General features: G+C 61.8%; 41 protein-coding genes. 24 read left to right on the top strand and 17 right to left on the bottom strand.

Annotated elements, in window-relative coordinates; all coding sequences use genetic code 11:
* Positions 1 to 202 precede the first annotated feature (202 nt).
* Together IAE77_RS07325 and IAE77_RS07320 are read right to left on the bottom strand one after the other, a co-directional pair.
* Positions 203 to 421 carry a hypothetical protein gene (locus tag IAE77_RS07325; protein WP_294224034.1) on the bottom strand — a complete coding sequence of 73 codons (219 nt, stop codon included), beginning with the start codon at positions 419 to 421 and terminating at the stop codon, positions 203 to 205.
* A 48-nt stretch (positions 422 to 469) separates the two neighbouring features.
* Positions 470 to 1,330 (bottom strand): AraC family transcriptional regulator, encoded by an 861-nt coding sequence (locus IAE77_RS07320; RefSeq protein ID WP_294224031.1) that lies wholly within the window; start codon positions 1,328 to 1,330, stop codon positions 470 to 472.
* A 103-nt stretch (positions 1,331 to 1,433) separates the two neighbouring features.
* Here IAE77_RS07320 and IAE77_RS07315 point away from each other — a divergent pair, with 103 nt between their 5' ends.
* The 9 genes from IAE77_RS07315 (at position 1,434) to IAE77_RS07275 (ending at position 13,358) form a co-directional block, all read left to right on the top strand.
* Positions 1,434 to 2,339 carry a dihydrodipicolinate synthase family protein gene (locus IAE77_RS07315; RefSeq protein ID WP_294224029.1) on the top strand — a complete coding sequence of 302 codons (906 nt, stop codon included), beginning with the start codon at positions 1,434 to 1,436 and terminating at the stop codon, positions 2,337 to 2,339.
* A gap of 9 nt (positions 2,340 to 2,348) precedes the next feature.
* Positions 2,349 to 3,404 carry a sialidase family protein gene (locus IAE77_RS07310; RefSeq protein ID WP_294224027.1) on the top strand — a complete coding sequence of 352 codons (1,056 nt, stop codon included), beginning with the start codon at positions 2,349 to 2,351 and terminating at the stop codon, positions 3,402 to 3,404.
* 75 nt (positions 3,405 to 3,479) lie between these two features.
* Positions 3,480 to 4,613 carry a sialidase family protein gene (locus IAE77_RS07305; RefSeq protein WP_294224024.1) on the top strand — a complete coding sequence of 378 codons (1,134 nt, stop codon included), beginning with the start codon at positions 3,480 to 3,482 and terminating at the stop codon, positions 4,611 to 4,613.
* A gap of 31 nt (positions 4,614 to 4,644) precedes the next feature.
* Entirely contained in the window at positions 4,645 to 5,793 is a 1,149-nt protein-coding gene (locus IAE77_RS07300) for a sialidase family protein (protein ID WP_294224022.1), read from the top strand.
* A gap of 18 nt (positions 5,794 to 5,811) precedes the next feature.
* Entirely contained in the window at positions 5,812 to 7,512 is a 1,701-nt protein-coding gene (locus tag IAE77_RS07295; protein WP_294224020.1) for a glycoside hydrolase family 32 protein, read from the top strand.
* 22 nt (positions 7,513 to 7,534) lie between these two features.
* Positions 7,535 to 9,802 carry a GH32 C-terminal domain-containing protein gene (locus tag IAE77_RS07290; protein ID WP_294224017.1) on the top strand — a complete coding sequence of 756 codons (2,268 nt, stop codon included), beginning with the start codon at positions 7,535 to 7,537 and terminating at the stop codon, positions 9,800 to 9,802.
* 97 nt (positions 9,803 to 9,899) lie between these two features.
* The gene (locus tag IAE77_RS07285) at positions 9,900 to 11,099 is read left to right on the top strand and encodes a PDDEXK nuclease domain-containing protein (protein WP_294224013.1); all 1,200 of its coding nucleotides are present in this window, start codon (positions 9,900 to 9,902) and stop codon (positions 11,097 to 11,099) included.
* A 16-nt stretch (positions 11,100 to 11,115) separates the two neighbouring features.
* Positions 11,116 to 12,471: a sugar porter family MFS transporter gene (locus tag IAE77_RS07280; RefSeq protein WP_294224010.1), complete on the top strand. Its 1,356-nt coding sequence runs from the start codon at positions 11,116 to 11,118 to the stop codon at positions 12,469 to 12,471.
* A complete protein-coding gene (locus tag IAE77_RS07275; protein WP_294224007.1) occupies positions 12,468 to 13,358 on the top strand; it encodes a carbohydrate kinase in 891 nt (296 codons plus the stop codon). The genes IAE77_RS07280 and IAE77_RS07275 overlap by 4 nt, the downstream gene beginning before the upstream one ends.
* 95 nt (positions 13,359 to 13,453) lie before the next feature.
* Here the strand turns inward: IAE77_RS07275 and IAE77_RS07270 are convergent, their stop codons facing one another.
* Positions 13,454 to 14,521 carry a LacI family DNA-binding transcriptional regulator gene (locus IAE77_RS07270; RefSeq protein ID WP_294224004.1) on the bottom strand — a complete coding sequence of 356 codons (1,068 nt, stop codon included), beginning with the start codon at positions 14,519 to 14,521 and terminating at the stop codon, positions 13,454 to 13,456.
* Positions 14,522 to 14,616: 95 nt separating this feature from the next.
* Here IAE77_RS07270 and IAE77_RS07265 point away from each other — a divergent pair, with 95 nt between their 5' ends.
* The 8 genes from IAE77_RS07265 to recN all read left to right on the top strand — a co-directional run bounded on the left by IAE77_RS07265 (position 14,617) and on the right by recN (position 24,360).
* Positions 14,617 to 16,005 (top strand): FAD-dependent oxidoreductase, encoded by a 1,389-nt coding sequence (locus IAE77_RS07265; protein ID WP_294224002.1) that lies wholly within the window; start codon positions 14,617 to 14,619, stop codon positions 16,003 to 16,005.
* 4 nt (positions 16,006 to 16,009) lie between these two features.
* On the top strand, positions 16,010 to 17,578 hold the full coding sequence (locus tag IAE77_RS07260) for a hypothetical protein (RefSeq protein WP_294224000.1): 1,569 nt from the start codon (positions 16,010 to 16,012) through the stop codon (positions 17,576 to 17,578).
* The gene (locus tag IAE77_RS07255; protein ID WP_294223998.1) at positions 17,575 to 18,666 is read left to right on the top strand and encodes a sialidase family protein; all 1,092 of its coding nucleotides are present in this window, start codon (positions 17,575 to 17,577) and stop codon (positions 18,664 to 18,666) included. Before IAE77_RS07260 ends, IAE77_RS07255 begins: the two co-directional genes overlap by 4 nt.
* Positions 18,667 to 18,680: 14 nt before the next feature.
* Entirely contained in the window at positions 18,681 to 20,174 is a 1,494-nt protein-coding gene (locus IAE77_RS07250; protein WP_294223996.1) for an exo-alpha-sialidase, read from the top strand.
* A gap of 21 nt (positions 20,175 to 20,195) precedes the next feature.
* On the top strand, positions 20,196 to 21,203 hold the full coding sequence (locus tag IAE77_RS07245) for a hypothetical protein (RefSeq protein ID WP_294223994.1): 1,008 nt from the start codon (positions 20,196 to 20,198) through the stop codon (positions 21,201 to 21,203).
* A 15-nt stretch (positions 21,204 to 21,218) separates the two neighbouring features.
* Entirely contained in the window at positions 21,219 to 22,145 is a 927-nt protein-coding gene (gene rbsK / locus IAE77_RS07240; protein WP_294223991.1) for a ribokinase, read from the top strand.
* 60 nt (positions 22,146 to 22,205) lie between these two features.
* Entirely contained in the window at positions 22,206 to 22,637 is a 432-nt protein-coding gene (locus tag IAE77_RS07235) for a hypothetical protein (protein ID WP_294223989.1), read from the top strand.
* Positions 22,638 to 22,698: 61 nt separating this feature from the next.
* Positions 22,699 to 24,360 (top strand): DNA repair protein RecN, encoded by a 1,662-nt coding sequence (gene recN, locus IAE77_RS07230; protein ID WP_294223986.1) that lies wholly within the window; start codon positions 22,699 to 22,701, stop codon positions 24,358 to 24,360.
* 2 nt (positions 24,361 to 24,362) lie between these two features.
* Here the strand turns inward: recN and IAE77_RS07225 are convergent, their stop codons facing one another.
* From IAE77_RS07225 to IAE77_RS07200, 6 genes are all read right to left on the bottom strand, one after another.
* The gene (locus IAE77_RS07225) at positions 24,363 to 24,686 is read right to left on the bottom strand and encodes a hypothetical protein (RefSeq protein ID WP_294223980.1); all 324 of its coding nucleotides are present in this window, start codon (positions 24,684 to 24,686) and stop codon (positions 24,363 to 24,365) included.
* A 38-nt stretch (positions 24,687 to 24,724) separates the two neighbouring features.
* Complete coding sequence (locus IAE77_RS07220) at positions 24,725 to 25,459, bottom strand: fibronectin type III domain-containing protein (RefSeq protein ID WP_294223977.1); 735 nt, start codon at positions 25,457 to 25,459, stop codon at positions 24,725 to 24,727.
* Positions 25,460 to 25,513: 54 nt separating this feature from the next.
* A complete protein-coding gene (gene galE / locus IAE77_RS07215; RefSeq protein ID WP_294223974.1) occupies positions 25,514 to 26,518 on the bottom strand; it encodes a UDP-glucose 4-epimerase GalE in 1,005 nt (334 codons plus the stop codon).
* A gap of 80 nt (positions 26,519 to 26,598) precedes the next feature.
* Positions 26,599 to 29,367, bottom strand: coding sequence for a PVC-type heme-binding CxxCH protein (locus IAE77_RS07210; RefSeq protein ID WP_294223971.1), 2,769 nt, complete (start codon positions 29,365 to 29,367; stop codon positions 26,599 to 26,601).
* 22 nt (positions 29,368 to 29,389) lie between these two features.
* Positions 29,390 to 30,157 carry a sulfite exporter TauE/SafE family protein gene (locus IAE77_RS07205; protein WP_294223969.1) on the bottom strand — a complete coding sequence of 256 codons (768 nt, stop codon included), beginning with the start codon at positions 30,155 to 30,157 and terminating at the stop codon, positions 29,390 to 29,392.
* A 66-nt stretch (positions 30,158 to 30,223) separates the two neighbouring features.
* Positions 30,224 to 31,354, bottom strand: coding sequence for a DUF4013 domain-containing protein (locus IAE77_RS07200; protein ID WP_294223966.1), 1,131 nt, complete (start codon positions 31,352 to 31,354; stop codon positions 30,224 to 30,226).
* A 171-nt stretch (positions 31,355 to 31,525) separates the two neighbouring features.
* On the opposite strand from IAE77_RS07200, the gene IAE77_RS07195 reads away from it, so the two are divergent.
* From IAE77_RS07195 to IAE77_RS07185, 3 genes are all read left to right on the top strand, one after another.
* Positions 31,526 to 33,184, top strand: coding sequence for a DUF1553 domain-containing protein (locus tag IAE77_RS07195; RefSeq protein ID WP_294223963.1), 1,659 nt, complete (start codon positions 31,526 to 31,528; stop codon positions 33,182 to 33,184).
* 71 nt (positions 33,185 to 33,255) lie between these two features.
* Positions 33,256 to 34,545 carry a DUF1501 domain-containing protein gene (locus IAE77_RS07190; RefSeq protein WP_294223960.1) on the top strand — a complete coding sequence of 430 codons (1,290 nt, stop codon included), beginning with the start codon at positions 33,256 to 33,258 and terminating at the stop codon, positions 34,543 to 34,545.
* Between the two features lie 184 nt (positions 34,546 to 34,729).
* Positions 34,730 to 36,667 (top strand): SUMF1/EgtB/PvdO family nonheme iron enzyme, encoded by a 1,938-nt coding sequence (locus tag IAE77_RS07185; protein WP_294223957.1) that lies wholly within the window; start codon positions 34,730 to 34,732, stop codon positions 36,665 to 36,667.
* 12 nt (positions 36,668 to 36,679) lie between these two features.
* Here IAE77_RS07185 and IAE77_RS07180 read toward each other — a convergent pair whose 3' ends face one another.
* Positions 36,680 to 37,432: a c-type cytochrome gene (locus IAE77_RS07180; RefSeq protein ID WP_294223954.1), complete on the bottom strand. Its 753-nt coding sequence runs from the start codon at positions 37,430 to 37,432 to the stop codon at positions 36,680 to 36,682.
* Between the two features lie 145 nt (positions 37,433 to 37,577).
* On the opposite strand from IAE77_RS07180, the gene IAE77_RS07175 reads away from it, so the two are divergent.
* Positions 37,578 to 38,729, top strand: a complete 1,152-nt coding sequence (locus IAE77_RS07175; RefSeq protein WP_294223951.1) for a M20 family metallopeptidase — start codon at positions 37,578 to 37,580, stop codon at positions 38,727 to 38,729.
* A gap of 6 nt (positions 38,730 to 38,735) precedes the next feature.
* Here IAE77_RS07175 and IAE77_RS07170 read toward each other — a convergent pair whose 3' ends face one another.
* From IAE77_RS07170 to IAE77_RS07160, 3 genes are all read right to left on the bottom strand, one after another.
* Positions 38,736 to 39,425, bottom strand: a complete 690-nt coding sequence (locus tag IAE77_RS07170; RefSeq protein WP_294223946.1) for a sigma-70 family RNA polymerase sigma factor — start codon at positions 39,423 to 39,425, stop codon at positions 38,736 to 38,738.
* On the bottom strand, positions 39,422 to 41,482 hold the full coding sequence (locus IAE77_RS07165) for a serine/threonine-protein kinase (protein WP_294223943.1): 2,061 nt from the start codon (positions 41,480 to 41,482) through the stop codon (positions 39,422 to 39,424). The genes IAE77_RS07170 and IAE77_RS07165 overlap by 4 nt, the downstream gene beginning before the upstream one ends.
* Positions 41,483 to 41,558: 76 nt before the next feature.
* Entirely contained in the window at positions 41,559 to 45,020 is a 3,462-nt protein-coding gene (locus tag IAE77_RS07160; RefSeq protein WP_294223940.1) for a S8 family serine peptidase, read from the bottom strand.
* Between the two features lie 110 nt (positions 45,021 to 45,130).
* On the opposite strand from IAE77_RS07160, the gene IAE77_RS07155 reads away from it, so the two are divergent.
* Entirely contained in the window at positions 45,131 to 46,549 is a 1,419-nt protein-coding gene (locus IAE77_RS07155) for a sulfatase (RefSeq protein ID WP_294223937.1), read from the top strand.
* Positions 46,550 to 46,605: 56 nt separating this feature from the next.
* On the opposite strand, the gene IAE77_RS07150 is transcribed toward IAE77_RS07155, so the two are convergent.
* The 4 genes from IAE77_RS07150 to gltB all read right to left on the bottom strand — a co-directional run bounded on the left by IAE77_RS07150 (position 46,606) and on the right by gltB (position 54,021).
* Positions 46,606 to 46,848 (bottom strand): UPF0175 family protein, encoded by a 243-nt coding sequence (locus IAE77_RS07150; protein ID WP_294223934.1) that lies wholly within the window; start codon positions 46,846 to 46,848, stop codon positions 46,606 to 46,608.
* A 67-nt stretch (positions 46,849 to 46,915) separates the two neighbouring features.
* Complete coding sequence (locus IAE77_RS07145; RefSeq protein ID WP_294223931.1) at positions 46,916 to 47,758, bottom strand: DUF2330 domain-containing protein; 843 nt, start codon at positions 47,756 to 47,758, stop codon at positions 46,916 to 46,918.
* 129 nt (positions 47,759 to 47,887) lie between these two features.
* Positions 47,888 to 49,366, bottom strand: coding sequence for a glutamate synthase subunit beta (locus IAE77_RS07140; RefSeq protein WP_294223928.1), 1,479 nt, complete (start codon positions 49,364 to 49,366; stop codon positions 47,888 to 47,890).
* A gap of 68 nt (positions 49,367 to 49,434) precedes the next feature.
* On the bottom strand, positions 49,435 to 54,021 hold the full coding sequence (gltB, locus tag IAE77_RS07135) for a glutamate synthase large subunit (RefSeq protein WP_294223925.1): 4,587 nt from the start codon (positions 54,019 to 54,021) through the stop codon (positions 49,435 to 49,437).
* Between the two features lie 159 nt (positions 54,022 to 54,180).
* On the opposite strand from gltB, the gene IAE77_RS07130 reads away from it, so the two are divergent.
* Both IAE77_RS07130 and IAE77_RS07125 read left to right on the top strand, forming a co-directional pair.
* Positions 54,181 to 55,041: an MBL fold metallo-hydrolase gene (locus tag IAE77_RS07130; protein WP_294223920.1), complete on the top strand. Its 861-nt coding sequence runs from the start codon at positions 54,181 to 54,183 to the stop codon at positions 55,039 to 55,041.
* Between the two features lie 5 nt (positions 55,042 to 55,046).
* On the top strand, positions 55,047 to 55,520 hold the full coding sequence (locus IAE77_RS07125) for a hypothetical protein (protein ID WP_294223918.1): 474 nt from the start codon (positions 55,047 to 55,049) through the stop codon (positions 55,518 to 55,520).
* Positions 55,521 to 55,708 lie beyond the last annotated feature (188 nt).

Here is a 55,708-nt window from a genome sequence, read left to right as displayed (position 1 = left end):
TATGCCCCACGCTCACCGCAGGTACAACTGCATTTTCGACCCATTCTGAGGTTCTAAAACACTGCCTAGCTCTGTCAGTACCCATCGTGTGGTGATGATGAAGTCACTGCTCATCTCCAACCAATCCAATGCTTCCTGGTGCCTCGCATCATCAGGATCAAGCCATGCGATGAAGAACCAAGTGTCGGCAAAAAAATGGACTTCATGGTTTCCGCTTGGGTGTGCCGTAAAGGTAATGGTCGTGGTTGTCAGCCAGGTCTCCAATCCCGCTGCCGACGGTGCCGATGAAGTCCTTGTAGCGATTCAACATCCCCTGCCGCGGTTTTCGAGCAGGCACGATCAAGACCTCCGTCTGGTCCTCCAGATGAACGCCTTCGGGCAGCTTGATCGTGTCGTTGATGACGGTGGCGGTGATGCTCATAAGCGGAGAGTACCATCCCGCCTGAGCCGTCGCAAGCCTCCAGATACCTCAACCACCACGCGGCGATCTTCCGCTCCAGGCCTTGAAAGCCCGCGAAAAATGCGCGGCGGACTTGTAGCCGAGCTCGGCGGCCACGTTTTTCACCAGCGCATCCGGCTGCCGCAGCTTGATGGCGGCTTGCGAGAGCTTCAGACGCGTCAGGCATGCCAGCGGCGTCTCGTTGTCGTAGCGTTGAAACAACCGTGTGAAGTAGGCCGCGGACACATGACAGGCCTTCGCGGCCTGTTCGATGCTGTTGAGCACGGGGTAATTGCGCAGCAGATGACCGCGGCAGCGCAGATACGTCGCGTAAGCCGGGTCCATCTTCGTTGTGGCGGGCTGGCGACTGTCCGCGCAAAGCACCAACGCATGCTCCAGCGCCGCGCAGGCTGCCCGCAGACCAAAACGACCACCGCGCAGCGCATGATCGATCACTTCTTCGAGCAGGCTCACCACTCGCGAGGCATCCGCCACACGCAGCACACTGCCGGGGGCAAGGTCAAGATCGCTCATCAACGCGGCGGCTCTTGGACCGGTGAAGTTGAAGAAATACTTCACCATCGGCTCCTCCGCCGAGCTGCGGATCACATGCGGCATGCTGGAGTCGTAAAAGAACGCGTGCCCGGCCTCCACCTCATGCTTGCGGTTCGCCAGCGTGGCGCTGCCTTTGCCGCGGGAGACGAATTCAAAGGCCAAAAATGGGAAATCCTGCCGGTCCACGATGAAATCCGGCGCACACCATTCACAGCCGCCGCCCACGAGGCCAAGCATGGACTCATCGCTGCGTCGCTCCTGCCATGCGGGCAGGAAGAAGCGTCGCGTGCGCATCACTTGCGTGGAAAAATAGTCAGCTTGGTCGGTGGCGGGCATGCGCGGAGCATGTCAGGCTCATCAAGAATCGTCAAGCCGTTGCCAAGGATGAGCAGCGAAGGCTCATTTATCTTTGATCCTTCATCTTTTATCCTTCCAAGCCATGTCCCAATCACTCCGCGGCATCATTCCGCCCCTCGTCTCCCCTTTGCGCGATCGCGACACCCTCGACGTCGCCGGTTTGGAGCGTCTCATCGAGCATCTCATCAGCGGTGGTGTGTCGGGCCTCTTCGTGCTCGGCACCACGGGCGAAGGTCCGAGTCTGAGCTACCGCCTGCGTCGTGAATTGATCGAACGAGCCTGCAAAGTGGCCGCAGGACGCGTCCCGGTGCTTGTCGGCATTACAGACACCTCCTTCACCGAAAGCGTGAACCTCGCCAAATACTCCGCAGAGGTCGGCGCAACGCATGTGGTGCTCGCGCCGCCGTATTACTTCCCCGCCGCGCCGCCGGAGATGCTGGAGTATGTGCATGACCTCGTCGCCGAGATGCCGCTGCCGTTGTTTCTCTACAACATGCCCGGTTTGACGAAGGTGAGCTTCGAACTCGACCTCGTGCGTCGTGCTCTCGACATGCCCGGAGTCTGCGGCGTCAAAGACAGCTCGTGTGACATGATCTACTTCCACCGCCTCATCGAGATCGCGAAGCAACGCGCCGATTGGAGCGTGCTCGTCGGCCCTGAGGAACTCACTGCCGAGGCCGTGCTGCTCGGCGGCCACGGCGGCATCAATGGTGGAGCCAATTTGCATCCCAAACTCTACGTCGAGATGTATCAAGCCGCCGCCGCGCAGGACCTGCAACGCACGCGAGAGCTTCATGCTCAAGTCATGAAACTCGCCGGAGCCATCTACACCGTCGGCAAGCACAAGAGTGCCATCATCAAAGGCATCAAATGCGGCCTCAGCCTCCTCGGCATCTGCGAAGACCACATGGCGGAGCCCTTCCACCGCTTCCGCGATGCGGAAAGAGAGATCATCCGCGAAAGACTCGTCAACCTCGGCCTCTTGTAATCACACATCATGAAAAAGCTCCTCTGCGCTCTCCTTGTCTCTGCGGTGTCCCTTCAAGCTGCTGATCCCGCTATCCTCACCACCGAGTACATCTACGACACCGGACCTTACCCGCAGATCCACGCGACGACGATCACCGAAACGCCCACGGGGCTCGTCACGGCGTGGTTTGGCGGCACGGCGGAGAAAAATCCGGATGTGTGCATCTGGGTGTCGCGTCAGCTTCCCGATGGCAAATGGACCGAAGGCGTCGAAACCGCAAACGGCGTGCAACCCGACGGCACACGGCATCCGACATGGAATCCGGTGCTGTTTCAGCCGAAGGACGCGCCGCTGATGCTCTTCTACAAAGTCGGCCCATCACCGAGCACGTGGTGGGGCGAGCTCAAAACGAGCACCGATGGCGGCAAAACATGGTCTGCGGCCCAAAAGCTGCCCAAAGGCATCTTCGGCCCGATCAAGAACAAGCCCGTCCAACTCGCCAATGGCGATATTTTGTGCCCCACGAGCAACGAGACCGATACGAAGCCCAGCGCCTGGGCCATCTACTTCGAGCGCACCTCAGATCTCGGCAAGACATGGACACGCACCGAGTTGCTGCACGATGGTTTGAAGATCAGCGCCATTCAGCCGAGCCTTCTCTTCCTTGGTGGTGACAAGATTCAAGCCGTGGGCCGCACACGGCAGAGCAAAGTCTTCCAAATCACCTCCGAAGACGCCGGCAAGACCTGGGGCGAGATTTCACTCACCGACCTGCCCAATCCCAACTCCGGCACCGATGCCGTCACGCTCGCCGATGGTCGTCATCTGCTGATTTACAACCACACCGCTCGCGGCCGCAGCCCGCTGAACCTCGCCGTGAGCAAGGACGGCAAGACTTGGGAAGCCGCGCTCACCTTTGAAGACGAACCCAAGAAGGAGTTCAGCTATCCCGCCATCATCCAGACGAAGGACGGCCTCGTTCACATCACCTACACCTGGCAGCGGAAGAAGGTGAAGCACATCGTCCTCGATCCCGCCAAGCTGACCACGAAGCCGATGCTCAACGGCGAGTGGCCGCAGTGAAGTAGCTTCGATCCATAATCGAAGCCGAATCCTCTCCAAACCAGTCGATTGCCAATCGACTCTTCGACCATGCCCATGCACAAAACCCTCCTTGCGGCCTTATTCACTGTTGCCACAGCCTTCGCTCAAACCACGGGCGATGTTCGTGACGTTCGCGTGATTCGCACTGCCGATCAGGAGCCGCGAGCCGCGCTTCTGGGGCAGCCGAGCATCGCCCTGTGGAAGGAGAAGTATCTCGTTGTCGCTTACCAAAAAGGCATCGCTGGCAAAACGGACATGGGCAGCATCGACGCGGTCATCTCCAGTGATGACGGGAAGTCATGGAGCATCCCGAGCACGATCTTTGATCACGAACAACGTCATGGGGCCATGCAGTTCGGTTACTGCAATGCGGTGCTCTTCAAGCCACCGGGACAGGAGGTGCTCTGGTGCTATGCCATGCGCTGCCCGCTGAACTACGCCGACAGCGAGGATTCGCATCTCGCGGCTGCTTACAGCGGTGATGGCGGTCGCTCTTGGAATCCGGTCGAGCTGGCGATGCACTACACTGGTCCGCTCGTCATCCTTGGCGAGATCCAGCGCATCATGGAAAACGGTCAGCCGGTCTATCTGCTGCCCGCGCATCGCAACACGAAGCGTGCCGATCCGCTCGGTCAGCGCGAGCATTTTGTGCTGCGCAGCACCAGCCTGCTCGACTGGCATCTCGGTGGCTATGTGCCGCAGCCTGAGCCTGGGAAAATCTTCCTTCATGAAGGCCAGATTGCGGTCATCAATGAGCAGCAGCACCTCAAGATGGTCATGCGCACATCTGCGGAAGGAAGAGAAGGCGGTATGGCTGATGGTGGCGCTCTCGATCCACCACGAGCTTGGTCCAGCACCAGCACCGACGGCGGTCAGACATGGAGCGTCGCCAAACAGGAGCCCGATCTTTGGAACACCGTTTCAGAAGCTTGGTTTGGCCAGTCTCAGGCGGGCAGCCAGCTCTATGTGTATAACGATGGCCCCGCGCGAAGCCGCATGGCGCTCCGCTACAAAGTGAAGCCCGCAAACGGCCTCTGGAGTGCCGAGCGCACCTTCTTCGACGCGGGCATCCACAACTCCTATCCCACCCTCATCGAAATCGCTCCCGGCGAGTATCGCGCCGTGTGGGACAGCGGCGATGAGAAGCGTCATCGTCGCTCCATCCGATTCGGGAAACTCACGCTGTAAGCCCAATCCAAAGCCTTTTGATTCAACCACCATGCACAAAACCCTCCTCACACTCTCCTTCTTCGCCACTTGCTCGCTCGTTTTCGGTGATGAAAAGCTCGAAATCATCAAACCCGGCTCGCTTACCGTTGCGGCGCCCACAGTCAGTCCTGCATCGCGGGAGAATGTGATCATTTACAAGGAACCGGACCGCTACGGCGGCTGGCCGGCGAATCACGGGCTGTGGCAGTGGGGCGATGAGATGGTCGTGGGCTTCACTTCGACGTGGTATAAATCGACGACGACCGATCATCGCATCGACCGCACCAAGCCGAGTTATGAGATTCAGGCTCGCAGTCTCGATGGCGGCAAGACGTGGAAGACGGAGGAGAACCTGCCCTTTGCCGATCACAAAGCCGAAGCGAAGCCAACAGCACTGACGGAGCCTCTCGACTTCACCGCACCGGACTTCGCGCTCATGTTCCGCTTTGGCGGACTGCATGCGGGGCCGTCGTGGTTTTACACGAGCACGGATCGCTGCAAGACTTGGCGCGGGCCGTTCAAGTTCACGGTTGAAGGCGTGGAAGGCATCTGCACGCGAACCGATCTCATCGTGCTCGGGCCGCGCGGTTGCCTCATGTTTGGCAGTTGCGGCAAGAAAAACGACGGCAAAGAAGGTCGCGTCTTTTGCGCACGCACGACCGACGGCGGTGTGACATGGAAACTCGTCTCCTACATCGGAGAAGAACCACAACCGGGCGGTTTTGCCATCATGCCGAGCACGGTGCGCACGAAAAGCGGCGCCCTGCTCACCACCATCCGCATGGGCAAACCCAACGCTGACATCCAGCTTTGGCGCAGCGATGATCTCGGCCAGACCTGGCAGCATGTGAGTGCCGTCACGGGCAACATCGGCGGCAATCCTCCTGCCACCGTCCTGCTGCCGGATGGCCGTCTCTGTGTAAGCTATGGCCACCGCCGGAAACCCACCGGCATCCGTGCGCGCATCAGCGTCGATGAAGGCAAAACCTGGCAGCCCGAGATCGTGATCCGCGATGACGGTTTCGATGGCGATCTCGGCTATCCGCGTGCGCTCGTGCGGCCGGATGGCAGGCTTTTCACCGCCTATTACTACAACGGCCCACGCGAGGAGGATCGCGGCATCGAGGGCACGTTCTGGACGCCGCCAGCCCGTCCTTGAACACGCCAACCATCGTTCATGAACCTTCGCCATCTTCTCATCGCTCTTTCGTGCTTCGCCCACGCTCACGCACAGGAGGAAGCCACTCGTTCGCTCACGCTTGATGCGCGATTGCTGAATCTGCCGGTGTGCAACGGTGCACCGAAACAGCTCGTGAAACTGGAAGTCGGAGGCAAGAAGGTGCGGGAGTTTGAGATTGAGTTCACGAGCGAGAAGAAGCCGGAATTTTATATCTTTCTCGATGTCACGGCGTGGAAGGGACAGTCGGCGATTTTGCATGGCCCCGCAGCGGTGATCGCTGCCATCGAGAGTGGCGATGAAATCAAGACGAGCGTGCCGGTGTATGCGGAGACGTGGCGACCGCAGTTTCATTTTACGTCGATGCGCGGACGGCTGAATGATCCGAACGGCCTGCTGCACTACGACGGCGAGCATCATCTGTTTTACCAACTGCATCCCTACGGCGTGAAAAGCGGCAGCAAGAGCTGGGGGCATGCGGTGAGCCGCGATTTCCTGCACTGGGAGGAGCTGCCCATCGCGATTCATGCGGAGGGCGAGGGCATGATGTTCTCCGGCTCGGGCGTGGTGGATTGGAAGAACACGACGGGCTTCCAAACGGGCAAAGAACCGCCGCTCGTGCTCATCTACACCGCCACGGGACCGCCGCGCGATCAACGGCTCGCCTTCAGCAATGATCGCGGTCGCACATGGACGAAGTATGCGGGGAATCCGGTGCTGCCGGAGGTGGCGCACAACAATCGTGACCCCAAAGTCTTCTGGCACGAGCCCACGCAGCTCTGGGTCATGATCCTGCATTGCACCGAGAAGGGCAAAAAGCTCCCGCCGATTGATCCGAAGGACCCGACGCGCAAATCAGGCGAGTTCGTCTTCTTCACCTCGCCCGATTTGAAGCAGTGGAAGCGCGAGGGCAGCGTCATCGGCTTTGCGGAGTGCCCGGATCTTTTCCCGATGAAGATCGAAGGCACCGAGAAGACGAAGTGGATCGTCCACGGCGGTCTCGGCGAGTATTTCGTGGGCGACTTCGACGGGCGGAACTTCACGCGCACCAGTGATTTGCTGCACGGGCCCTATGGCAGCGCCTACTACGCTGGTCAAAACTACAGCGACATGCGCGATGGCCGCGTCGTGCAGCAAGGCTGGGCCAAGATGGGCGACAACTTTTTCCCCGGCATGCCCTTCGCGCAGATGATGAACATCCCGTGCGAAATCACGCTGCGAAACACCGGTCGCGGCCCGCGCCTCGTCTGGCAGCCAGTGCGTGAGATCGAAACGCTCCGCGCGAAGCATCACGCCATCGCCGCAAGCGTGCTGAATGCGCAAAGCGATCCGCTCCACGACGTGCAGACGCCTTTCTTCGACCTCCACGCCGTCATCGACGTCGGCACCGCCACGGAGATCACGTTCGACCTGCGCGGCACGCCCTTCGTCATCGACGTGAAGAAGCAAAAACTCACCAGCGGCAAAGCCAGCATGCCCATGCCCATCCGCGAAGGCCGCCTCGATCTCCGCCTCCTCAGCGACCACAGCCTTATCGAAATCTTCACCGACAAGGGCTTCAAGTTCGGCGCCTTCCAGCACATGCCGAATGCTGAAGCCCGCATCGCGCCGAAGCTCACAGCCTCCGGCGGTGAAGCGAAGATCGTGTCACTCGATGTGCATGAGTTGAAGTCGGTGTGGCCGATTTCCAAGAAGAACTGAAAACCGCTTTCATTACCCTTTTATGCTCACGCGCCTCTTCAGCCTCACTCTCGCATTTTCGCTCACCGCTCATGCCTTCGAGCCAAAGGACATCTTCAAAGACGCGGTCCTGGTTTTGCAGCTGGATGGCTTGGCGGCTTCGAGTGGTGTCATGATGAAAGCCGACGGCGCGGTGAAGGTCGGCGTGGAGTTGAAGGGCAAGGAGCGGGACGAATCACTTGCTCGTGGTGGCGATGGGAAGGTGGCGGTGTTTGAGGGGGGCGTTTTGACGGAGGTGATCGGTGAGAAGGGGCCGCTGAGCATCGCGGGGGAAGCGATGACGGTTTTGCTGCGGGTGCGGGGTGGTGGTGAGGCTTGGAAGAGCGGCGAGGTGTTCGCTCGGCATGGCGGGCATGAGGTGACCTTGTTCAATCTGCATGTGAACAAGGGCGAGCTGGGCTTTGAGTTGGGCGTGCAGGAGAAAAAGGGGCTCGCGGGAAGGCTGGCGGTGCCGTTGGAGAGCATCACGAAGGGCGGATGGCATGATGTGATCGCTCGATTCGATGGCGCGAAGCTGCTGCTCTTCGTCGATGGCGTGGCGGCGGGCTCGGTGAAGGTCGCGGGACATTTGCGGGCGGAGAACAAGCTGCCTTTCACGCTCGGGAAGGCGATGCGCGGCCAGGTGGATCATGCGGCGGTGTGGACGCGGGCCTTGAGCGATGCGGAGGTGGCGACGTTGAGTGGTGGAGCGAAGGCGATTGCGGAAAAGAACACGGGTCGACTGCGCGAGATCGAGAAGGTCACCGGGCGCGATGATTTGAAGCTCGTGGACAAACTCCGCGCGGCTCGCGAACTGCGGGAGCAGATTCAGAGCGATCCCTTGCGTCCGCGCTGGCATCTCGGCACGCCGGATGGCGTGTGGAATGACATCAACGGCACGGTATTTTGGAAGGGTCGCTACCATGTGTTTTTCCAGAGCCTCATCGCGCCGGACGCGGCCACGGTTTTGAGCGGCGGCGATGTCGGCACGAATCGCAAGGAGTGGACGCATGCCTCCAGCGCGGATCTCGTGCACTGGGTGTATCGCGGCACGTCGTTGCGGCCGGTGTTCGATGGCTCGCAGCCGAAAGGGTTCTACAGCGGCGACATGATCGACGGCGCGGACGTTCCGACGCTGATCTACCACATTCCCGGCCAAGGCACGGCCATCGCGAAGCCGGTGAATGCGGACGATCCCGAGTTGATCGAATGGCAGCCGATCCAAGAGAACCCGGTCATCAAGCTCGAAGGTGCGCCGGAGGAAGTCGTCATCTTTGATCCCTTCGCGTGGAAGGAGGGCGACCTCTACTACGCGCTCATCGGCAACAAAAACAAACGCCCCGGCTTCGAGGGCGACACGACGAGCCTGTATCGCTCGCGTGACTTGCTGAAGTGGGAATACCGCGGCCCGTTTTACCAATCGGATCGCAAGTGGACCACCGAGGTCGAGGACTGCGCCTGCCCGGATTTTTATCCCATCGGCCAGGGAAAGCACATGCTGCTCATGCACACGCACATGCCGTATTTTCAGGCGCAGTATTACATTGGCACCTGGGACGCGAAGGCCGAGCGCTTCACGCCGGAGCGACATGGCAAAATGAACTGGCCCGGCGGTCATCTCGCCGCGCCGGAGACGCTGCTCGATGCGAAAGGCCGCCGCATCTTCTGGGGCTGGGTGCGCGAGGCTCGCAAAGGGGCCACGAGCAAAGGTTGGGGCTCCGTAGCCACGCTGCCGCGACTCTTTTCGCTGCATGACGATGGCGAGTTGAAGATCGAACCCGCGCCCGAACTCGAATCCCTGCGCTACGACGAACGTCGTCACACCGACCTCAAAGTGAGCGCCACACGCGACCTCACGCTCGACGACATCCGCGGCGACAGCCTGGAGCTTCGCCTGATCATCGAACCCGACAGCGCAAAGGAGTTTGGCCTCGCCGTGCGCTGTTCGCCCGATGGCAAAGAGCAAACGCCCATCGTGCTCTCGTTGCCCAAACAGACTCTGCGCACCGAACTCACGAAATCCGGCGCGGAAGGCAACTTCAAGGACATCACCGAGCAAGTCGCGCCGATGCCGTTGAAGGCCGACGAGCCCGTTCGCGTGCGAGTTTTCCTCGATCGCAGCATTCTCGAAGTTTTCGTGAATGAGCGCCAATGCCTCACGCAGCGCATTTATCCGGCTCGCAAGGACAGCCTCGGCGTGAAGCTCTTCACCCGCGATGGCGAGATGACCGTGAAGTCGCTCGAAGCGTGGAAGATGATGCCGGTGTTCTAAGCCGCCGTCTGCCCATGTATGAACGCAACCACTGCCACTCGCTGCTTTCTTCCACCTTGAAAAGGCAGGGCCTGTTCACCAAGCTCAGACACGCCTCATGAAAAAGCCGTCCGCCTCCAAAAACTTGCTCACCACGGCCAAAGCCAGGCCAGACAGCCTCAAAGGTCTGCTTACCGAGGTGCGCCAGCTCATCCAGAGTGCCCGCCGTGGTGTCGCTAGTGTCGTGGACACCTTCCAGGTGATGACCAACTACGAAATCGGTCGCCGCATCGTCGAGCACGAGCAGAAAGGAGCCAAGCGGGCGGCGTATGGCACGGAGCTGCTGAAGGAGCTGTCCGCGAGGCTGACGGAGGAGTTTGGAAGAGGGTTTTCGCGGTCGAACCTCCAGGCGATGCGAGCCTTCTTTATCGAGTGGCAACCCAAGGTCTCTTCGATTTGCCAGAAGCCTTCTGGTAAATTGCTCGGCGGACAAATTTTTCAGTCGGCGACTGAAAAATCTGAGACATCGAAGATTTGCCAGAAGCCTTCTGGCAAATCTGAAGCGCTTACTATTTCCCAACAGCCTATTGGGAAATTGGGAAACCCCTTCACCTTGAGCTGGTCGCACTACGTTCTGCTTCTCACCATCAAAGACCCGGATGAACGCAGCTTCTACGAGATCGAGGCAACTAACGCTGGCTGGTCGGTGCCGGAGTTGAAGCGCCAGAAAGCCTCCTGCCTCTACGAGCGGCTGGCGCTCAGTCGGGACAAAGCGGGCATCCGGCGATTGGCCAAGGAGGGGCAGGTCATGATGAAGCCCGAGGACATGCTGAAGGAGCCGCTGGTGCTGGAGTTCCTGGGCCTGGAAGAAAAATCCGGCTACTCGGAAACCGACCTCGAACAGGCCATCATCGACCGCTTGGAGCACTTTCTACTCGAACTCGGCAAAGGCTTCCTTTTCGAGGCACGCCAGAAACGATTCACCTTCGATGAAGACCACTACTTCGTCGATCTCGTCTTCTACAATCGCCTCCTGCGTTGCTACGTCATCATCGACCTCAAGCTCGACAAAGCCACGCATCAGGACCTCGGCCAGATGCAGATGTATGTGAACTACTACGACCGCGAAGTGAAGCTGCCCGATGAAAACCCCACCATAGGCCTACTCCTCTGCAAATCGGCCAAAAAGACCGTCGTCGAGCTCACCCTGCCCAAAGACGCCAACATCCACGCCAAGGAGTATCAGCTCTACTTGCCCTCGAAGGAACTGCTGAAGCAAAAACTCGACGAATGGAGCCGGACGAAGATCAGCAAATAGAGCCTCAACGATCATTATGACACCAACCCAACCAACCACCGCCAATCCGCGCCTTTTCCTCTGGGCCATCACCTCGGCACTCGCTGGCTTTTTGTTCGGCTTTGACACCGTCGTCATCTCTGGCGCGGAAAAGACGATCCAGTCGCTGTGGAAGCTGAGCGATGCCATGCACGGCGTGGCGATGGCTTCAGCGCTGTATGGCACTGTGTTGGGTTCGCTCATCGGTGGGTGGCCCACGGATAGTTGGGGACGCAAAAAGACGCTCATCTGGGTGGGCGTGCTCTACTTTGTCTCGGCGGTGTGGTCGGGCATCGCGCCGGAAGTTTGGTCGCTCATCATCGCACGCTTCATCGGCGGTCTCGGCGTGGGTATTTCCACCGTGGCCGCGCCGCTCTACATCACCGAGATTTCGCCGCCGGATCGTCGCGGACGCCTCGCGGGCATGTTTCAGTTCAACATCGTCTTTGGCATCCTCGTGGCTTTTCTCTCGAACTACCTCCTCGGCGGCATTGGTGAGCATGCGTGGCGGTGGATGCTCGGCGTGGAGGCCGTTCCCGCGCTGTTTTACACGCTGATGTGCTTCACCTTGCCCGAGAGTCCGCGCTGGCTGCTCACGCGAAAAGCCGACCGCGAGGCCGGACTGGCTGTTTTGCGTCAAATCCAGCCTCAGGCCCCATCGGCGATCATCGAGGCTAACGCCGCGGAGATCCTTTCTGCTGCGAAACATGACGCAGCCAGCTCGCATGGCTTCTGGAGCACGAAACATCGCGTGCCGATCCTGCTGGCCTTCCTGATCGCCTTCTTCAACCAGCTATCCGGCATCAATGCGGTGCTCTATTTTGCCCCACGCATCTTTGAAATGACCGGACTCGGCGCTCAGGCCGCGCTGCTGCAGTCCATCGGCATCGGCATCACGAATCTCGTCTTCACCTTTGCCGGCCTGTGGCTCATCGACCGTCTCGGCCGACGCACGCTGCTCGTCATCGGTTCGTTCGGCTACATCGCGTCGCTCGGGCTGTGCGCGTGGGCGTTTTTCACGGAGCACTTCAGCATCGTGCCCGCGTGCATCTTTGCCTTCATCGCCGCGCATGCCATCGGCCAGGGCGCGGTCATCTGGGTCTTCATCTCGGAGATTTTTCCGGACCGCCATCGCGCCACCGGTCAGGCGCTCGGCAGTGCCACGCACTGGGTCTTTGCCGCGCTGCTCACCACCTTCTTTCCCGCGATGGTCAGCGCGTTTCCGCCGGGCTGGGTGTTTCTATTTTTCACCTTCATGATGGTGCTACAGCTCGTGTGGGTAAAAACGATGGTGCCTGAGACGAAAGGCGTGTCGCTGGAGGACATTCAGAAACAACTCGGCATTCATTCATGAGCGACAAACCGGTCATCATCGGCTTTGGCGAGCTGCTGTGGGACCTGCTGCCCGCCGGTGCCCAACTCGGCGGCGCACCCGGCAACTTCGCCTATCACGCGCATGTGCTCGGCGCGGAGGTCCACATCGTCAGCGCCATCGGCGACGATGATCTCGGCCAACGTGCTCTCGATCAACTCCGCGCCGTCGGACTCGACACACGCTTCATTTCCACGCTCAAAACGCATCCCACCGGCACCGTGCCTATCACGCTGAATGCGAACGGCCAGCCGAGCTACACCATCGTCGAAAACGTCGCGTGGGACATGATCCTGTGCTCGCCGGAGCTACTCGCACTCGCCGCCCGTGCCGATGCCGTGTGCTACGGCAGCCTCGCGCAACGTTCACCAGTCTCGCGTGATACGTTGCGCCAGTTCCTCGCCGCCACGCGACCCGATTGCCTGCGCATCTTCGACATCAACCTGCGTCCCCCGCATTTCACGAGCGAGGTCGTGCTCGACTCGCTCGCCACCGCCACGCTCTTCAAACTCAACGACGAAGAACTCCCGCAACTCGCCGCCATGCTCGGCTGCGCGTCCGATGAGCCCGAGGTCTTCGCGCATCTCTTCGCCCACTACCCGCTGCAAACCATCGCCCTCACGCGAGGTGCGAACGGAGCCACCCTCGTCACCCGCGACCACCGCCACGACCTCCCCGGCCAGCCTCCCGAACACCTCGCCGACACCGTCGGAGCCGGCGACTCCTTCACCGCCGCCCTCGTCACCAGCCTGCTCGCCGGACACTCGCTCGCTGAAGCAGGCACGCGAGCCATTCGCCACGCGAGCTACGTGTGCTCCCAGCCCGGTGCGATGCCGGAGATGGGGGCGTTTTTGGCGAGAGCAAAGTAGCCATCTCGCTCCGTCGAGATGAGCCTTGTGCGTTCGCGAACGCGATGACGTCGAACCCATCGAAAGCGCTGAGTTCCTCTCGCGGAGCGAGAGGACTACTTTGCTTCGCGGATTCGATGACGTGGGCTCTTTGCGATCACCTTCCGCGCCGTCTTGCCAGCGGACCATTTTCCTTCGGCGAGCAGGCTCGACGGATGATCGGGAATGCCGCGCTCTTGACGATGAATCATCCCGACGACGGCATCGACGGCCATGCGGCCGATGAGGGCGGGGCTTTCGTCCATGCCGCTGATGTTTGTGGGAGCATCTGGGATGGAGGCGGTGGCGAGGCCGAGGTGCTTGGGGACTTCGAGGCCGGCTTTTTTCAGCCAGGCGGTGACTTGCGTGGTCCAGGAGCCGGAGACGATGACGGCGTCCGGTTCGGTCTCGCGGAACCACTTCATGAAGGCGCTCGCGTCGAAGACATCGGCGAGCAGCGGCTCCAGACGGTCGCTGGCGGTCTCGCGCTGGGCGATGAGGTAGCCGCTGAGGTAGTTTTGATCGACGCGGGCATTGCTGGCGGAGGGCAGCGCGAGGCCGATGCGTCGATAACCAAGCGCATGAAGCTGATGCACGGTGTGCTTCATGTTCCGCGCCTGATGATTCATCACGACATGAAGCTGCGGCTGTCGCAGCGAGTAGCCGAGCGCGACGGCGGAGAAGGGTTTCAGGTCAAAGGCGAGCACGTTTTGCTTGTCCGGCAGCGGCGCGACGATGAGGCCCTGCACACCGCGGGCGAGCAACACCTGCGCCGCACGTTTCGGTGTGAGACCCGGCCCGTTCACCCAAAACGGCTCGACTTGATAGCCCAGCTCCGCCGCGCGTTTGCAGGCACCATTGAAATAGCCTTCCGCATGAATCATGCGCCGCCAGCCATCGGCGCTTGGAAAGCTGGTGAGCCATGCAAGCGTGCCCTGGTAGCGTTTCGCGCGGTTGTTGATGCGATACGCGTTCAAAGCCGCCAGCGCAGGGTCCGGCTGATAACCATGCTTCTTCGCCAGCTTGCGGATGTGCTCGCGTCGCGAGGCGGAGATCGACGGATGATCCCGCAACGCCAGCGAGATGGTCATGGGCGAGACACCGGCGATTTTCGCGAGGTCGCGCTGGGAGATGCGGTAGGTCATGGTTGAAGGTGTGAACGCAGGCGACGGGCTTCACTTTACAGGAACAACAACCCATCTGTCGCTGAAAAGCTCTGCGCGGCTCAAGATGGTGGCGCATGACAGAAAGCTCCTCGAACATGGATGTGATCGTCTCCGGTGGTGGACCCGCCGGGGTCGCGGCGGCGTTGGCGGCGGCGAGGCGTGGGGCGCGGACCTTGCTGCTGGAGCGCTATGGGTTCTGCGGTGGGATGGCGACGGCGGGGCTGGTGAATCCTTGGGCGGGTCATGCGTGGCATGATCATGTGGATGAGCAGAATGCGCCTCGGGCCTCGCTGATTGGCGGTGTGTTCAAGGAGGTGAATCTGCGGTTGCAGGCGGGCGGTGGGTTTGGCTCGGTGCTGTCGGACTCGGCGTTTGATGATGAGCTGCTGAAGCGTGTGTATGACGAGCTGCTTCTCAAAGCGGGCGTGCAGGTGCGCTATCACAGCTATGTGTCGTCGCTGGTGATGGATGGGCGGCGCATCCAGGCGGTGAAGGTGATTTCGAAGGGCGGCGAGGAGACGTTTGCGGCGAAATGCTTTGTCGATGCCTCTGGCGATGCCGATCTGGCGGCGCGGGCGGGTTGCGAGTTCACCATCGGGCGACCGGAGGACGGGCTGACGCAGGCGATGACGGTGAGCTTTCGCATGGCGAACGTGGACAAGCGCGAGATGCACGCCACGGGCAGTCTGCGAAAGGCGCGGGCGCTGGTGGAGCCTTACTTCCAGGCGGCGCTGGCCTCGGGCGAGCTGCATTACCCGCACCGCAACTTCATCCACTTCTACGATTACCCGCGAGCTGGTGTGCTGCACTTCAACATGACGCGCATCAACTGCGTCTCCGGTCTCAGCGCGGCGGACCTGAGTGCGGCGGAGATGGAAGGTCGCAGGCAGGCGTATGTGCTGGCGGACTGGTTGCGCAAGTCGGTGCCGTGCTTTGCGGAGTCGTATCTGGAAAAGATCGCCACGCAGGTCGGTGTGCGTGAGACGCGGCACATCATCGGGCGGCACACGATGACGGCAGAGGACATCGTGGAAGCGCGGAAGTTCAGCGATGGCATCACGCGCTCGCGTTACTTCATCGACATCCACAATCCTGCCGGCGCCAAAGACGTGCATCAGGTGGATGGCGAGAAAGGCAAGGTGAAGACCGGCTTTGGTCCGCCTGCGGGCGATTTTTACGAGGTGACGTTTCGCAGTCTGGTGCCGCTGGATTGCCCGAACCTGCTCGTGGCCTGTCGGGCGCTCTCCGCCACGCATGAAGCGGCGGCGGCGGTGCGGGTGATGGCAACAATGCATGGCATCGGCGAGGCCGCGGGCATCGCGTGTGCGCGGGCCTGCGAGCAAGGCATCGACGTGGCGGACGTGCCCGGTGAATGGGTGCGCACGCAGATTCCCTACATGCACGAAGGGCCGGACTTTGGCGCTCCGTGGCAGCGTCCGACCACCTTCAACACACAAGCCTGAGACCATGAACGTGCACTGGATCGACCTGCTCGTCATCGCGGCCTACTTTGCCGTGACGCTCGTGGTGGGCCTGCGCTTCTCGCGGAAGAATCGCAGCACGGAACGCTACTTCCTCGGTGACCGTTCGTTCCCCGGCTGGGCCGTCGGTTTGAGCTTCATCGGCGGCACGATCAGCTCCGTGACCTTCACCGCGTATCCGGCGGACAGTTTCAAAACGTCGTGGGTGCGGCTCTTGCCAAATCTCGCGTTTCCCATGGTCGCGCTGGTCGCGGCGTGGCTCTTTGTGCCCTTCTTCCGAGGTGGTCGAGCGAGTTCGGCCTATCACTATCTGCATCTGCGCTTCGGTGCGCCGGTGAGTGTGTATGCGGCGCTGGTGTATCTCGTCGCGCAGGTCGTGCGCATGGCCACCATCACCTATCTGCTCGCCGTGCTGCTCTCGAATCTCCTCGGGCTCGATCTCGTGCTGTGCGCGGCGCTCGTCGCGGGTTTCACCGGCTTGTATGCGACGAAGGGCGGCTTTGAGGCCGTGGTGTGGACGGAGGTGCTGCAAACCATCGTGCTCATCGCGGGTGCGCTGGGTTGTGTGCTCGTCGTTTTGCATGCGGTGCCCGGTGGCTTTGCGGAAGTGTGGGCGCAGGCCGTCGGCGCGGAGAAGATTTCGTTTCGCGACCTGGATGCCGCCACGGGTGCGCTCGAGCCTTTGCGCGGAGGTTTCTCCTTCTCGGAAAAAACCGCCGCCATGCTGATGCTCGTCGGCGCGGCGCAATACATCGCCGGTCAGCTCGATCAGGACACCGTGCAGCGATGGTGCGCGGCGAAATCGGCCAAGGAAGCCCGCAAATCCATGTGGGTGCTCGGCCTCGGCGCGTTGCCGATCTGGACCACGTTCATGTTTCTCGGCACCTGCCTGTGGGTTTACTACCAGCAGCATCCCGACGACCTCTCGCGCGAGGTGCTCGCAGGCACGCGCAAGGCGGAGGACATCCTGCCGCACTTCATCATCACCGCGCTGCCGCATGGCGTGGCAGGTCTCGTCATCTCCGCCGCGCTCGCCGCAGGCATGTCCAGCCTCGGCACCTGCGTGAGCGCTGCGGGCATGGTGTGGGTGAATGACCTCTACCGGAAGCACCTCGTGCGCGACCGCGATGACGTGCACTATTTGACCACGGGCAAACTCACCTCCGTGATGCTCTCGCTGCTCATGATGGGCGGAGCGGTGCTGTTTCACCTCGCCGATGGCAAGACGCTCATGGACACGTCCATCACCGTCACCGCGATGTTTGGAGGCGGCATCGCGGGCGCGTTCCTCTTCGGCATCTTCACGCGCCTCGGCGACCACCGCGCCGTGCTCGCCGGCATGGCCGCCACAGTCGCGTTCACCGCGTATGCGGCGCTGATGCAGTTCAAAGTGCTCCCGCGCACCTTCGATCCCTACTACACCGCCATCCTCGCGAACGGCGTCATGTTCGCCGTGTGCTTCGTCGCCTCGAAATGCCTGCCCACGAACCCTCGCGACCTCTCACGGCTCACGCTTTGGGATCGCGAACAGTCGCCGGACCACGACACGCCATGAAAACACTCCTCACGCTGCTTTTTGCCCTCATCGGCCTCGCGCAGGCACAAATGCCCGAAGTGGAGCATCGTGTCGTTTATCATCGCGAAGACGAGTTCGCCGCGTGGCCGGCGAATGAAGGTCTGTGGAGTTGGGGCGATGAAGTCCTCGTCGGGTTCAACGTCGCGAAGTTCGAGGAGCGCGGCAACAAACACAGCCTCGTCGGCGAGATGGGCGTCGCCTTCGCACGCAGTCTCGATGGCGGCCAAACGTGGACGGTGGAGCGTCACGCGAACGTCCAGCCGCCCGCGAAGCTCGCCAGTCCCTCGCGTCATCAGCCCTCGCCCGGCGGCATCGACTTCACGCATCCCGATTTCGCGATGAAACTGCGCGGACGCTTCTTTTTCACCTCCACTGATCGCGGTCACTCGTGGCAGGGCGCGTATCGCGTGCCCGACTTCGGCCAGGACATGGACGCACGCACCAGCTACGTCGTCACCGGCAAGTCAGCGTGCCTCTTTTTCATCCCCTGCACCATGAATGACGGTCGCGGCACCCGCATCCGCTCCTGCGCGGTCGAGACCACCGATGGCGGCGAGAGCTTCCACTTCCTCTCGTGGATCGGCCCCGACCTGATCGAATCCTTGCCAAAGAAAAGCCGCACCCAAGAGCCCTACATATCCTCCACCATGCCCTCTGTCGTGCGCCTCGATGATGGGCGACTCGTCTGTGCCCTGCGCAATCGCATCGGACGCGGCAAGTGGAGCCGCATCGAGGAATCCACCGATGGTGGTCGCACCTGGACGAGCGTCACCACGCTCGAAAAAGGCAGCACCAATCCCATTTCGCTGCTCCACCTCGGCGGCAATCGTCTCGCCGCGGTCTATGGCAACCGCCGCAGCGTGCCCTGCCAGCTCAGCGCCAAACTCAGCGACGACGGCGGTCGCACTTGGGGCAACGAAATCACCCTCCGCGCCGACGGCCGCAAATGGGACCTCGGCTACACCCGCGCCGCCCTCCGCCCCGATGGCCGAATCGTCATCCTCTACTACTTCAGCACCGCCCAGATCCCACAACAGCACATTGAGGCAGCGATCTGGCGGCCGTGAACCTCTGCTCTCCCATGAAAACGATTCTCGCTCTAATACTCCTCACCTTCACCACCGCACCCGCGGAGGTTTCGCTCAAGGCTTTGCTGCCCGATGACAGATCGCGGCCGAATCGCGCGGCGGTGCTGCTGGTTGGCGAAAGCGAGCACGCGAAGGCCGTGCAGGATGAGTTGCGAGACATCGCGACGATTCATCAGGCCAAATCGAGCGGCGAAATGACCGCTACGGACCTCGAAACGCTGCCGAAGCGTGAATGGCATGCGATTTGGCTTTCGGGCGGCGAAACGAGTGCGGAGCTGAAAACGGCGCTGAAGGCCAAACTGGCTCCGAAAGGCGATTTCGTCGTTTCTGGGGCTCAAGACGAGGCCAAGGCACTCAAAGCGAAGATCCGAGCCGAGTTGCTGAAAGGCTCCACGCCATGGGCGGAGCTGCCGAAGGGTGAAACGCGTGATCCGGCGAAGTTGCTCGCAGACGACGTGTTGCTCGCGACTCCCGATTCGTTGCCTGTCGTGCCAGCACGCACGGCGACGGTGCTTCGTGCGGAGGAGGGGCAGTGGCAGTTCAATCTGCATTCGTTCATCGCGCATCATGCGGGGAAGTTCTGGGCCATTTGGTCATCGGGTCGGGTGGATGAGGACAGCAGCAGCCAGTTCATCCGCTACGCCACGAGTGTCGATGGCATCACATGGAGCTTGCCGAGCGTCGTCGCAGGCGACCCGGATGGCGAAAATGGACCGCAGCGCTGGCTCGCGTCCGGTTTGTATGTCGAGGGCGGCACGCTCTACGCGCTGGGCTGTCTGAATGAAGGCGACCGCGATGGCAAAATCTGGGCGAATGCGAAACTCGTGCGTCTGAAGTGGACCGCCGATGGCTGGAAGGACGAATCCATCTTCGCCGACAACTGCATGGTCTATTACCCGCCGCTGAAAGTGCAGGGCCGCGACTTCTTCGTGTGGCGGAATGACGCCGCGCACTTCTTCACCGCGCGTTCTTTGCCGCAATACGGCCAGTGGGAGGTGAAGAAGCATCCGAACTTCCCGCCTGACTATCGCCTCAGCGAAACGTCCGCCTTTGCCGATGCCGAGGGCACGCTGCATCTCATCATTCGCGACCAAGGCAAGACGAAGCGCCTCTACCACTCGCTCAGCTTTGACCACGGCGACACCTGGACGCTGCCGGTGAAGACGAACTACCCCGATGCCGTCAGCAAGAACTTCGCGGGCCGCCTCAAGGACGGCACCTTCTTCCTCATCAACAACCCGAAGACCAGCGGCTTGCGCGACCCGCTCACCATCAGCTTCAGCCGCGATGGCTGGACCTTCTCGGACCCCAAAATCCTCCGCCGCGACTCGCCCGCGCGTCGCTATCCCGGCAAGGCGAAAGTGGACCGCAGCTTCCAATACGCCGACGCCATGGAGCGCGGCGGCCGCCTCCACGTCATCTACTCGGTGAACAAGGAAGACATCGAAATCTCCAGCTACGACCTCGCGGAGCTGCTGAAGCCCTGATCACAAAAGACACGCACCGCCATGTTCATCGTCGAATCCTATCCCCTCGCCATCGCCCTCTGCATCATCACGATGATCTGCTGGGGCTCGTGGGCGAACACGCAAAAGCTCACGGGCAAGCAGTGGCCCTTTCAGCTCTTCTACTGGGACTACTGCCTCGGCGTGCTGCTGCTCTCGTTGCTGCTCGCCTTCACGCTCGGCAGTCATGGCGAGGGCGGTCGCGGCTTCGTGGCCGATCTCCAGCAGGCGGAGACACGGCATCTCGGCTCCGCCTTCCTCGGCGGCGTGATTTTCAATCTCTCCAACATCCTCCTCGTCGCCGCCATCGACATCGCAGGCATGGCCGTCGCGTTTCCCGTCGGCGTGGGGCTTGCACTCGTGCTCGGCGTGGTCACCACCTACCTCAGCACGGGCGAAGGCAACCCGCTCATGCTCGGCGCGGGCGTCGCCGCCATCGCGATCGCCATCGTGCTTGATGCGCTCGCTTACAAACGCCTCTCGCACAGCGGCACCGCGCCGATGAAAGGCATCGTGCTCGCCATCGTCGCCGGTTTGCTCATGGGCTTCTTTTACAAATACGTCGCGCAGGCCATGAGCGGCATCGATGCGACCACGCGGGCGCTGGAGCCAGGCAAACTCAGCCCTTACACCGCCATCGTGCTCTTCAGCAGCGGCGTGCTGCTCTCCAGCTTCGCGTGGAATACCTTCGCCATGTGGCGGCCCTTCACCGGCGCACGCGTGAGCTTTGCTGACTATTTTACCAAGGGCTCACCGCGCCTGCATCTCATCGGCGTGCTGGGCGGCATGATCTGGAATCTCGGCATGGCCTTCAGCATCATCGCCAGCACGAAGGCTGGTGCCGCGCTCTCGTATGGACTCGGCCAGGGCGCGACGATGGTCGGGGCGCTGTGGGGCGTGTTTGTGTGGAAGGAGTTCAAAGCCGCTCCGTCCGGCACCAGCAGGCTGCTCGGCGCGATGTTCGTCTTTTACCTCATCGGCCTCGCCATCCTCATCGCCTCGAAAAACTAAACCCCGCATCGTCTCATGCCCGTCTCATCCCTCGTCGTCCTTGGCAGCTCGAATACCGACATGATCGTGCGCACACGCACCCTGCCGCGTCCCGGTGAAACCGTGCTCGGCGGCGAGTTCATCACCGCCGCTGGCGGCAAAGGCGCGAATCAAGCCGTGGCCGCGAGACGCGCCGGCGGCAGCGTGAGTTTCATTGCCCGCATCGGCAGCGATGCATTCGGCGATCAATCCCTCGCGAGTTGGCGCAGCGAAGGCATCGACATCACGCATGTCACCCGCGATGCCAAAGCCGCTTCCGGCGTCGCCCTCATCCTCGTTGATGAAAATGGCGAAAACAGCATCGCCGTGGCCGGTGGCGCGAATCAACGCCTCACGCCCGCACATGTGCGGAAGGCCGCGAAAGTCATTCGCGGAGCGCACACACTGCTCATGCAGCTCGAGACGCCGCTGCCCACCATCCAGGCCGCCGCCGAGATCGCCGCGAAAGCCGGTGTGCGCGTCATTTTGAATCCCGCGCCTGCTCAGCCACTGCCTGCGGAGTTGCTTCGCCAGCTCACCATCATCACACCGAACGAAACCGAGGCCGAAACCCTCACCGGCATCCGCGTTCGCAGTGAAAAAGACTGCCACCGCGCCGCGAACGCGCTGCAAAAGTCCGGCGTGCGCCATGTCATCATCACGCTCGGTGCCCGCGGAGCCTTCCTCGCCATGGACGACGGCACACGACTCCTCATCCCGTCCTTCCCCGTCCAGCCCGTCGATACCACCGCCGCCGGCGACACCTTCAACGGTGCCCTCGCCGTCGCCCTCGGCGAAAACCACCCGCTCCCCGAAGCCATCCGCTTCGCCAACGCCGCCGCCGCCCTCAGCATCACCCGCCTCGGTGCCCAGCCCTCCGCCCCGAAGCGCCGCGAGATTGTGGCGTTGCTGCGTCGTGGGTGATGATCGGCGTGATCAAATTGCGCCCTTGCCTGCCCACGAGCGAGCCTATAAACTCGACGCATGACCTTCACCCAACGCATTCCAGCCGAGCGCTTGCTCGGGCTCGATGTTCACGAGGGCGACACGTTGCATGTGCTCGCCGTGCTGGACTCTTCGTTTGTCGTGCAGGTGAGCCGGGTCGAAGAACCTGCTCCTGCTCGCGGCAAGGCCAGCGAGTGGCTAGCCAACGCCCTCGGCGGTACTCCTGTGAGGCAATGTGCGGCCGCACTCCTGCAAAGCATTGAAACGGACCCTTTCTTCACCGTGATTCAGTCGAGCGGCAGCCTCTATCTGCGGGGACTGAAACTTTATGCCTCCAGATCGGACAAGCATTGGTCGCTCACGGACTGCATCTCGTTTGTGGTGATGCAGGATCAAGAGATCACGGAGGCGCGGACGGGGGATCACCACTTCGAGCAGGCGGGTTTCCGGCCGCTGTTTGCAGGAAACTGACGCGCCGTCTTGAAATGCGTCGCGGACTTCCCATCTTCGCGGACCTCCAAACCGCCGCCGCATGCTTTCTGTCCTCAAAATCCGCAATCTCGCTCTCGTCGAAGACGTGACGTGGGAACTCGCGGCGGGGCTGGTGGGTGTGACAGGCGAGACCGGGGCGGGGAAGTCGATCATCGTGGGGGCTTTGAAGCTCATCCTCGGCGAGCGGGCGGACCGCTCACTCATCCGCACGGGGCAGGATGCCTGCACGGTGGAGGCGAGTTTTCATCTGAAGGATGCGAAGGCCGTGGATGCGGTGCTCGAAGAGGCCGGGCTGGAGCCTTGCCAGGATGGCGAGTTGATCGTGAAGCGCACCATCAGCGCCAGCGGGGCGAACAAGCAGTTTGTGAATTGCTCGCCGGTGACGATTCAGGTGCTGAAAAGCCTCGGCGAGTTCCTTGTGGATCTTCATGGGCCGCATGATCATCAATCGCTGAACTCCCGTGAGCGGCAGATGGACATGCTGGACAAGTTTGCCGGCATCGAGGAGCAGCTCGCGAAGTATGAGGCGGCCTGGAAGGAATGGCGGGCGACGGCGACAGAGCTCGACGAACTGGAGAATTCCGAACGAGCCAGCAGCCAGCAGATCGACATGCTGAAGTTTCAGGCGAATGAGATCGCCTCCGCCGACCTGAAAGCGGGCGAAGAGGAGGAGATCGAGTCGAAGCATCGCATCGCGGCGAATGGCGCACGCCTTGCCGAGCTATGCGGTGCCATCACGAGCCGTCTGAGCGATGGTGAAGGTAGTGTGATCGATGGTTTGCGCGAGATCAGCCGCAGCATCCATGAGCTGGAGAAGATCGATCCGGGCACGGCGAAGATGTTTGAAGGCTTCAAATCCGCGCAGATCGAGCTGACGGAGCTGGAGAGCAGCGTAGCGGACTACGCGGAGGAGCTGGAGATCGATCCGGCGGAGCTCGTGCGGCTGGAAAGCCGTATCGACACGATTCAAAAACTGAAGCGGAAGTATGGCCGCACGATTGGCGAGATTTTGGAGTTCCTGGCCGAGACGGAGCGCAAGCTGAGCCGCATCGAAAATCGCGGCGAGGAGATCGCGAAGCTACAAAAGCTCGTCAAAGAGCGTGAGGCGGAGGTTTTGAAGCTCGGGAAGCAAATCTCGAAAAAGCGTGCGGATGCTGCTCCGAAGCTTGCGAAGGAGGTCGCGAGCCATCTGGCCGATCTCGGTTTCAAACAGAGTGTTTTTGCCGCGCAGCTCACGAACCTCTCGGAACCGGCCAAAAGCGGTCTGGAGGAGGTCGATTTCCATTTTGCGCCGAATCCGGGCGAGCCATCCAAGCCACTGCGCATGACCGCATCGAGCGGAGAAATGTCACGCGTGCTGCTGGCGGTGAAAAGCGCCCTCGCAAAGCAGGACGCGGTGCCGCTGCTCGTGTTTGATGAGATTGACGCGAACGTCGGCGGCAACATCGCCGAGGCGGTGGGCCGCAAGATGGCCGCGCTGGGTGCCACGCATCAGGTGATCGCCATCACGCACTTCCCGCAGGTGGCCTCGCTGGCGAAGAGCCACTTCGTCGTGACCAAGGAGATCAAAGGCGGCCACACGAAATCCCAAATCGCCGAGGTGGCGGGTGATGAGCGCGTGGAAGAACTCGCCCGCATGCTCGGCGGCAGCGCCGCGAGTGCGCGGGAGCATGCGAAGAGCTTGTTAAAAGGAGCGGCGTGAGGTCACGCCGAAGCCGTCTGCATAAAGATTCGCGGCGGCCGGCCTTTGACGCGTTTCAAAGTGGCGTTGAGGGCCAGATTGGCGAGCTGGGTCTGGGGATTCCATCCTTTCGGAGCTTTTTTGCCATGGCTGGTCCAGGGCATGCCTTCGGCGATCCACCGCTGGCGATGTTCATCATAACTGACTCCCTGGTCATCGTCAGTCACACCGAACTGGAAACCGCAGCAGGCGCAGATTTCCATCGATGCTCCGCCGGTGCGATTGCGCGGCGGTTCCGCGAGCTGGTCGTAACCGCACACGGGGCAAAGGTTGGAGGTATTTTTCATGGTTGGGTGGTTGGGGGAAGGTTTGCTGGCGTCTGGCTTCAGCGGGTCATGAAGCGCAACTCAGAGGGTTTCACGGCACGTCCGGGCTGGCGCTGCCAGTAGGTCGGGCTGTCGGGTTTGAAGAAGGTCTTGGTCCTGCCTGAGCCGGTGTAGGCGGCAAAGGCTCCAGTCTTGGGATCGAAGACGCGCAAAGTGCCATCGGTCGCATCGAGTTTCATCGGCAGACTGTCACTCCGGGCACGTTGGAGGAAAAACCAGGCCTCCGCCGCATAGTCATCCGCCGATTTGCTACCAAAGTCTCCGCCGTGGCGTTCAAAGTGATCTTGCAGTGTGGTGATGTTTCCCCAGGTCTCACGTGCGGGAGGCGCTTTGGCTTTAGCGGCGACCGTCCCGGCTTGCTTCTCCGGAACGATCGCATCCAGCACGCGCCGCACCAACGAGGGTTGCGTGGCCTCTGCCGGGGTGATGAAACTGCCACCTGCCAGCCGGGTGCGGGCACTGCCAATGCTGTAATAGTAGGTGGTCCCCGGGGTCAGCCCCTGAAGCGTCACCTCATGATTGCTGCTGACAGCGCCTTCGGTCTTGCGATCGAGTGTTGTCGGGCTCAGCCCATACTGAAGGCGTGTGCCGCAGTCCACGTCGGTGCGCCATTGAATGACGGCGCTGCTGGCTGCCGGCATCACCTCAGGCTTTCCGATCAGTTCCACAGCATGAGCCAGCGAGCCCGCAGCGAATGCAAGCAGGCAGACAAGCCGGAGAATGAAGGGTGTCATGAGATCGAGCGGTTAAAGCAGGGACATGCTGTGACAAACTCGGACGGCATGCGTTCAATTCGCATATCGTCCGCCTTGCGGCCCGTTCATCCATTTCCAGGCGCTCTCAATGTGTTCGCGAGGATCGAGGTGAGCGGCTTTCCAGCCAATGACCTTGGCCGCGAGAGCAGGGTCAGCGACGAGTTCGGAAGGATCACCCGCGCGACGCTCGCCATACACGATTGGGATCGTTTTGCCCGTGACCGACTCGGCAGTGGCGATGATTTCCTTCACACTGAAGCCTCTTCCGGTCCCTAGATTGATCGCGATGGTGTCGCCGCCTTCGCGGAGATATTTCAAGGCGAGGGCGTGGGCGCTGGCGAGATCACACACGTGAATGTAGTCGCGGATGCAGGTGCCGTCCGGCGTGGGGTAATCCGTGCCGAAGACAGTGATGTGCGGCCGGTGGCCTGTGGCGGCCTGCAGGACAAGCGGAATCAGGTGGGTCTCGGGGTTGTGATCCTCGCCGATCTCGCCGCTCGGGTGGCAGCCGGAGGCGTTGAAGTAGCGCAGGAAGACCGATTTCAGGCCCCAGGCACGCTCGCAATCGCGCAGCACGCGTTCCAGCATCCACTTCGACGCTCCGTAGGGGTTCACCGGTGCCTGCGGATGCGTCTCGTCGATCGGAATGCGGACCGGATCGCCATAGGTGGCGCAGGTTGAGGAGAAGATGAAACGCTTGCAGCCGTGCCGTTGCATGGCTTCGAGCAGGGTGAGAGGGGCGGCGAGGTTGTTGCGGTAGTACTTGAGCGGGTCGGTGACGGATTCGCCGACATAGGCAAATGCCGCGAAATGAAGCACCGCCTCCGGTTTGTGTTCACTGAAAAGCTTTTCAATGAGAACCGCATCCGCCATCTCGCCTTCGATGAAAGTCACGCGATCCATCGGCAGCGCATCCCGATGGCCGAAGACGAGATTGTCGAGCACGATGACGCGCTCGTGCTGGTCCAGCAGGTGACGGACGGTGTGGGAGCCGATGTAGCCGGCTCCGCCGGTGATGAGGAGGGGTCCTTGAGACATGGTTTAAAATACAGCAGGGACGAAGCCGCGTGCCAAATGGAGATTCCTTTATCGCCTATCCCACATTTGGGAGGTATCCGTCACGGTTTTGTGTCCGGCAGCTTCACCTGCACCGGATGCATGAGGTAGGCGATCAAATCGCGCACTGGGTCGGGCGGGAAGGCCAGCAGGAGCCCCTCGGGCATCATGGAGAGAGGCGAGGTGTCGGTTTTGGTGATCTCCGACCGGTCGAGGGTCAAGGTTTCGGTCAAGGTGCGCAGCGACAGCGTCCGGTCGCTTTTTTCCGCGATCACGCCGCTGAGCTGGCGGCCGTCTTTGAGGGTGAGGATGCTCATGCGGTAGTCCGCGCTCACGACGCCGCTCGGATCGGCGATGTTTTCGAGCAAGTAATCGAGGCTCGCACGACCGCTGCCGGTCAAATCGGGCCCGATCTTGCCGCCTTGGCCATACATCATGTGACAAGCTCCGCAGACGGCGGTGAAGAGCATGCGGCCGTTGCTGAGATTGGCTTGCTTGAGCACTTCGGGCTTCAAATCGGCCTTCAGCTTCTCGATGAGCTGTTTTTTGTCCGCCGCAGACTCGCGCAACTCGCCCCAGGCTTCGATGAGCAGCTTCGAAAGCGCCTCGTCATTGAAAGCGCGGATCTGGCGCGCGTGGAAAGCGCTCAATTCGGTGCGCGGAATGCGCCCGGCGGCCATTTCGGCTAGCATCGCCTTCGCAAAGGCCGGACGCGCGACGAGCGTGTCCATGATGCTCGTGGCAAACTTGCGGTAGCTCTTCGCGAGTTGCTTACCGATCTCAGGATCATCAAACAACGCTAGACCTCGTGCAGCGGTGGTGTTGAGGCCGCGAACGTCGATGAGCTTCGTGCAAAGCTCCCGCAGATCGTCCGGACAGGCTTCGATGAGCGTTTTGAGAGCCGACTCGCGGGCGGCGATGTCCGCTTGGTCATCCATCGCGATCTTCTTCACGTCATCAAGCGCACGGCCATCGCCGAAGAGGATGCTCAGGTCGCGAAGATGCAGTGATTTCGAGCTAGCGACGACTTTGTCCCAATTCGTCGGCTTGGGAGCCTTGCGGATGCCTTTGAAGGCCTCGGCCATGCCTTCGAGCACGTCGTCGGAGCTGTTGATGGCGAGAAGTGCATTCAGTGCCTCCGGCTCCGTCGCGAGCTTGCGGGCGATCCAACGCGTCACTTTGGGCCAGGAGCATGCTTTGGCGATTTCGAGCAGCGCATCGGCCTTCAGCGGCGAAATGCCATACCAGACCATGTGCGACAAAAACGGGTCATTGGCGTCTTCGGTGTGTGAAAGCAGTGCAATGGCCAATGCAGGCCGTTTGTCGAGCGGAAGTCGCTGAAGCACGCTTGCGAGGGTGAGTCGGACGAGACCGGAAACATCTTCTTTGGCGTGTAGAATCAGTTCGGGCATGGATGCTGAGATTTCAGCATCGGGATAGTTGGCACCTGCTTGTGGTCCAGTAATGCTGTCTATTGGCCAGAACTGAGTGTGCTCGCGTATCGCTTGAACTCGCATGTGCTCCACATCAGCTTTTAAACCGGCCTTCGGCCACGGTTTGCGCCAGGCAAAGGGCTTTTCGGGCTTCTTCGGCTCGCCGTAGCTGATGCGGAAGATGCGGCCGGAGGTGCGATGCACGCCGGTGGATTCGTGGCATTCGCCGGTGTCGCTCCAGTCGAGGATGAAGCCGCTGCCGTCGGGGCCGGTTCTGATCTCGATGCCGCGGAACCATGGATCGTCGCTGAGGAAGACATCAGGCTCGTGTTTGCCGACGTAGCCGCTGCCGTTGCGCTCAAGGCGCTCCACGTTGGCGCGGCGACCGTGCATGTTGAGCGTGAAGAGCTTGTTGCGATACTCCTCGGGCCATTGATCAGCCTGATAAATCATCATGCCAATGTGTGCGTGACCGCCGCCGAAGGAGTTCGCTTTACCATCGCGGGAATCGCTCCACTTGCCGCTGCGGTCGTAGTGGTAGTGGTCGGCGATGGTGTCGAGCTTTTCATACACAAGCGGATTCAGCGTGCTCGAATCCATCAAATGCGCGCCGTGGATGAGATGCCAGAGGTGGCCGGTGACGGTGTTGATGAAGAACATCTCGCCGTTGGCATCCCAATCATGGCCCCACGGGTTCGTGGTGCCATGCGTGAGCACTTCGACGATCTTTTTCTCGGGATGGTAGCGCCAGATGCCGCCTTTCATCGGCACGCGCTGCTCCTCGGGCGTGCCGGGAATGCCGAGCTTGCCGGGGCAGGAGTGGCCGCAGCGGCCGTAGAGCCAGTCATCGGGCGCGAAGCGCAGACCGTTGGCGAAGTTGTGGTAGTTGTCCTTTGCCACCGTGAAGCCGTCGATCACCACCTGCGGCTCGCCATCGGGAATGTCGTCGCCATTCGCATCCGGAATGAAAAGCACCTGCGGCGGGCACATGAGCCACACGCCACCGCGACCGACCTCGACGCCGGTGAGCATCTGCACGTCTTCCGTGAACACTTTGCGTGTCTCGGCGATGCCATCCCAGTCTTTGTCCTCCAAGATGATCACGCGGTCCTTCAAGCCGAGGTCAAAGCGCTTCGTGCGCTCGGCGTAGGTGTAGTTTTCCGCCACCCACATGCGGCCTTTGCCATCCCAGGACATCGCGATGGGATTCTGCACGTCCGGCTCTGCGGCAAAGAGCGTGGCCTTGAAGCCTTCCGGCAGCTTGAGCGCTTTCAACGCCTCCTGCGGCGACATCGGCGACATCGGCGACGGATTGCCGGGCTCGCTGTTGTAGAGCGCGGGGAAGTCGGCGGCGAGTGCGCTGCTGATGATGCAAAGGCTAAGGAGAATCGGTTTCATGAAGGAGGCGAATCAGGCTGGTTTACCCGCGGATCAGCCACACGGCCGCGAACGCGGTGAGCCAGAAGAGGACGTTTTCGAAGAGCTTCTGCGGCAGTTTTCTCAAGATCCACCAGCCGAGGAACACGCCGAGAATGACGCCGGGCATGAGCGTGAGGTTGGTCATGAGCGACTTCGGATTGATGATGCCCAGGTCTGCGCTAAACGGGAGCTTGAAGAGGTTCACAAAGAGGAAGTAGCGGCTGAAGACGCCGAGGTGCTCCTTCTTCTCCAGGTGCTGGGCGAGGAGGTAAACGGTCATCACCGGCCCGGCCGCGTTCGCGAGCATGGTGACGACACCAGCGAGGAATCCCATGGTCCAGGTGAAACCGTGGTGCTCGGTGAGGGCGAGGAAATCCTGCCGACGCTTGTTGAGCAGCCAGTTGAAGATCAGCAGCGCGATGATGATCCAACCGATGACGATGCGGGCCGTGGCGTTGTCAAATTTGCCGAGCAGCACCCAGCCCACGATCACGCCGACGATGGCGGGCGGCAGGATTGGCAGGATGCGTCGCCAGGTGCCGCCTTTGCGGTTCAGAAAGTAGCCCATGAAGTCCGCCGCGATGAGCATGGGCAGGATGACGCCGACGGATTCCTTCGCGCCGAAAATCTTCGCCATCAGCACCACGTTCAGCGTTGAGGTGCCTGACAGCCCCGCCTTCGACATGCCGATGCACATGGACCCGAGCAACGCGAGCACAAGCATCCAGGTGTCAGCGGGGAGGAGCGTGTGTTCGGTGAGCCAGAGCATCAGAAAATGACGAATGGCGAATGACGAATGACGAACAAGCGGGAACTCGTGACCGGGCTTCTTTTGTCAAAGCGCCATCAGCGGTGCGGGCACGAGGAAGGCATGCTGCTCCAGCAGGCTGAGCGATCCGTTCCAGGAAAGGTAAGGCGTGACATAGACGACGATCACGTAAGCGAGTCCGACGGGGACGATGCCGAGGCGGGCCGTCCAGCGCCAGAACCAGTGACGCGGCTGCTCGTGACGCGTGGCGCGGCTCATGGCCCAGCCGGTGAGCAGGCGGGCAGGGAAAATGAACATGACAAAGAGCAGGCTCGGCGCCCAGGCGAGTTCACGCGGCGTGAGTTCGATCTTCAGCAAGTAGAGCGGCACGGCGAAGAGCAATGTGACGAGCAGGGAGAGCCAGAACGCGAGCGGCGCACGCAAAAACAGCCGTCTCACCTCACGCAGCTCGAAGATCGTGCTGAAACGGTCGGTTTGGGCAAAACGGGCCTGCAAAAACGGCAGATGAATGGCCACGAGCAGGAGCAAAATGCCGCCCAGCAGGGAGACGAGGATCGAAGCGCCCTGCGGCAGTTTCGTGGCGAGCAACAACACGCTGACAGGGGCGATCAACCACACCAACGCCCCGGCAAAGCCGCGCAGACCCAGCCAGAAATAGAACGGCAGCCGCAACGCAACGACGTACTCGGTGGCGATGCGCTGCAGGTTGCCGAACTTTCCGGGCGAGCGCAGCCAGCGCATGAAACGCACCGGCTGCGGCCAGAGGAAGTGACGAATCTTCCCGCCGCGCAGGCAGGCCCACAGGATGTGGGCGAGCACGATGGCGATGACGGCGATCAAGCCTGCATGCCAGGCCTTTGCCACACTGCTGCCGGGCGCGATGAGCTCAGCATCCCGCCACATGCCGGAGACGAGCCGGGCGGGCCAGATGACGAGCCACGCACCAGCGGCGATGCTGCCGATGACAGAGGCTTTTCTAACTCCGACGAATCCATCCCGGACGCGGCCCGTGCGTGCGATGGTGCCGCTCACGTGCAGGAGGTAGCCGAGGCTGAGAAAATTGAGCACCGGAATGACCGAGCAGACCGCCAGGAGCGCGAGCAGGGCCAAGAAGCCAAAGATCCAGTCGAGGACGGACGCGACAGAGCGGAGAAATCCCTTTTTTTCCGCGGGAGCCACCACCACGTCCGATGCCATGGCTGGCGCATCTGTCGGCTCAGCAGGAAAGGGTGGTTTGAGGGGTAGCGGCGGCGGTGCGGCGGTCATTCGGGGCTTAGAATACCAACATTGTGGCGTTTGTTGCAAACTTCGCCAGGAAACCGAAGGTCGGAGCGTGTGTTAAAGTCCGGTCCTGAGCGACCTTCCGTCATGAGCCCTTTCCGCACCTCCCCAAGCTGGCTGATCTGGCTGCGAAATGCTGTGATCCTGGGTTCGCTGGCCGTCGGAGTGGCCTGGGGCGTGGGTGAGCTGCTGACTCCGCCTGTTGTGCAGGCCGCGCAAGGCTTGGGATTGTCGAAACAAAGGCTGGCCGATGTCCGGAAGGCCGCGTCGGGAGTGGATTCGGAGTTTGCGAAGGACTGGGCGCAGAAACATTGGCCGCCAGCGGAGCGGGCCGATGATCTCACCATTGCCCGCCGTCTGTCGCTGGCGCTGACGGGCAGCATTCCGTCCCTGCAGGAGGTGCGTGTGCTGGAGTCGGTGAAGTCAGACGATGTGCCGCAGTGGTGGCTTTCACATCTGCTGAAGGACCGGCGCACGAGTGACTACCTCGCCGAGCGTCTGGTGCGTGTGTATGTCGGCATTGAGACGGGGCAGCTGCTCTTTTATCGCCGCCGACGGCTGGTGGAGTGGTTGAGCGACGCGATCCGGGAGAACCGCCCCTACGATGGGATCGCGCGGGCGTTGATCGACTGTAGCGGCGTCTGGACGACCAACCCGGCGGTGAATTTTGTCAGTGTCACGAGGAACATGGGCAAAAGCCTCGACGAGGCGAAGCTGGCCGCGCGTGTGAGCCGTGCCTTCCTCGGCGTGCAGATGGACTGTGTGCAGTGCCACGATGGCAAGCTCGGCAGCACGTGGAAGCAGGAGAATTTCCACCAGCTTGCCGCCTACTTCGGCCAGGCGAAGTTTGAGCTGAACGGCCTGCGTGACGATCCGAAGCTGAAATACAAGACCCGCTACCTGGGCCGGACGGAGGAGGAGGTCGTTCCCGCCAGGGTGCCGTGGAAGCCGGAACTGCTGCCGGAGAAAGGCACGCCGCGCGACCGGTTCGCGCACTGGGTCACGGCGAAGGACAATCGCCCCTTCGCCCGAACGCTGGTGAACCGAGTCTGGGCGCTGCTGTTCAACCGCCCGCTCATCTCGCCCGTGGATGACATTCCGCTCGAAGGTCCGTTTCCGCCCGGCATGGAGGCGCTGGCGGATGACCTGATCGCCCACGACTTCGATCTGCACCGGCTGATTCGCGTCATTGTGGCCACCCGCGTCTTCCAGCAGTCGAGCCGCTCGGCTGATCCGGCACATCCAACGACGGAGGAGGCGGAAAAGTGCTGGGCGGTGTTCCCGGTCACGCGTTTGCGTCCCGAGCAGATGGCGGGCAGCGTGATCCAGGCCGCGTCGCTGAGCACCATCGATGCGGAGACGCATGTGCTCTTCCGCATCAAGCGTGACATCGACGTGGCAAACTTCGTCAAACGCTACGGGGATTCCGGCGAGGACACCTTCGAGGACGCAGGCGGCACCATTCCACAGCGGCTGCTGCTCATGAATGGCAACATGGTGACCGACAACACGCGCGGCAATCCGCTCGTGAACGCAGGCACGCGCATCGGCATGCTCGCACCGGACAACAGCATCGCCGTGGAGGCCGCCTACCTGTCCATCTTCACCCGCCGCCCGACAGCGGCGGAGTCCGATCATTTCACCCGCCTGCTGGCGGAGGCGAAGAGCACCAACGCACGAAGCAACGCCATGGCCGACCTCTACTGGACGCTCATGAACGCCACCGAGTTTTCCTGGAACCATTAGCGCTGCGCCCACCCCATTGTGGCAGCCTTTGGCTGTCTGTTTCGCTCCACTCGGCACTGAATTCGCCACTTATGAACATCTCTCCTTGCCAAAGCCACTCACACCTCAGCCGTCGCTCGGTCCTGCGTGGCACGGGCATCGCCGGGCTCTCCTGGCTCACGCCGCTGGCCGATTTGCTGGCTGTGGAGGCGGAAAAGGCTCCGTCGGGAAAGCCAGCGCGCTCGGTGATCCTGCTCTGGCTAGGAGGCGCGGCCAGTCAGCTCGACACCTTCGATCCGCATCCGACCACGAAGATTGGCGGCGGTGTCAAAACGATCCCGACCGCGATCAAAGGCGTCGAATTCGCCTCAGGCCTCGAGCAGACGGCCAGCGTGATGAAGGATGTGTCGCTGATCCGGTCCATGGTCAGCAAGGAAGGGGATCACGAGCGTGCCTTTTACAACATCAAGACCGGTTATCGGCCTGATCCCACGCTCATTCACCCGAGCATTGGCGCTATTGTCTGCCATGAGCTGCCAGAGGCGAAGATCGAGATCCCCACGCATGTCTCCATCCTGCCGAACCAGTGGCCGGCACGCGGCGGCTTCTTCGGCGCTCAATTCGATGCCTTTCAGATGTATGACCCCAAGCAGCAGGTGCCGGATGTGAAGGCACGCGTCGATGAAAAGCGGATGGATCGCCGCCTGGAGGGCCTGTCCGTGGTCGAAAATGTCTTTGCGCAGGGACGGTCGCCGAATCTCGACGAGGAGAAGACGCTGCATCAGATCTCCATGCAGCGTGCGCGGAAGATGATGACCTCCGACCAGTTGAAGGCCTTCAACGTGAGCGATGTTCCCGCCAAGGAACTCGCTGCGTATGGCGACACCCCGTTTGGACGCGGCTGTCTGGCGGCGGTGCGCCTGATCCAGGCTGGAGTGCGTTGTGTCGAGGTCACGCTCAGCGGCTGGGACACGCATGCGAACAATCTCGAAGGCCAGGCCTCCCAGGTGAAGATCCTCGACGCTGCCTATGCCTCTTTGATCCGCGATTTGAAGAAGCTCGGCCTGCTGGAGAGCACGATCGTGCTCTGTGGCGGCGAATTCGGCCGCACACCGAAGATCAACAACGTCGGCGGTCGCGACCACTGGCCGCACGGCTTCAGCATGCTCGTGGCGGGCGGCGGATTTGCCGGCGGACGCGTGATTGGCGCCACGGACCCTGAGGGTGAGAGGAAGGAGCCTGAGAACCCGGTCTTCGTCGAAGATCTGCACGCGACTGTGCAGAGCCTCTTCGGCATTGATTACAGCAAGGAGATCATGACCCCCATCGGCCGCCCCATGGTGCTGAGCAAAGGCGATGTCGTCGAGGCATTGAAGGCGTGACGGCAAACGGACTGAAAATGGGGCGGGACTTGGCAATTGCCCATGGGGATCGCCCGTGCTATCGGCGGTGATCTTCTGATTTGCCACGATGTCCGAGATGCGGCCCAAACCAAGAAAAAGAAACGTGTCCGCCAGTGGAGAGACGCAAGGGGAGGGCGATGCCGGCGTGGGTTTGCAAACGGCCATGAGCCGTCAGTTGGACGAGGTGTGCAGGCAGTTGGAGGAAGGCGTGCAGCGCATGGCCAGGCAGGGTGTGGAAATTGACCGACTGCAGAAGCTGCTGGCCGAATTGAACGCTGCGGTGAAGCACCTCGAAGCCGAAGTGAACGACCAACGTGAAGCAGGGGTGACTTCGCCGGAGCCTGCGGCCGACCAGTCCGTGGACACGACGGATGAGCCATCACAACCTCCGCCACCCGATTCTGGACAGGTTGAGGCGAGGCTTCTGGCTCTCATGGGCCTGCCGGTCGTTCCGCGTGAGCCGTTGGCCTCCGGGCCAGGTGCCAACCCTGTGGAGGAACGCTTGAGGATCATCATGGGGCTGCCGGTCAGGACCCAGCCCCCGGAAAGTGTTCGCGTCTGCCCGCCTGGCGAGGGCGTCAATGGTGACCTCTTTGACTGGGAGGCCACTGCAAGCAAACAGGACTCCCTGGAATTGGTGACGAAGAGGAGACTTGCGAACCGACACCGTCGTCAGGGTTCGCAGAGCCCGGTGCTGCACATGACGCTCGGCGGGTTGATTGCCGCTTGTGCAGGATTGGCGATGCAGTGGTCGGCCCTGACAAAGCCGATGGATCGACGGCCCGAGACGCCGCTCATGGCGGAGCTTGCGGCATTGAAGGCCACCGTGGCCAGACTGGAGGCACGGCAGGCCCTGGTTCCTCCCTCACCAGCCATGCCGGCCCAAAAATCTCCCGCGTTCCCATTGCCGGTGCCTTTTCCTGCGCCACCACTCAGAATTGCCGGCGCAACGATCCAACCACTCCTGCCGCGGTTGACAGAGGCCAGTCGAATTCCGGCTGCACCGTTGGCAAGCAGTTCCTCCGCCGCTGAAAGTGGCACGAAGCCTCCTCCCGCCGCGAAAGACAAGAAGGCCAGGAAGAATGCTGTGCCACCGCCTGAGCTGGCGAAGAAAGGCGGTCCGACAGCAATCGCGGATGTGTCGGCGAAAAAAGCCGCGCCTCCGCCCGGTCTGGCCGAAAAGACTCTGCCAAAGCCCAAGGCGAAGGCACCGCCCAAGCCGGTGGTCGAATCAGAGCTGGTTCTGATCAACGGAGGCACCGTGGTTCTGGGGGATGGAATCGATGGCCTGCGGGATGCTTTGCCTCATCGCGTGACCTTGAGCCCCTACCTGATCGGGCGTCACGAGGTGACTTTGGAACTGTGGGAAAAGGTCCGGAATTGGGGCCGCGATCATGGGTATGATCTGCCGGCGGGGATGGGAAAGGACGCCAGGCATCCCGTATATGCGGTGGTCTGGGCGGAGGCAGTGAAGTGGTGCAACGCACGGAGCGAAATGGAGAAGCTCACGCCTTGTTACTATGAGGACCGGAACCAGAAGGCGGTGTTTCGCTCGGGAGAGGCGACTCTGACCAACGCATGTGTGAAGTGGGGTTCCAATGGCTTCCGGCTGCCGACGGAGGCGGAGTGGGAAGTGGCGGCACGCGGGCGTCTGGAAGGGAAGCGTTTTCCGTGGGGTGATCAGATCACCCACCAGAATGCCAATTACAGCAGCAAGGCCTCCGCTTCGTATGACAAAAGCAGTCAAAGAGGGGTGCCCCTGGCTTATTCGGGGCAGTTGCCGCACACGGCTCCGGTCGGCAGCTTCAAATCGAATGGCTTCGGGCTGTACGACTTGGCGGGAAACGTGGCAGAGTGGTGCTGGGATTTCTATGACAAGCACTACGGCATCGCGGAATTGAACACGGCGGCCTCAGGTGCCGACGCCCTCGCCCTGCCTGCTGTCAAAGATCCCCGTGGTCCTGAATCAGGCGCGACCAGTGTGGTGCGCGGCGGGAGCTGGAGGCATGACGCCCCGGACGCCCGCTGTGCCAGCCGCTTTGATCTTCCAGTGTCCGTCCAGTCTCCCCACGTCGGGTTCCGTGTGGTTCGGAACTCGTGAAGTTCCTTCGACTCAGCGCTCCGCCGTTTTCACGTCCTTGAACGGGCTGCCTTCGACCGGCTGCTTGGCCGGTTCCTTCGCGGGTTCAGGCTCCGGGTTCAGCGTCATGATGTAGGCCACCACGTTGCGGAGCATCTGCTCGTCCTCGATGAAGAGCGTGGTCATTTGCACCATCTTGGCGCCGTTGACGTCGTTCTTGATGGTGCCACGGCGGCCTGATTTGAACTTTTTGAGCTGCTCCTCGAGATACCAGCCCTGACGGCCGATCAGAGGCGGGCTGCCGAAGGCCATCTCACCACTGGCGTTGTAGCGATGGCACTCCATGCAGCGCTCGTGGAACAGCTCCATGCCTTCGGTGGGGTTGGTGTCGGCCATCTCCCGGTCTTTGCCCGCCGGGACGACCACCGGCATCTTTTCGACATGGGCGATCACGGCCTTGATCTGTTCGGGCTGCAATCCCTTCGCGATCGCAGCCATCATGAAGGACTGCGGATCGGCGGCGTCGTGCCCGCGGCGGCCTTCACGGAAATTCGTGAACTGTGTGGTGACATACCAGGAGGGCATGCCGGCGATGGAGGGCGACTTCAGCTCCATTTTTCCCTCGCCATTGCCCCCGTGGCACTGGGCGCAGACGGTCTGGAAGATGGTCTTCCCATCGGTGGCCTTGGTGGCTGGAACGACGGGTGCCGCAGGCTCGGCAGCGTGCAATGCGGCACCGCATGCGCCGACAATCAGGAGCGTGAGAGGCTGGCGGAGGAAATTCATGGCCAAAAAACGGGGTAAGTTGCACCCTGGTTACAACAATGCCGCCGCAAACGCCGTGCGCGGTCGTCTTTGCCAAAATCCGCACATCGCAGGTCAAATCCGGCACGCGCTTGCGTGGCGCCAGGTGCTGTGCCTTCCTGCGGCCATGCCCGCGCTCCCAAAGAACGTCGTCGAACTCACCCAGGCTCTCGTGCGCATCCCGTCGGTCAATCCCGACGGCGATCCTGGCACCGACGGCATCGGCGAGGAGAAGTGCGCGCGGTTCATCGCGGAGTTTCTCGAAGCTTCGGGCGCTGAGGCCTTTCTGGATGAAGTGGAACCCGGCAGGCCGAATGTGATCGGCCGTTTTCCCACGAATCCGAGCGCCGATGGCAAACCGAAGCCACGCATCCTCTTCGCTCCGCACACGGACACGGTCAGCGTCGGCGGCATGACGATCGATCCCTTCGGTGGTGAATTGCGGGATGGTAAAGTGTGGGGCCGAGGAGCCTCCGACACCAAAGGACCGATGGCGTCCTTCCTGTGGGCGCTGCATGAGATGCGGGATGAAATCCCAAATCTGCCGGTGGAGGTGCATTTTGTCGGCTTCATGTCGGAAGAGAGCGCCCAGCTCGGCTCCCAGCACTTCGCGAAGCACCATGGCCGCTACGATCTCGCCATCATCGGCGAGCCGACCAGTCTGAAGACGGTCTTCCGCCACAAAGGCTGCCTGTGGGCCGACATTCACACCACCGGCGTGGCCGTGCATGGTGCGACGCCCGAACTCGGCGTGAACGCGATTGTGAAGATGGCGCGTCTGGTCGAGGCGCTGGACACGGATTTCCGCGACATCCTGGCCGAAGCCGGCGGCGATGATGAATGGCTGGGCGTCAGCACGATCAATCTCGGCATGATCCATGGCGGCACACGCAGCAACATCGTCGCCGACGCGTGCAAACTCCGCGTGGACATCCGCACCACGCCTGGATTGCAGCACGCAGGCGGTGCGCTGGCGCTGCTGACCGACTTCGTGAAGCGCATCGACGAAACCGCGGATGTGACCGTTGCCAGCGAGGCCTTCCACCTCGACACCGATCCCGCGAATCCCTTTGTGCAGAAGCTGATCGCCGCTGGAGGCGATCTGACCGGCGCACCGTGGTTCTGCGATGCCGCCTTCCTCGCGGTGGCGGGCACACCGGCCATCGCCATCGGTCCGGGCAGCATCGCCCAGGCCCATACGAAGGACGAATTCATCGCCGTGAGCGATCTGGAGGACGGCGTGGCGTTTTTCCGGCGGTTTCTGGCAAGTCTGGGATGAGGTGAGTCAGCGCAATGCGGCCATCAATTCGCGGAGTTCCTGTTGCGCGTCCGCTCCGGGTGCCAGCGTGTCGGCGAGGGCTTGTTCGAGGATGCCACGCAGCCGTTTGCGCAGGCGTGAGACGTGGACGCGCACGGCGGTTTCTGAAAGGTTGAGCTGCCGGGCCGCTGCGCGGGTGTCCCCGTGTGTGGCGTCACCCGCCAGCCAGGGCTTCAAGACGACAAAGGCCTCGCCGCGTCCGTTAACCTGCATCTCGGCCTCCAATTGGTCGAGCGTGTGTTTCAGCAGCGCGCAGGCCCAGGCGCGATCAAACTCGGCGTCGGGCGCCAGACGGGCATCGGGCACTGCTCCGGCATCGTCGAGCGCCACTGGATCTGAGCGACCACCACGCATGTCCGCGAATTCCGAACGCTGGCGTTGAAGCCAAAAGTGCCGCGCGGCTCCGAACAGGTAGGAACGAAAGCGCCCTTTGACCTCATCCGCCGCATGCAGCGACGCGCCTGCGAGCAGATGGGCGAAAAAGGCATGGGTGGTGTCCCGGGCTTCGTCCTCTGACCTCAGCCAGCGCCGCATCTGGTGGTGAACCGGAGTGTAGTAGATCTCACAAAGCTCACGAAGAGCCGCGCGTGCCTGGGGTGTGTCGCCTTTCGCCTCCTGCACAAGCGACCAGCGGGTGTTGGCGGTGGAGGCGATCATGGCGCGGCGCGGACGGTGCGGATGATCTGGTTCAGCGCCTCTTTTCGTGACTGCGGCAGGGTTTCTGACGCCGCCAGGGCTCCAAGCGCGGTGAGATGCTCCGCGCCGGACCAGTTCTGCAGAAGAAGCAGGCCTTTTTTCCAAAGATAGTCATCACTCCGGAGACCCAGGAGCTTGATGACCTCGGTGGCGGCATGGGCTTGATCCGCCTTGTCTGGAACGGTGCCGTTCAAGCCCCAGAGACAGCGTCCCGCGATGTTGGTGGTGTCCGGATGATGGGCGAGTTCGAGGATGCGTTTCACCGCCGCGCGTGACTTGTTCGACTGGACGCTGAGCGCGTGGTAAAACGTGTTGTAGCCAAGGTTGGAGTTGCTGGCGCTGAAGTTGCCGTTCTTGTCCTCGCCCAGATGGGACCACTCGATGAGCCTCGCCTCAATCTCGGGAGAGACCTTGGAACCCCAGACGACGCCGAGAATCCTGCGGCTGTCGATGCCGGGATTGTTTCCCTGATCTCTCTGTGCGGCCGCCATGCCTCGCTCCAGAAGGCTGAGAACCGGGCCTGCGTATTCACCGGTAAAGTCGCCTTCGGCGACGGTTCGAATGCCGAAAAGGATCGAACCAATCTCCTCGTCGGTGCAGGCATGCATCAGTTTGAGCAGCCGGGGGCCGTCTGAAGCATCCGGGTTGCAGGTCATCAGCGCACCCATGGCTCCGATGCGCACCTCGGGAGACTCGGAAGCCAGATTCTGCCGCGCCAGTTCGCGGAAGGGCGCACGATCGAAATCGAGCTGGTGAAGGCCCTGGGTGGCCGCCAAAGCGGCCCGAAGCGTGGCTTCGTCGGTGGATTTCAATGCCTCACGAATCTCCTTCAGCACGCTCTCCTGCGCGGCCTTGGAGCCTGCCTTGCTGGCGCGGGCCACCCACTCGTTCGACTTGTCCCGCATGGATCTGTCCGCCTCCTGCCGCCGCTGCCATTCGGCTCGTGCCTGCTGGTTTTTGTCCACCACGGGCTTGGGAGCGGGCTTGTGGGAAAGAAGACCGAAAATGATCAAGACCGCCGGCGCGGCCAGCAGCAGGACGATGGCGGCCAGCAAGTAACGCACCCATTTCTGGTGCTGGGAATGCGGCGGGCGCGGTGTCCTGCCGCGCGCGGCGTCTTCGAGCCCGGATTTCATCTGTTCCGCCGTCTGGAATCGCTTGTCCTTCTGCTTCTCCAAGGTGCGCATCACGACTCCGTCGAGCCGTGCATCCACACCGCTGGCCTCGCTCGGTGCCGGAAAGCGGCCGAGCGGCAGCTCGCCCGTGAGCATCTCGTAAAGGACGACGCCGAGGCTGTAGATGTCGGCGCGATGATCGACTTCAGCGGGCTTTTCGACCTGTTCAGGAGCCATGTAGGCCAGGGTGCCAAGCTTGGCCCCGCTTTGCGTGAGGGTGAAGGGCAGGGCACTTTCATCGCGAAGTTTGGCGAGGCCGAAATCGACGAGTTTCACGCGGCCGTCGGTGTCGATGAGGATGTTCTCGGGTTTGATGTCGCGATGCAGGACATCGTGCTCGTGGGCATAGTGCAGCGCGTCACAGAGTGTGGGCACGATGGTCAGGGCCTCCCGTGCGGTGAGTCCGCCATGCTGCATGGCCTGGCGCAGGTTCACGCCCTCCACGTGCTCCATGAGGAGGTAGGGCATGGGCTTTTCGCCAAAATCATACACCTGCACGATGTGCGGATGGCTGAGGCGTGCGAGGGCGCGTGCCTCGCGGTTGAAGCGTTCCAGCCATTCCGGATCGCCCGCACGTTCGGCGGAAAGCACCTTGAGGGCGACGATGCGGCTCAAGTGCGGCTGCCGGGCTCGATAAACGCGGCCCATGCCGCCGCGGCCGATCATTTCCTCGATCACGAGCTGCGGAAACGCCGCCGCGAGTTCCTGCAGCTCAGGCTCCGGCAGGGGTGGAGCCGACTCAGCGCCGTGCATGGCCTGCTGGAGCAGGCAGGAAGGACAGATGCCTTGGGGCGCATCAGCCGGGAGAGGTTTTGAGCAGATCGGGCAGTTTGATGCATTCATGGCCACCTGTGCATGTGCGCCGGCCGGAAAAGTGTTTCACAAGTTTTCGAGACGAGCACCGGCAGCACAAGATTGGTCACGGAATCACGACCCGGTAGAAGCGGCGGGTCTTGTTCACCGCATTGAGATCGGTCCAGGTGGTGCTGGCTCCGGCGGCGGTGATGATGACGGGCGTCCATTTGATCAAATCGTCGCTGTACTCGATGCGGTAGTCATTGCCGGACACGGAGGGGAATTGAAGCGTGGTGCTGGTGTTTCGGCTGAGCACGAACTGCGGACGGCTGTTGACGTCGCTGTCGCTGGTGCCGAACCACGTTTCATCGTCGGCGTAGATTCCATCGCCATCGCTGTCCTGGGACATCGCCAGACGGTCCACGAAGCCGGAGTCGAGGCCGGAGGCGGTGAAGTCGTCTTTGATGTAGGCCCACTTCAGCGTGTGGGTGCCGGGTGGGATGAGGAATTTCTGGCGGCTCCAGCCGACTTCGCCGCTGATGGCGTCCTTTTCGACATCATCGATGTAGAACCGCAGGAAGTCGTAGTCCGCCTCGGAGGAGACTCCCCAGTAGAAGGTCAGCTTGCAGGGGCCGGTGACCTCCGTGGTCATGACGGTTTGCTGGAGGTTGCCGATCGGGCCGCTGCGGGCGGCGTCGTCGCCATCGCTGGTGTAAAGCTGCTGCGGCACCCACGAAAGGTCGCCCGAGGTGGTGATGGTCTGGGCAGGCGCGTCCAGAGCCTCGGCGAGACCTTCCGGGACGGTTCCGATGTGAAGAATGATTGTCTCGGTGCCTGTGCCGAAACTGTTGGTGGCGTGGATGATCACCGGATAGTCGCCTGTGGTGGCCACGCTGCCGTAGATCAGACCCGTGGATGGGTGAAGCGACAGGCCTGCCGGGAGGTTTTCGGCCGCGTAGCTGGCCGGGGCGTTGGAGGCCTCGATTTGATGGCGGAAATAGACGCCCAGGTAGGCCTCCACGGTGACCAGTTCCACCACCGGAGCGGTGTTGATCGGTGTGATGACGATCTCGTCGATCCAGCCTTTGTCCTGGCCCTTCACGGTGGCCTCGTCCTTCGAGTAGTAGATGTCCACGTTGTGCGGTCCATCGCCGAGATCGGTGGAGGAGAGTGTCCAGTCCGTCTCGCCGGTGATGTAGTCGCGGACATAACCGTCCACGGTGAGGACGAGGTAGTCGTAGTTCTTTTCGGAAGACACCTTCCACTGGAATTCCAGCCGCGCCGGGCCGTTCACGGTGAACTCAATGCCAGAGTACTCCTCGTCCTCGACAGCGGCCGTCTCGATCGCATCCACGCCATCGTGCGTGACGGCAGATTGCAAAATGGGATCGCCAAAGCCGAACGGGATGATCTTCGTCGTGGGCGGCTGCTCCACGGCGGTGGAGAGCGCCGGCGTGGCGGCGAGGATGTAAAAGTAGGCGAACTCTTCCGTGGTGCCGGTCGCGTTGGTGGCGCTTTGGTAGGCGTCGAAGAGCCCGGTCTCGGTCGGCGTGCCGGTGATCATTCCCGTGATGGGATTCAGGGTGAGACCTGCGGGCAGTCCAGGGTAAAAGTAGCGGCCGGCGTTGAAGCTGGTAGCGAAGTTCGAGGCGGTGATCTGATGCGTTAGCTCCCAGCCTTCACGGCCCACGATGATCCAGTTTGAGGTGATGACCGGCTTTGGCAGGGCTGGGCTGGTGGCGGTGCCTTGGAAGGTGATCGTCACGTCGTCCAAGGTGCCTGTGTAGTCGATCATGCGGTCAAAGACCTCCAGTTTCCACTCGCCCTCGGATCGCTCGCCCCAGTAATGGGTGGTCATGAACGTCCAGTCGAGGTTGGCGGAGGTGTCATTGAAGCGCGCCCGTGCCAGCCGCACTTTCACCCCGCTGGGAGAGGTCAGACGCCACTCCAGATTCCCCGCGTAGGGATGCGTGGCCTTCACTTTTACCAGGACGTGTTCCAGCCGCAGATTGTCAGCAGCCGGCACGGTGAAGGTGCGGGAAGTGCCGCTCACATCGGCGTCCGGGATCGGCTGGGCCAGGGCGGTCTGCGTGTAGCTCTTCGTCTCCAGCGGGGCCACGGGTGTCCAGCCCACCGCCATGCTGGTGGCGGCCTGCGCATTCACCAGACCGGCTCCGTAGCGGATGTTGAAGTGAAAACCCGCTCCATTGGTCACCCAGTCGCCGTCGAACGGGTCATTCTGCTTGGCGGTGCGCACGAGGATCTCCTGCACGTCGCGATATGTGAGATTCGGGTTTGCCTGGAGCATCAGCGCGATCACGCCCGCTGCGGCGGGCGTGGCTGACGAAGTGCCGCCAAAGGTGTTCGTGTAGTCGGTGTCGGTGAAGTCGGGGTGCTCCACTGTGCCGCCGTCTTCGTTGTAGCCGTCTGCACCGCTGCGGTCCGTGGTGGTCACCCCTTGTTTCCCGCCGTTTGAAGGAGCGCAGACCAGGATGTTCGCTCCGGGTTCGCTATACCAGGAGGCGCGGCCTTTGTCGTTGATCGCGGAGACGGCGATGGCCTGGGGCGTGTTTGCCCAGCCATCGTAGTTTGAATCATCGCCGCTGTAGTTACCGTTGCCGGCCGCCCACAGGAAAACGGTGCCTTTTCCACCGCGTCCAGTCGTTACCGCATCAAGGATGGCCGCATGGCTCAGGGGTCCGGGACCGTAGGCACCGAAGGCGCTGTCAAACGGGCCCCAACTGTTGCTCTTGAGGTCGATGATGTCTTTGGCGTGGGCGATCGCGTCCGCCTCGTCGGCATCCGTGGTGGGTGCCGCGATGAGCCGCAGACCCACCAGCGTCGCCTCAGGCGCGACGCCGCTGACGCCCAGGCCATTGTTCCCCCGTGCCGCCGCCACACCGGCGCAGGCGGTGCCGTGAAAGTCCTCCGCGCCTGGCGATGGGTCATCGTCCAGGTCATTGAAGTCGTAGTCGTTGAGGAGGTCGGCATTCGGGGCGAGGTCCGGATGCGCGACCTGCAGGCCGTCGTCCACGATCCCGATGCGAATGCCAGCGCCCTTGTAGCTGTCCCATGCGGAAACCACGTTCACGTCGATGCCTGTAGTCGCGCCGTTTTCGCCCGTGTTGCGCAGGTGCCACTGATAGCCGGCGTTCGCAGCGCTGTAGCCGAACAGAGGATCGTCCGGAATGAAACGGCGGGACCACTGCCGCGCCAGCAGCGGCTGGGCGGAGCGCACCACAGGCAGCTTTTGCAGCGCGGTGGCACCGTCGATCGCCGCATCAGGCCTTCCTGCGAAGTCCACCACGGCGTATTTGCCGCGATCAGAGACGCCGGCGACGCCCGCGAGGCCGCGCAAGGCGGTCGCGTTGCTGCCGGGTTTCAATTCGACCAGCACCCGCCGGGTCAGCCAGCGCCGGGTTCCTTCGTTCTTCGGCGCTCCCTTCTCGTACAGCACCCATTCGCCACGCTTGCCGGTTTGGGCCGCAGACCGCTCGAAACGCTTGCCCCCGATCGCGATCTGCTCCTGCGCCAGAGCGCAAAGGGGCAGGAAAAGGGCGGTCAAAATGACAAAACGCATGCGCATGGGAGACAATCGGGCCGGGATGATGCTCGGAATGTGTCGGCGATGCCACAGAAAAGCTGCTGGCGGGATTTTGGCGCTAAGAACGAGGATCGCCGCCCTGTTCACGGGCCATGAAACGACTCCTGCTGACCCTGGGCCTGCTTTTCACCAGCCTTCCCCTCACCGCCGCCGATGCGAAGAAGCCGAACGTGCTCTTCATCGCCATCGACGATCTGCGGGACTGGGTGGGCTATTTGAATCACAACACGCAGACCGTGACGCCGAACATCGACCGCCTCGCGAAGATGGGCACGGCGTTCACGCGCAGCTACTGCGCCGCGCCGGTGTGCAATCCATCGCGGGCGGCGCTGATGAGCGGCATGCGGCCGTCCACGACCGGGGTTTACGACAACAACAACGACTGGCGGCTCGCCATCCCGATGGACAAGCCGCTCACGACGGCCTTCCGCAACGGCGGCTACTTCGTCTGCGGCGCGGGCAAGATCTACCACGAGTCCTACAAGCGCCGCGAGGAGTGGGACGACTACATGGACAACGAAGGCGGCGGCAAGGCGGAGAAGAAGCTCTCGAAGAACGCGAAGGACGATGGCGTCGGCGGCATCAAATTCGCGCCGCTGGACTGCGAGGACAGCGATTTGCCGGACTACAAGATCACCGACTACGGCATCGAGCAGCTCGGCAAAGCGCATGACAGGCCCTTCTTCCTCGCCGTGGGCCTGCACAAGCCGCACATGCCCTGGAACGTGCCGCAGAAGTGGTATGACAAGTTCCCCGCTGCCGACATCAAGCTGCCGCCCTATAAAGAGGACGATCTGGCCGACATTCCGCCCGCAGGCGTGGCGATGGCGAAGCCGGGAGGCGACCACAAAGACATCCTCGACTCCGGTCGCTGGAAGGAGGCCATTCAGGGCTACCTCGCGGCGATCGCCTACACGGACATGAACATCGGCCGCCTGCTCGATGCCTACGACAAGTCACCGCACAAGGACAACACCCTCATCGTCTTCTGGTGCGACCACGGCTGGCATCTCGGTGAAAAGCATCACTGGCGGAAATTTGCCCTCTGGGAGGAGGCCACGCGTGCGCCGCTGCTGTGGGTCGTCCCCGGATTGACGAAGCCCGGCAGCATCTGCGAGCGCACGGTCGATTTCATGAGCATCTACCCCACGCTCATGGATGTGTGCGGCCTGCCACGGCCCGCGCACCTCGAAGGCCCGAGCATCAAGCCGCTCCTCGCCGATTCCACCGCCGCCTGGGACCAACCGGCGATGACGACTTTCAAGTTCAACAACCACGCCGTCCGAAACGAAGGCTGGCGCCACATCCGCTACGCCAACGGCGACGAGGAACTCTACAACGAAGCCACCGATCCCAACGAATGGACCAATTTGGCCAAAGACCCGCAATACAACGACACCAAGGCCCAATTAGCCGCCTTCATGCCCAAAACCAACCAACAGCCGGTCGGCGGCGGCGAGGAAAAGAAGGAGCAGAAGCGCGAGAAGAAGAAAAAGATGAAGGAGAAGTGATGGCAGCCTTCAAGGAAGCTCTCCCGCACGTTGATCAACGATCACAGTGATGACGATCACGCCTTGAGCAGTTTGTCAAAGACGGCCAAGTCGGCATCGAGATCAGTCGGCTTCAGGCCGTTGGCGATGCTTCGGGCATGCAATTCGGCTTCAAACGCCTCGGCCTCCATGCCAGCCAGTTTGGCCGCCAGTCCTCGTGAGACGCCTCGGGTCGAATACAGCGCACACGCGAGTTCCAGCCGCAGTTGATCCTCGCGAAACGCAGCGAGGGCGGGTTCGTCTGGGAGAGTCAAAATCATGGCCGAAGGCTAAAACATCTGACTTGGAGGCAAAACGAGAAAAAACTCTGCCCCGGCTCATGTGTCATCACCTTAGCGACTCCAAATGGATGTTCGGATCATCTTCCAGCCGAGTTACTTCGTGTCCCGAACTGTTGAAGGCTTTGGCGTGGTAGCGCGTGACGGTCGAATGCGGACCAGCCAACTCTTTCAATCTACGTTCGACCGGTGAGCCAGGCACGGCGGCTTCGCCAACCCTTCGAAATCGCCATTTTGCGAACTGATCGGAACTCAGACGCTTTTGGGAGAGCACATACAGATCCACATCAAAGACACCGCTGTGAGAGGAGAATTTGAGCGGCAGAGTGGCTTCGTTGCCTTGCCACGCCAGATGGACAGGAGGGATTTGAGCCGCTGTGCCTTCAGGCAGCTTTCTTATCTTCACACACACGAAGGCCCGACCGGGAATGAGGTAATGGCGCTGGCTTTGCTCAGGCACGGGTGAAAAGCCATTTTTGACGAGCCATGCGTTCAATGCCGCGCTGGCATTGTCCGAGCGAATCTCAATGACCTGAGTTGTGTAGTGCTCGGTGGACTGGGCTTGGTGAACGACAATGGCCTGCTGAGGCATTGGCAACGTCGAACATGATGGCAGGAAGCTGTAGAGGCTCGGGGTGACTTGAACACGGTCGGGCATGAGTTTGTAGAGCTGCGGAAAGAGATCAGCTGACTCTTCTTTCACGATCACTGGAACGCGTGGTGTGGGGATGACCCATGCCAGGCTGCGCGGGAGTTCGGGGCTCGAAATCCGCGTGCGCACCACGAGGTGGCTCAATCCATCCTCCTCGAACAACAGCGCCTCTTTGCGGTCCTCCTTCACGGGGTAAGGTGCATCGATCACATGGATGCAGGATATGCTGATGGGAAGCATCAGCAGGATGAAACGAAGAGCGTACCTTCTCATGGCCGCATGCTAGCGAAAGGCGCACGAGATTGTCATTCCAAAAGCAAAAGAGCGTCCCCGTTGCTGAGGACGCTCTCTGAATTGATAGCGGGTTGTTTACGGCAAGCTCGTCGCACCCATCAAGAAACGGTCGCATTCTCTAGCAGCTCCGCGGCCTTCGTTGAAGGCCCAGACGACGAGGGATTGACCACGGCGGCAGTCGCCGCAGGCGAAGACGCCGGGGATGCTGGTGGTGTATTTCTCGTGCTCGGCTTTGATGTTGCTGCGGGGGTCGGTTTCGAGCTTGAGGGCCTCGATGAGGGGCTGCTCAGGGCCGAGGAAGCCCATGGCGAGCAGGACGAGCTGCGCGGGGAGGACTTTTTCGGTGCCGGCGACCTTCTGCGGGCCGAAGTTGCCTTTGTCGTCCTTCTTCCACTCGACATCGACGACGTGGACGGCTTTCACGTTGCCGTTTTCATCGCCTTCGAAGTGGGTGGCGGTGGTGAGATAGACGCGGGGATCGTCGCCGAACTTGGCGGCGGCTTCTTCCTGGCCGTAGTCCATCTTGTAGGTCTTGGGCCATTCGGGCCACGGATTGTTCGCGGCGCGGGTCATGGGCGGTTTGGCCATGATTTCGAGCTGCGTGACGGTCGTGCAGCCGTGACGGACGCTGGTGCCGACGCAGTCGGTGCCGGTGTCGCCACCGCCGATGATGACGACGTCTTTTTTGTCGGCGGTGATGTATTCCTTGCCCGGATCGAGCACGGCCTTGGTATTCGCCGTGAGGAAGTCCATGGCGAAGTGGATGCCCTTCAATTCGCGGCCAGGGATCGGCAGATCACGCGGCTTGGTGGCTCCGGTGGCGACGATGATGGCGTCGAAGTCTTTGCGGAGCTGCTCGGCGGTGATGTCGGTGCCGACGTTGACGTTGCACTTGAAGGTGACGCCTTCGTCTTCGAGCAGCTTCACGCGGCGGAGGACGACGTCCTTCTTGTCGAGCTTCATGTTGGGGATGCCATACATGAGGAGGCCGCCGGGACGGTCGGCACGCTCGAAGACGGTGACGGTGTGGCCGGCTTTGTTGAGCTGCGCGGCGGCGCTGAGGCCGGCGGGGCCGGAGCCAATAACGGCGACTTTTTTGCCGGTGCGCTTTTCAGGCGGCTCGGGCTTCACCCAGCCTTCGTCCCAGCCTTTGTCGATGATGCTGACCTCGATGTTCTTGATCGTGACCGGCGGCTCGTGAATGCCGAGCACGCAGGAGCCTTCGCACGGGGCGGGGCAGACGCGGCCGGTGAACTCGGGGAAGTTGTTGGTCTTGTGGAGGCGGTCGAGGGCTTCCTTCCAGAGGCCGCGATAGACGAGATCATTCCACTCGGGGATGATGTTGTTGATCGGGCAGCCGGAGGCCATGCCGCTGATGAGCGTGCCGCTGTGGCAGAAGGGGATGCCGCAGTCCATGCAGCGGGCGCCCTGCTTTTTGAGGCGGTCTTCGGACAGGTGAAGATGAAATTCCTTCCAGTCCTTGATGCGCTCGAGCGGATCGCGGTCGGCGGGCAGTTCGCGGGTGAATTCGATGAAGCCGGTTGGTTTTCCCATGGTCTAAAAAATGATGCGTGAGGAGTGATGCGTGAGTCTGTCTCGGTGGTGCGTTTTCAGACCGGGAATTAACCTCCGCCGACGCGGGAGGCGTCCTTCGAGTTGGATTCAAAGGCGGCGATGAGAGCGTCGTCGCCGGTGAGGCCGTCGGCTTTGGCCTTGTCGAGGGCTTTGAGCACGCGGGCGTAGTCGCGCGGCAGGACTTTGACGAACTGCTTCACGCTCTGCTCCCACAGCGCGAGCACCTTGAAGGCCTTCTGGCTCTTCGTGGCCTCGGCGTGCTGCTTGATCAGCTCGTAGAGGCTGTCGATCTCGGCCTGGTCTTCGAGGGCGAAGAGGTCGCTCATGCTGGTGTTGCAGCGTGTTTTGAAGTCGCCCTTCTCATCGAGCACGTAGGCGATGCCGCCGGACATGCCCGCGGCGAAGTTGCGGCCCGTGGTGCCGAGCACGACGACGCGTCCGCCGGTCATGTATTCGCAGCCGTGGTCGCCCACGCCTTCGACGACGGCATCGACGCCGCTGTTGCGCACGGCGAAGCGTTCGCCCGCGACGCCGCGGAGGAAGAGCTGGCCGCCGGTGGCGCCGTAGAGCGCGGTGTTGCCCGCGATGATGTTTTCCTCGGCGGCAAAGGTGCTGCCTTCCGGCGGATAGACGATGATGCGGCCTCCGCTCATGCCCTTGCCGACGTAGTCATTGGCATCTCCGGAGATCTCGAGCGTGACGCCCTTCGGAATGAAGGCGCCGAAGCTCTGGCCCGCGCTGCCGTTGAACTTGAGGTGCACGGTGTCGTCCGGCAGGCCATGCCAATGCTTCTTGGTGATCTCGTTGCCGAGGATGGTGCCGACCGTGCGGTTGACGTTGCGGATCGGCAGCGTGGCGCTGACTTTTTCGCCCTTCTCGATGGCCGGTTTGCACAGGTCGAGCAGCGTCGTGATGTCGAGGCTCTTCTCGATGCCGTGATCCTGCTTCTCGGTGCAGAAGGTGCCGACTTCAGGGCCGACATTCGGACGGTAAAGCAGATTGCTGAGGTCAATGCCGCGCGCTTTCCAGTGATCGACGGCCTGACGAGGCTCGAGCACGTCCACGCGGCCGACCATCTCCTCCAGCTTTCTGAAACCGAGCTGCGCCATGAGCTCGCGCACTTCCTGGGCGATAAAGCGCATGAAGTTCGCCGCATGTTCCGGATCGCCGCTAAACTTCGCACGCAGCTGCGGGTCCTGTGTGGCAACGCCGACGGGGCAGGTATTCAAATGGCAGACGCGCATCATGATGCAGCCGAGCGTGACGAGCGGAGCGGTGGCAAAGCCGAACTCCTCCGCGCCGAGCAGCGCGGCGATGACGACATCGCGGCCGGTTTTCATCTGGCCATCGGCCTCGACGACGATCTTCGAGCGCAGGTTGTTCAGGAGCAAAGTCTGATGCGTTTCAGCGAGGCCGAGTTCCCACGGCAGGCCCGCGTGCTTCACGGAGGTCTGCGGCGAGGCGCCGGTGCCGCCATCGTAACCGGAGATGAGCACGACATCCGAGTGCGCCTTCGCCACGCCGGCAGCGATGGTGCCGACGCCGACTTCGGAGACGAGCTTCACGCTGATGCGGGCCTCGCGGTTCGCGTTCTTCAGGTCGTGGATGAGCTGGGCAAGGTCCTCGATGGAGTAGATGTCATGATGCGGAGGCGGCGAGATGAGGCCGACGCCCGGCGTGGAGCCGCGCACCTTGGCGATCCAGGGATACACCTTCGATCCAGGAAGCTGGCCGCCTTCACCGGGCTTCGCGCCCTGGGCCATCTTGATCTGGATTTCGCGTGCCTGGCTCAAATAGAGGCTCGTGACGCCAAAGCGACCCGATGCGACCTGCTTGATCGCCGAGTTCTTCGAATCGCCTTTTTCATTCGTCCAAGTGTAGCGGGCGGGGTCTTCGCCACCTTCACCGGTGTTCGATTTGCCGCCCACGCGGTTCATGGCGATGGCGAGCGCTTCATGCGCTTCGCTGGAGATGGAGCCGTAGCTCATCGCGCCCGTTTTGAAGCGCTTCATGATGCTTTCGACGCTCTCGACCTCTTCGATCGGCACCGGAGTCTGCGCCTTGAAGTCGAGCAGGCCACGCAGCGTGTAGAACTGCTTCACCTGCGTGTTCACCAGCGCGGTGTATTGCTTGAAGGTGTCGTAATTGCCCGTGCGCACCGCTTTTTGCAGCGTGTGGATCGTCAGCGGGTTGAAAAGGTGGGCTTCACCTTCCTTGCGCCACTGATAGTCACCGCCCACGTCGAGCGCATGCACCTGCGAGTCGCGATCCGGGAAGCCGCGCATGTGGCGCTGGATGGCTTCTTCGGCGATCACATTGATGTCGCTGCCTTCCACACGGGTGGCGGTCCAGGTGAAATACTTGTCCACCACGCTCTTGCTGAGGCCGACGGCTTCAAAGATCTGCGCACCGCGATAGCTCTGCATCGTGGAGATACCGATCTTCGACGCGACTTTGATGACGCCCTTCGTGGCGGCCTTGATGAAGTTATAAACCGCCTTCTTGTGGTCCACGTTCACGAGCAGACCCTGGCGGATCATGTCGTCGAGCGTTTCAAAGGCGAGGTAAGGATTGATCGCGCCGCAGCCGAAGCCGATCAGCGTGCAGAAGTGATGCACTTCACGCGGTTCACCGGACTCGAGCACGATGTCGCACTGCGTGCGGGTGCCCTTGCGGATCAAATGATGATGCAGACCGCCCACGGCCAGCAAAGCCGGGATCGGAGCCTTATCGGCCGAAACACCGCGATCCGTCAAAATGAGGATGTTGCGGCCCTGTTTGATCAAATCGTCCGCCTGGGCGCAAAGAGCGTCCATCGCGGCTTCGAGGCCCTTCGCGCCCTTTTTCGGGTCAAAGGTGATGTCGAGCGTCGCGGAGGCAAATTCGCCGCTGGCGATGCCTTTGAGCTTCGCGAGCTCCTCATTGCTGAGGATCGGCGTCTTCAGCTCGATCAAATGGCAGCTTTCCGGCTTCGGATCGAGCAGGTTGCCCTCGCGACCGATGGTCGTGACGGGCGACGTGACGATTTCCTCGCGGATGCAGTCAATCGGCGGGTTCGTCACCTGCGCGAAGAGCTGCTTGAAGTAGTCGTAAAGCAATTTGGCCTTGTTCGAGAGCACCGCGATCGGGATGTCCGTGCCCATCGAGCCAATCGCCTCCACGCCATCGCGTGCCATCGGCACCATCAGCATGCGGAGGTCTTCCCAGGTGTAACCAAAGGCCTGCTGGCGCTTCAGCATCGTCTCGTGGTCCGGCAGCGGCGCAGGAGCACCGTCAGCGATGTCGGCCAGCTTCACCAGGTTCTTGTCGAGCCACTCACGGTAAGGCTTCTCGGCGGCGATCTTCTCTTTGATCTCGTCGTCCGGCACGATGCGGCCTTCTTCCATGTTCACGATGAACATCTTGCCCGGCTGCAAACGGCCCTTGAGCTTCACATTCGCCGGATCGACCGGCAAAACGCCCGCTTCCGAGCCCATGATCACGAGATCATCATGCGTCACATAGTAGCGCGACGGACGCAGACCATTGCGATCCAGCGTCGCCCCCATCATCGTGCCATCGGTGAACGCCACGGATGCAGGGCCATCCCAAGGCTCCATCAGGCAGCTGTGGTATTCGTAGAAGGCCTTTTTCGACTCGCTCATCGACTCGTGGCCGCTCCACGGCTCCGGAATCATCATCATCATCGCGTGCGGCAACGAGCGACCGCTCAGCACGAGGAGTTCGAGGCAGTTGTCAAAGATCGTCGAGTCCGAGCCATCCACATTGATCACCGGCTTGATCTTCTGAATGTCATCGCCAAACAGCTCCGACGCGAACAGCGACTGACGCGCGAGCATCCAGTTGATGTTGCCACGCAGCGTGTTGATTTCGCCATTGTGCGCGATGTAGCGATACGGATGCGAGCGCTCCCAGTTCGGGAAGGTATTCGTCGAGAAACGGCTGTGCACCAGCGCCAGCGCCGACTCCATGTCCTCATCAGCCAGATCGAGGTAGTAACCACCGACCTGCATCGGCGTGAGCATGCCCTTATAAACCAGCGTGCGGCAGGAAAAGCTCGGCGCATACCACACCGGGTCCACTTTGGCGACACGGATGGCATTGTGAGCCACCTTGCGCAGCACATAGAGCTTCCGCTCAAAGGAAAGATCATCCAGCGCCGACGCATGACGCTTCACAAACACCTGGCGCACCAGCGGCTCGCTCGCCTTCGCCGACTTGCCCAGCGTGGAGTTATCCACCGGCAGCTCACGCCAGCCAAGGACCGGCATTCCTTCCGCCGCCGCCACTTTTTCAAAGGTTTCCTTCGTTTTGGCCCACGAATCGCCACCGCGAGTGGTGAACACATTCGCCACGCCATACTGACAGGCCGCCGGCAGGTCAAACCCCGCCGCTTTCGCCACCTTCACCAGGAACTTGTGCGGCACTTGCAGCAGGATGCCCGCCCCGTCCCCGGTATTCTCTTCCACGCAGGCTCCACGGTGGTCCAGATTTTCCAGAATCTGCAGCGCATCGGCCACGATCTTGTGAGATTTCTTCCCCTTCATATGGCAAACAAAGCCGACGCCACACGCGTCGTGCTCGAACTGCGGATCATAGAGGCCTTGTTTCGGGGGGAGTCCGTGATTTCTCATTTTTGGTACAAAAGGGGGGCGGGATTTAGGCCAGCCCGGGGGGTAAATCAACCAGCATTCTGCCTGCCAAGTTGCTGCTTCATTTTAACGTCTGGATCATCGAGAAAGCCGCTCGGCAGACATCTTGCATCGTCAGGCCCCAGCCGCTAAAACAGGACCATGGTGCGACTCACAATTCTCGGCAGCGGCAGTTCGGGGAACTGCGCCGTCATCTCGACGGAACACACCACGCTGCTGCTCGACGCCGGCCTCAGCGCGAAGCAGATCTGCCTGCGCCTGGAGGCCTGCGGTTTCGCGCTCGACCGGCTGGACGGCATCCTCCTGACGCACGAGCACCAGGACCACACGGGCGGCATCGAGGTGCTGAGCCGGAAGCGTTCCATCCCGCTGTTCTGCACCGCCCTGACCCAGGAGACTCTCGTCGGCAGCCTGGGCTTCAAAAAAGCCCCGCCGTGGCGCGTGATGAGCACCGGCGCGGCCTTCGACTTCCAGGATTTGCGCATCGAGTCCTTCCCGGTGCCACATGACGCGGTCGATCCGGTCGGCTTTGTCATCGCCGACGAGGACTCGCGGCTCGGGGTCCTGAGCGACGTCGGATTTGTCACCAATCTCATCAAGGACCGGCTCAAAAACTCCGACAGCCTCTTCATCGAGGCCAACTACGACACGCAACTGCTCGAGAACGATACGAAACGGCCCTGGAGCACGAAACAGCGCATCAGCTCGCGCCACGGCCATCTTTCGAACGAGCAGGCGGCCGAACTGGTGCGCGAAGTGGCGCATCCCGGACTCAGCCACGTCGTGTTGGGGCACTTGAGCGACGATTGCAACGATCCGGCGGTCGCCTGCCGCTATGTCCGCCAGGCCCTGGATTCGGCGGGAGCCCAGGAGGCCCGCGTCCTCTGCGCCGAGCGTCACAAGCCCACGCCCACCATCGAAGTCGTCCGCCGCCGGCGGGCCACGACGGTGAGTTTCTGTTTCGCTCCTGTCGAAGAAAACGGCCAGTTGGCCCTGCTCTGACGCCCATGGACAGACGCCGCATCCTTCGTCTTTCGCTTCAGGTCGTGCTGATCGTCGCGGTCATCAATGGCGCTTTCTATTTCCTGCGTTCACCGCAAACCCAGGTGCTGGCCGCGCAGATGGATTTCATCCAAGCGGTCGAAGAACGCGATTGGGACGAGGTGAAGGAGTTCCTGGCCGAGAACTACTCGGACGCCTACAGTCACACGCGCGAGACCGCGGTCGAGGACGCCAAAAAGTATCTCGGTGGCTTTTACACGCTGACCGTGATGAGTGAAGAGACCACCATCCGCGCCGCGAAAGGGCAGGGAATGGTCTCCACCAAAATCCGCCTGTCAGGCAACGGCATCGGCTACAGCCAGCTCGTGCTGGGTCACGTGAATCAACTGACCGAGCCGTGGATCTTCCACTGGAGCAATCCCGGGCCCTGGCCGTGGGGCTGGCGTGTGACCATGATTCACCACGACCAGATCCGCTGAGCGCGGTGCACACCGGGTGCCTCCGAGCCCGCAGTACTCCGCCAAACTTTACCCACGAGTCGGGTGATAACGGGATGATGTCGTTGATACCCTGGAATGAAAGAAGCGCGGCAGCGTCTTGGAGTGCGCCGGCCCTCCGGCGCTTTCGAGCGTCCTCGGGCCTGCGAAAAGCTCCAGAGGGCTGGAGC

The sequence above is a fragment of the Prosthecobacter sp. genome (genome assembly GCF_014879935.1).
Classification (GTDB): Bacteria; Verrucomicrobiota; Verrucomicrobiia; order Verrucomicrobiales; family Verrucomicrobiaceae; genus Prosthecobacter.
Note: the sequence above shows the minus strand (reverse complement) of the source record. Positions and strands in the feature narration are given on the sequence as shown.

Coding starts and splice junctions, on each gene's coding strand:
- IAE77_RS07325 (WP_294224034.1), bottom strand. CDS start 421: ATGAGCATCACCGCCACCGTCATCAACGACACGATCAAGCTGCCCGAA.
- IAE77_RS07320 (WP_294224031.1), bottom strand. CDS start 1,330: ATGCCCGCCACCGACCAAGCTGACTATTTTTCCACGCAAGTGATGCGC.
- IAE77_RS07315 (WP_294224029.1), top strand. CDS start 1,434: ATGTCCCAATCACTCCGCGGCATCATTCCGCCCCTCGTCTCCCCTTTG.
- IAE77_RS07310 (WP_294224027.1), top strand. CDS start 2,349: ATGAAAAAGCTCCTCTGCGCTCTCCTTGTCTCTGCGGTGTCCCTTCAA.
- IAE77_RS07305 (WP_294224024.1), top strand. CDS start 3,480: ATGCACAAAACCCTCCTTGCGGCCTTATTCACTGTTGCCACAGCCTTC.
- IAE77_RS07300 (WP_294224022.1), top strand. CDS start 4,645: ATGCACAAAACCCTCCTCACACTCTCCTTCTTCGCCACTTGCTCGCTC.
- IAE77_RS07295 (WP_294224020.1), top strand. CDS start 5,812: ATGAACCTTCGCCATCTTCTCATCGCTCTTTCGTGCTTCGCCCACGCT.
- IAE77_RS07290 (WP_294224017.1), top strand. CDS start 7,535: ATGCTCACGCGCCTCTTCAGCCTCACTCTCGCATTTTCGCTCACCGCT.
- IAE77_RS07285 (WP_294224013.1), top strand. CDS start 9,900: ATGAAAAAGCCGTCCGCCTCCAAAAACTTGCTCACCACGGCCAAAGCC.
- IAE77_RS07280 (WP_294224010.1), top strand. CDS start 11,116: ATGACACCAACCCAACCAACCACCGCCAATCCGCGCCTTTTCCTCTGG.
- IAE77_RS07275 (WP_294224007.1), top strand. CDS start 12,468: ATGAGCGACAAACCGGTCATCATCGGCTTTGGCGAGCTGCTGTGGGAC.
- IAE77_RS07270 (WP_294224004.1), bottom strand. CDS start 14,521: ATGACCTACCGCATCTCCCAGCGCGACCTCGCGAAAATCGCCGGTGTC.
- IAE77_RS07265 (WP_294224002.1), top strand. CDS start 14,617: ATGACAGAAAGCTCCTCGAACATGGATGTGATCGTCTCCGGTGGTGGA.
- IAE77_RS07260 (WP_294224000.1), top strand. CDS start 16,010: ATGAACGTGCACTGGATCGACCTGCTCGTCATCGCGGCCTACTTTGCC.
- IAE77_RS07255 (WP_294223998.1), top strand. CDS start 17,575: ATGAAAACACTCCTCACGCTGCTTTTTGCCCTCATCGGCCTCGCGCAG.
- IAE77_RS07250 (WP_294223996.1), top strand. CDS start 18,681: ATGAAAACGATTCTCGCTCTAATACTCCTCACCTTCACCACCGCACCC.
- IAE77_RS07245 (WP_294223994.1), top strand. CDS start 20,196: ATGTTCATCGTCGAATCCTATCCCCTCGCCATCGCCCTCTGCATCATC.
- rbsK (WP_294223991.1), top strand. CDS start 21,219: ATGCCCGTCTCATCCCTCGTCGTCCTTGGCAGCTCGAATACCGACATG.
- IAE77_RS07235 (WP_294223989.1), top strand. CDS start 22,206: ATGACCTTCACCCAACGCATTCCAGCCGAGCGCTTGCTCGGGCTCGAT.
- recN (WP_294223986.1), top strand. CDS start 22,699: ATGCTTTCTGTCCTCAAAATCCGCAATCTCGCTCTCGTCGAAGACGTG.
- IAE77_RS07225 (WP_294223980.1), bottom strand. CDS start 24,686: ATGAAAAATACCTCCAACCTTTGCCCCGTGTGCGGTTACGACCAGCTC.
- IAE77_RS07220 (WP_294223977.1), bottom strand. CDS start 25,459: ATGACACCCTTCATTCTCCGGCTTGTCTGCCTGCTTGCATTCGCTGCG.
- galE (WP_294223974.1), bottom strand. CDS start 26,518: ATGTCTCAAGGACCCCTCCTCATCACCGGCGGAGCCGGCTACATCGGC.
- IAE77_RS07210 (WP_294223971.1), bottom strand. CDS start 29,367: ATGAAACCGATTCTCCTTAGCCTTTGCATCATCAGCAGCGCACTCGCC.
- IAE77_RS07205 (WP_294223969.1), bottom strand. CDS start 30,157: ATGCTCTGGCTCACCGAACACACGCTCCTCCCCGCTGACACCTGGATG.
- IAE77_RS07200 (WP_294223966.1), bottom strand. CDS start 31,354: ATGGCATCGGACGTGGTGGTGGCTCCCGCGGAAAAAAAGGGATTTCTC.
- IAE77_RS07195 (WP_294223963.1), top strand. CDS start 31,526: ATGAGCCCTTTCCGCACCTCCCCAAGCTGGCTGATCTGGCTGCGAAAT.
- IAE77_RS07190 (WP_294223960.1), top strand. CDS start 33,256: ATGAACATCTCTCCTTGCCAAAGCCACTCACACCTCAGCCGTCGCTCG.
- IAE77_RS07185 (WP_294223957.1), top strand. CDS start 34,730: ATGAGCCGTCAGTTGGACGAGGTGTGCAGGCAGTTGGAGGAAGGCGTG.
- IAE77_RS07180 (WP_294223954.1), bottom strand. CDS start 37,432: ATGAATTTCCTCCGCCAGCCTCTCACGCTCCTGATTGTCGGCGCATGC.
- IAE77_RS07175 (WP_294223951.1), top strand. CDS start 37,578: ATGCCCGCGCTCCCAAAGAACGTCGTCGAACTCACCCAGGCTCTCGTG.
- IAE77_RS07170 (WP_294223946.1), bottom strand. CDS start 39,425: ATGATCGCCTCCACCGCCAACACCCGCTGGTCGCTTGTGCAGGAGGCG.
- IAE77_RS07165 (WP_294223943.1), bottom strand. CDS start 41,482: ATGAATGCATCAAACTGCCCGATCTGCTCAAAACCTCTCCCGGCTGAT.
- IAE77_RS07160 (WP_294223940.1), bottom strand. CDS start 45,020: ATGCGCATGCGTTTTGTCATTTTGACCGCCCTTTTCCTGCCCCTTTGC.
- IAE77_RS07155 (WP_294223937.1), top strand. CDS start 45,131: ATGAAACGACTCCTGCTGACCCTGGGCCTGCTTTTCACCAGCCTTCCC.
- IAE77_RS07150 (WP_294223934.1), bottom strand. CDS start 46,848: ATGATTTTGACTCTCCCAGACGAACCCGCCCTCGCTGCGTTTCGCGAG.
- IAE77_RS07145 (WP_294223931.1), bottom strand. CDS start 47,758: ATGCTTCCCATCAGCATATCCTGCATCCATGTGATCGATGCACCTTAC.
- IAE77_RS07140 (WP_294223928.1), bottom strand. CDS start 49,366: ATGGGAAAACCAACCGGCTTCATCGAATTCACCCGCGAACTGCCCGCC.
- gltB (WP_294223925.1), bottom strand. CDS start 54,021: ATGAGAAATCACGGACTCCCCCCGAAACAAGGCCTCTATGATCCGCAG.
- IAE77_RS07130 (WP_294223920.1), top strand. CDS start 54,181: ATGGTGCGACTCACAATTCTCGGCAGCGGCAGTTCGGGGAACTGCGCC.
- IAE77_RS07125 (WP_294223918.1), top strand. CDS start 55,047: ATGGACAGACGCCGCATCCTTCGTCTTTCGCTTCAGGTCGTGCTGATC.